Origin of the sequence: Methylobacterium frigidaeris (genome assembly GCF_022179185.1) — a bacterium.
GTDB classification, from domain to species: domain Bacteria; phylum Pseudomonadota; class Alphaproteobacteria; order Rhizobiales; family Beijerinckiaceae; genus Methylobacterium; species Methylobacterium frigidaeris.
This window is the reverse complement of record NZ_BPQJ01000047.1, coordinates 1-50,211: the sequence shown is the minus strand read 5'-3', so window position 1 is coordinate 50,211 and position 50,211 is coordinate 1. Positions and strand designations below refer to the sequence as shown.

Below are 50,211 nucleotides of genomic sequence, written 5' to 3'. Positions count from 1 at the left end.
TGACCCTGCTCCTGGTCTTCGCCGAGCGCACCTTCGGGCTGCCGATCTTCGATCCCGCCCGCGGCGGCGACCCGATCCTGTTCCAGCACCTGTTCTGGTTCTACTCGCACCCGGCGGTCTACATCATGGTGCTGCCGGCGATGGGCGTGGTCTCGGAGCTGATCACCTGCTTCGCGCGACGAAAGGTCTTCGGCTACACCTTCATGGTCTACGCCCTGGTGGCGATCGCGGTGATCGGCTTCTTCACCTGGGGCCACCACATGTTCACCTCCGGCATGTCGCCCTACGCCGCCCTGGTGTTCTCGTTCCTGTCCTTCGTCGTGGCGGTGCCGTCGGCGATCAAGGTGTTCAACTGGACCGGCACGCTCTATCGCGGCCAGGTCGGGTTCGAATCGCCGATGCTCTACGCGCTCGGCTTCGTCGGGCTGTTCACGCTCGGCGGCCTCACCGGCCTGTTCCTCGCCTCGATCCCGATCGACGTCCACGTCCAGGACACCTACTTCGTCGTCGCGCATTTCCACTACATCATGGTCGGCGCCTCGGTCTCGGCCTATTTCGGCGGCCTGCACTTCTGGTGGCCGAAGATCACCGGACGGACCTATCCCGAGACCTGGGCCCGGTTCGCCGCGATCCTGATGTTCTTCGGCTTCAACCTGACGTTCTTCCCGCAATTCATCGCCGGCTACCTCGGGATGCCGCGGCGCTACCACGTCTATCCGCCGGAGTTCCAGATCTGGAACGTGCTCTCGTCGGCCGGCGCCGCGGTGCTGGCGGTGGCCTACCTGATGCCGCTCGGCTACCTCACCTGGTCGCTGCTGTTCGGCGATCGGGCGACGAACAACCCGTGGGACGCGAGCGGGCTCGAATGGCGCACCACCTCGCCGCCGCCGCGGCAGAACTTCTTCGGCTCGCCCCGGATCCAGGGCGGGCCGTACAACTACCATCCGGAAGGGGTCGCCCCGGTCCACGACCAGCCGCGGCTTCCCTCGCGGGGGTCGCTGACATGAGCCGCGCCGACGTCGAGGCCTGCCTGCGCGAGGGACACCCCGACATCGAGGCTCGCCTGCGCGAACCCTGGAGCGACCTCGAGACCGACCATGCGACCGCCTTCGCGCGCCAGCGCGACGGCGCCACCTTCGGGATCTGGGTCTTCCTGGCGAGCGAGGTGCTGTTCTTCGGCGCCCTGTTCCTGACCTACACTGCCGCGCGCCTGGCGAACCAGGACGCCTTCGCGGCCGCCGGGCGCGAAACCAACATCGTCTTCGGCACCCTCAACACCGCGATCCTGCTCACCAGCAGTCTGACCATGGCGGTCGCCTCGCAAGCCGCCGAGAAGGGGCTATTCCGCCGCTTGACGCTCTGGTGCCTCGCGGCCACCGCAGTCTTCGGCCTCGCATTCCTGGTGGTCAAAGGCTTCGAGTATCGCGAGGATATCGAGAAGCACCTGGTGCCGGGTGCGCATTTCGCCCTGAGCCAGGCGCCGGCCCAGATCTTCTTCGGCTTCTACTGGCTCGTCACGGTGGTGCACGCGATCCACCTCAGCATCGGCATCGCCCTGGTGACGCGCCTTGCTGTCATGGGCTGGCGCGACGTCGACTTCCTCGAGGAAAATCCGCAGGTCGAGGTCACGGCGCTGTACTGGCACCTCGTGGATGTGGTGTGGGTTTTCCTCTACCCGATGCTCTACCTGCCGGGACGGTCCGGATGAGCGCAGAGGCCGAATCCAAAAGCACCGAGACCCCCGGCGCCCTGTGGCGCCGCAACCTGTGGGTCTGGGCCGGCCTGATGCTCTTTCTCGCCCTGAGCACCTGGGCCGCCTACTGGCCGTACGGACGCATTGACACCGCCGTGGCATTCGGGATCGCCGGGGTCAAGACCGCGCTCGTCGCCCTGGTGTTCATGCGGCTCAAGCACGCCAGCGGCCTCGTCCGCGTCGTTGCCGCCTGCGGCCTGTTCTGGGCCGCGATCCTGTTCACCTTGACGCTCGCCGATGTGCTGAGCCGGATGGCGAACCGGTGAGAGACACTGAGGTGCGTCGTCGCTGGGACGTAACCGCGGGTGCATCATCATGCCCTGCATCTCTGCTCACTCAGCGCTGGCTCCCGGGTCGATGGCTCTACGGGTCGCCGCCGGTCGGCCTCGGCGTGCGGCGCGCCACAGGACCGAGTCGCGAGGGCACGAACAAGCGTAGTTGATAACAGTTGTCGCGTGAGGCCGCGACGGCGCGCCTCGCCGAGAGACCTGATCGCCGAGAGACTGGATTGCGAGGGCTCATGACCGCCGAACCCGCCTCGACCCTGCTGCGTCGGCCCGGTCCGCCGGATCTCGTCTCGGATGTCGATCCGCTGAAGGCCTTCGATCCGCGCTTCGCCGAAGCAGTCCCGCCCCATGCCCGCCTAGCCTCGCTCTACGGCCAAGCGGTCTTCAGCGAGGGTCCGGTGTGGTGGTCCGCCCGAGAGATTCTCATATGGTCGGACATCGAGGGCCGCCGCGTGCTCGGCTGGCATCCGGATGGCTGCGTGCGGGTGGTGATCGACGCCACGCCGTTCATCAATGGCCACACAGTCGACCACGGCGGCGATTTGATCCACTGCGAGCACGGCAACCGCCGCTTGTCCCGCACCACGCCCGATGGACGCTATTCCGCGGTCGTCGAGACCTACGAAGGCCGTCGCTTCAACGCGCCCAATGACGTGGTCTGCGCCGCCGACGGTGCCCTGTGGTTCACCGACCCGGCCTACGGTCTGCGCCAGCCCCGACAGGGCGCACTGGCCGACTCGGATCTCGGCCATCACAGCGTCTATCGGGTCGATCCGGTGACCGGCAGCGCGCGCCGCATGGCCGATTTCGGCCAGCCGAACGGCCTCGCCTTCGCGCCGGACGGGCGGACGCTTTATGTGAGCGACACTTCGCGCACCGAAGGCGGCGGCGGACATACGATCCACGCCTTCCCGGTGCACAGCGACCATAGCCTCGGTGCGCCGCGCGTCTTCGCCGAGATCGAGCCGGGTGTGCCCGACGGCTTCCGCGTCGACCGCCGCGGCTGGATCTGGACGAGTTCGGGATCTGGGGTTCAGGTCTTCTCGGCGAAGGGCGAGCGGCTCGGGCTGATCCCGACGCCCCAGACCTGTTCGAATTGCTGCTTCGGCCCAGGCGAGCGGCGGCTGTTCATCACCGCCCAAGCGCACCTTTACTCCATCGATCTCGCGGACGTGTAAGCCGGGCCTTAAACCGCGCGCCGCGCATTCCATGTCCAACGGGAGCCTCCCTGCAACGTCCGGAAACGTTCCGGCCAGGAACCTCCCTGGGGTATGCCGGTTAGCTCAGTGAGAGAGGTAGTGCCCCAAGGGCACGTGGGAGAGCCGGTCGCCGCATCCGCCGCAAGCCTCCCGACCGCGAGGGCTCCCGGCCGGGATCGCGATGCCGCCCGACCCCAAGGAGTAGCCATGGCCGACGCCGTCGCCGATTTCTTCTGGAAGCGTCTCGCCGAATGGGGGGTGAAGACGATCTTCGGCTACCCGGGCGACGGCATCAACGGCCTGCTCGGCGCGCTCCAGCGCAACGACCTGCCGTTCGAGTTCATCCAGGTCCGCCACGAGGAGATGGCGGCCTTTATGGCGACCGCCTACGCCAAGTTCACCGGCGAGGTCGGCGTCTGCCTCGCCACCTCGGGCCCAGGGGCGACGCACCTTCTCACCGGCATGTACGACGCCTATTCCGACCACGTGCCGCTGCTCGCCATCGCCGGCCAGCAGGCGCGCAACGTCAACGGTGCCCACTACCAGCAGGAGCTCGACCTCACGAGCGTTTACAAGGACGTCGCGGCCTACGTGCAGCAGGCCGCCTCTCCGGCCTCGGTGCGCCACATTGTCGACCGGGCGATGCGCATCGCCAAGGCCGAGCGCAAGGTCGCGGCGATCATCCTGCCGAACGACCTCCAGGACGTCCCCTACGAGGCGCCGGTGCGCAAGCACGGCAATACCTTCTCCGGCGTCGGCTGGACCGCCCCGAGGGTCGTGCCGTTCGAGGCCGACCTGCGCCGCGCCGCCGACGTACTGAACGCCGGCGAGAAGGTTGCGATCCTGGTCGGCGCCGGCGCGCTCCACGCCACCGACGAGGTAATCGCGGTGGCGAACTGCCTTCAGGCCGGCGCCGCCAAGGCGCTGCTCGGCAAGGCGGCGCTCCCCGACGACCTGCCCTTCGTCACAGGCACGATCGGGCTGCTCGGCTCCAAGCCGTCCTCCGACATGATGGCGGAGTGCGACACGCTCCTGATGATCGGCTCCGGTTTCCCCTGGGCCGAGTTCCTGCCGCAGGAAGGTCAGGCCCGCGGCGTGCAGATCGACCTCGCGCCCGAGATGCTGTCCCTGCGCTACCCGATGGAGGTGCCGCTCCAGGGCGAATCCGCCGAGACCCTGCGCGCGCTGCTGCCGCTCCTGGAGCAGAAGAAGGAGGGCGGCGCCTGGCGCAAGGGCATCGAGAAGGGTGTCGCCTCCTGGTGGAAGGAGGCCGAGGACCGCGCGATGGCCAAGGCCAACCCGGTCAACCCGCAAAGGGTGACCTGGGAGCTGTCGCCGCGGATGCCCGACCGGGTGATCGTCACCTCAGATTCCGGCTCTTGCGCCAACTGGTACGCCCGCGACCTGAAGATGCGTCGCGGCCAGATGTGCTCGCTCTCGGGCGGCCTCGCCTCCATGGGCGCGGCGGTGCCCTACGCCATCGCCGCTAAGGTGGCGCATCCGGACCGGCCGGTGATCGCGTTGGTTGGGGACGGCGCCATGCAGATGAACAACATGGCCGAGCTGATCACGGTCTCGAAGTACATGCATCGATGGCCGAACAAGACTTGGATCTGCTGCGTCTACAACAACGAGGACCTGAACCAAGTGACGTGGGAGCAGCGGGTGATGGAGGGCAATCCGAAATTCGAGGCGAGCCAGACGATTCCGAACGTCCCCTACCACAAGTTCGCCGAGCTGATCGGCCTGCGCGGCATCTACGTCGCCGACCCCGCCAGGATGGGCGCGGCCTGGGACGAAGCGCTGGCGAGCCCGGTGCCGGTGGTGCTGGAGGTCAAGACCGATCCGGAGGTGCCGCCGCTGCCGCCGTTCTTCACCTTCGAGCAGGTGAAGAACTACATGTCTATGCTCGGCAAGGGCGACCCCAAGGAACGCCACCTCCTGGTCGACACCGCCCGCCAGGTGCTGAGCTCGGTTCTGCCCGGCGGCAAGAGCTGAGATCGGGCGCGACTACAACGTGGGATGATCCGGGCGGTGCAGGCAAGGCATACACCGTTCCCACCGACGCGCCCGAGTCGGACGGGACTCGCCCATGCCTGAGACAGGACGACGATCGTCGTCGCCTATATCGAGACCGAGGGCGAGACCAGCCTCGGCTATAGCGACACTGATGCCGACGTCGCTCGTCTGAACAGAGACGATGCTGGCGCCGCGCTTCTCCGGCCTTGAGACAACGACGAGGCGTTCAATCGGCTTGCGTCCAAGTTCATTCGCCAGGCTCGTTACCGATGACTGGTTGAAATCCCCCTATCGCTCCAAGCCGTTGAGGCAATGACCGCTATTAAGAGCGCCTAACAGAACCGTTGGATCTGGTTGAGTGTGATGAGGCTGGCCTGGATGAGGGTGAAGGCCTCGTAGATGTCGGCGCGTCGTTCGTAGCGGACGGGCAAGCGACGGGCGCGGTTGAACCAGGCATGGCTGCGCTCGACCACCCAGCGATGCCGTCCGAGCCTGTCGCTTCTCTCGATGCCGCGTCGGGCAATCCGCGAGGTGATCCCACGCGCCCGGCACTCCTGCCGCCGCACTCTCGCATCGTAGGCCTTGTCGGCATGTAGCTTGTCGGGGCGCCGGCGCGGACGTCCACGCCGCCCGCTGCGCAAGGGCGGGATCGCGTCCAGCGTCGGGGCCATCAGCGGGCTGTCGTGGCAGTTGGCGCCCGTCAGGACGAGGCCGAGCGGCGTGCCGCGCGCGTCGGTGACGAGGTGGCGCTTGGTCCCCGCCTTGCCGCGGTCCGTCGGGTTCGGGCCGGTGGCAGGCCCCCTTTTTTCGCCGGCACGCTCGCGCTGTCGAGGCTCGCCCGGCTCCAGTCGATCTCGCCCGCCGCATGCAGGCGTTCAAGCAGTACCTGATGCAGGCGCCCCCACACGCCGGCCGCTTGCCAGTCGCGCAACCGACGCCAGCAACTCATGCCGCAGCCGCAGTTCATCTCGGCCGGCAGCATCTCCCAGGGGATGCCCGAGCGCAGCACGAACAGGATGCCGGTCAGAGCGGCGCGGTCGTCCACCCGGGGACGCCCGCCCTTCGGGCGAGGCGGGTGCGGCGGCAGAAGCGGGGCGATCGCAGCCCAGAGATCGTCAGGGAGAAGCGGGCGAGCCATACCACCCCAACGCCCAACCGACCCGATCGTGCCGTTCTGTTAGGCGCTCTAAGTCACGGGGTTCACACCAACGCCGGAACTTCAGTTAGAAAAATAATGTGATGGTTGCGGTTCCTAAGTTCGCTACTTCCTACTCAGCGGACATTCAGACCGTCAAGCTGATATGTCTGTTAGGGGTGGAAAGCAGACGCTCCGGATCAGGTTGTGCTTCGGAAAGGGCCGATCAGCCGCTCGTATTCCCGTTCAGCGATGCCGTAGGTTTCTCCTGCTGCGGTCTCAAGCTTGGTGCGATCCCGAACGATGATCCGCCCCCGCTTCGCCCAGATCATGCCTTCCCCCTCAAGCGTGTGGGTGGCCAAGGTCACCGTGGCGCGCTGCACCCCCAGCATCGGCGACAGGAACTCGTGCGTGAGGGGAAGCTCGTCTCCGTCGAGCCGATCGTGCGCGAGCAGCAGCCAGCGCGCGAGCCGCTCCTCGACCGTGTAGCTGCCGTTGGAGAGTGCCGTCTGCGACAGGATCAGCAGGAAGACCTGGACGTAGCGCATCAGCAAACTGGTTAGGACGGGGCTCTGCCTCATGGCCTCGCGCAGGCGTTCGGCCTCGATGCGTAGCCATGTCCCAGCCACCTGGATCTCGGTTTCGTGGGGCGTGCGGTCGGCCCCGAGAACCAGGGCGGTGCTCCCCATCCCCTTCCGACCGAAAATGCCGACCTCCAAGTTCCGCTGATCCTGGGTCTTGGAGATGATCGAGGCGAGGCCGCTCTCAGGGAAGTAGGCGTGGGAGAACGGCTCGTCGACGCTGATGGCGACCGCCCCTCGCTCGAACGACACGGGCACAAGATGAGGTGTCAGCAGCGCGAGATCGGCAGGCGGCAGGGCTTGCAGGAGGCGGTTCTGCAACTGATGGGTCATGGCCATCCCGATTGCCGCATCGGGCCAGTGCCTGAGCGTGAGCATTTGGAAAGCGTACCTCGCATCACCCGATCAACGCGTCATTCGCTTAGGTGAACGGTCCGCTTGGGGTCCAGGCTGTGTGAAAACGCAAAGGCCGCAGAAGGATCTCCCCCTCGTCTAACCTGGGCAGCGGCCGCATAGGCATCCCGAGGGCACTCGGCTGTAACCCCGGGTCCCTGGACGGCGGCAGCGCAGAAGATTATTCTACAAATTCGGGGTGCGCCTGAGTTTTCACACACCCTCGGTCGGGAGCGGCGGTTCAGGGCCTCTTGGCCCAGGGTCGGCTCATGGCGCGTTGCCGAACAATCTTGGAGCCGGCGTCACATCCTTGTCAGCCGTAGCCGGCCGCTCGGGTCCCCTCCCCTGCTACTCCAGAGAACAGCCTACATGATTTCGGGCTGTGTGAAGCTTGCCGTGTACCACTGCGGGCCGACGTGCGGCCGGCTGGGCCGCATGAGGTTTGCTATTTTCGGCGTCGATTTCAGGCGTCCTGTCACCGTCGCAAACAGCTTGTCCCCGAAGGAGCCTCGCGCGCGGTCTGTCACGTTCGCGCGCACTTTGTCACCGCGCCCGGCCTCACGGCCCGGGCTGGATGACATCGGGAAGGTAGGCGAGCGGGTCGTAGTCAGGAACCGCCGGCTCCAGCACGGCCTCGACCAGCTTCAGCTTCGGCTCCGACCGGGGCGGCATCGGGGGGGCCGAGCCTAAGCCAAGTATGATGCAGGCGAACCCAGCCGTCTCCCTTCGCGAGGACCTGCTCGGTCTGCGTCCAGCCGTCGATCTGCCGGGGATGTCCTTTAAGATGCCTCATGAGGAACGGCCTGGTCTCGCCCCGCGGCATGTACTCGATCCAGTTGGAGAGCGTAGGCGCACCGGCGAGATCGTCGTCGGACGGCATCCAGCCAGCGGCCAGGCGGGCCAAGTCGGCGTTGCGCCGGTGGTTGAACCGGGCAATCTCGGCAAGCGGAAGCGGCTTGTACCTCATAGTGGGACATTCCTCGAAAACGCGATGTTGATGCACCGCCCGAGTCTCCACAACCCAATAGAATAGCACCAGGCCTACGTGCCTTCCTCGCCCTCTCGGTTGATCCCCGACGGCGGGAGGTCGGCCGAGATTTAAGGTCGTCAAGCGTGTCCCGGTTCGCGCGGCTCCAGGGTTAGAGGAGCTCTACCGGCTCGACGAAGCGCGTCCCGAGGGCGGTGAGGCGGTACTCGACCGCCTGGGCACCGCGCCCGCCACGTGCCGAGTGATGAGGCCGCTGCCCTTTATCTCGCGCAGTATCTGAGTGAGCATCTTCTCGGAGAAGTTAGGCAGGCTGCGATGGAGCACGCCCGTCCGGTAATTGCTCAGGGGGTGCGCTCGATCACGGCGTGCGACTGGAGTGACCTCGCACGGCGGCGACGAGGGCACGAGCAAGCCACGGATCCGGGCGATGTTGGCCGTCCACCTGCCGCTGGAACAGACCGTAGTGCCGGACGCGGTGGAAGCTGTCGGGTAGCACGTGCAGCAGAAAGCGGCGGATGAACTCGTCCGGAGCCAGCGTCAGGGTCTTGATTCCCTCGCGGCCCGGCGTCCCGTCTCGCGCGCGGTAGTCCTTCCAGCGGAACGTGACGCCGCGCTCGTCGAGGGCCAAGCGCCGGCTGTTGGCGTTGGCGACGCGGTGGGTGTAGCGCGACAGATAGGCGAGCACGGATTCTGGCCCGGCGAAGGGCCGCTTGGCGTAGACCACCCACTCGGTCCGCCGCATCGGTGCCAGATGGGTCGCGCAGGCATCGGCGTCGGCGAGAGCCGCCAGCTCGCCGTGGAAGGCGAGCCGCCCAGCACGATGGGCCTCGGCCAGTCGGTCGAGGAACAGCCGGCGGAACAGGCGGGAGAGCACCCGCCAGGGCGCGCAGCCGTTGACACAGATCTGCGTTCTCACCCCGGCTGCTGCGGTAACGGGCCGAGGTCCGGTCAAAACCAAGAATGGCGCACGCCCGCCACTCCGAGAGGTCGAAGCCCGCCCGCGCGTGCGCCACGGCCTCTCTCCTGGTCACGGGCGTTACCACTTTTTTGCAGTGACATCCCGCAGCACGGCCATATTCAGCATGGCCTCGGCGAGCAGCTTCTTGAGCCGAGCGTTCTCGTCTTCGAGCGCCTTCAGCTTGCGGGCCTGCGACACGTCGAGGCCATCATACTTTGCCTTCCACTCGTAGAACGTCGCGCTGCTGATCGCGTGCTTGCGGCAGACCTCCGCTGTCGCGATGCCCGCCTCCTGCTCGCGCAGGATCGCGATGATCTGCTCTTCCGTGATGGTGTAGCTGACGGTGCCGATATCAGTCATATCGGTCTCGACCGTGACCGTGCCGTCGGCTGCCAGTCGCACCCGCGCGCCGGACTTCATCACCATGTTGTTGCGGAACGGCGGACTACGCGGCCATCGAGGCGGCCAATGCCGAACTCGCCGACCCGCAGGCGTCGGAGTTCTGGACGGCGGTGAACTACAGCGTGATCAACTGCCTCGCGCCCTAACCCGCGACGGAGCGGTAGCCTGCAAGTCGGGACAGCCGCCCGTGCCCGGGGCGGTTTGGGCGGCCTCATACCTGCCCGACGTGCTGGCGCGCTCAACGAGGGTAGGCCTGATCAGAATTTCGCGGGGCCCGCTCGCGTCCGCCTCGATCATCTCGAACGCCTGTGCAGCGACTTCGGCGAGGCCAACGTCCACGGTGGTGAGGCCGTAAGGCGGCCAGGCCGACGCGGCGACGTTGTCGTAGCCGGCGACCAGCACGTCCTCCGGGCACCGCAGCCCGAACTCGTGCCGGAGCGCGTCGATGGCGCCCATCGCGGTCAGGTCGTTCAGGCAGAACAACCCGTCAGGCCTGGGACCCGAGGCGTAGAGCGTTCGCGCCGCCTCGTAGCCGCCACGGTGGTGGTGGTCGCCCTGCGCCCGTGCGTAGCCGTCGACGCCAAGCGCTCTCAGCCCGTCCCGGAAGCCGGCCTCGCGGCGCTCCTGGGCCAGCGTGCCCGGTGGTCGGCCGGCGACGTAGCCGAAGCGCCGGGCGCCGCGCGCGTGCAGCAGGCGCGCCACCTGGGCGCCCGCCCAAACATCGTCTGTCGCAACCGTGCGCACCCACGCGTTGGTCTTCGAGGAGTTCATCGTGACGACGGGCATGCCGAAGCGCGCCAAGGCCTGCGCCACGTCCGGTTCGTTGACGGACAGCGAGGTCAGGACCGCGTCGACCTGGTAGCCGGAGAGCGGCTCGACCGCAGAGGCGAGCGCCCACTCGTCCTCCACCTGCACCAGCATGACCTGGCGCCCGGACCGCTGCAGACCTCCCGCAAAACTCTCCAGCGCCATAGCGTGGAACGGATTGGACAGGCCGCCGACGGCCACCGCGACGATGCCGGAGCGGCCGGTCGTGAGCGAGCGCGACAGCAGGTTCGGCCGGTAGCCCAGGCTCTCGGCCGCGGCGAGCACCTTGGCGCGCGTCGCCGCAGAGACGATGCCACCCGGCGTGAAGGTCCGCGATACCGCCGACTGCGACACGCCAGCCAGGTGCGCGACCTCGACCGAGGTGGGTTGCCGCCTCTTGCTCACCTGCCCCGCCTCCGCGCCAGCCATTGCCGCCGGCGCACACCCCCTATGTGCGCCGGACTGCATGCGCATGCAACATTCTCAGCGTGAACAGGTTGAGGTCGCGAGGGCCGGATGTCCTCCAGCCCCCTCAGCATCGCCTTCCGAGAGCCCGCATCATGTCGGAACGTCCCGATCCGTCTCGCCGCCTTCTGATCGGCGGCCTCACCACCGGCGTCGCAGCAGCGCTTGGCGGGGCAGGCCTCGGCGTGAGGTCCGCCGCCGCCGATACCCCGACGGTGGCGCCGAACCCGGCCGCCTCGTACCCGAAGCCGCCGTTCCAGGATCAGCAGCAGCCCTGGCCGGGTCTCGCCGCCCGCATGAACCCGCGGCCCGACCACGGCGAGATCAGCTACAAGGGCTCCGGGCGTCTCGCCGGCCGCAAGGCCTTGTTGACCGGCGCCGACAGCGGCATCGGCCGGGCGGCCGCCATCGCGTTCGCCCGCGAGGGCGCGGACGTCGCCTTCAACTACCTGGCCGAGGAGGAGGAGGACGCCCGCGAGGTCGTCGACCTGATCCGCAAGGCGGGCCGCAAGGCCGTGCCGCTGCCCGGCGACATCCGCGACAAGGCCTTCTGCCGCAAGCTCGTCGACGATGCGGCCCGCGAACTCGGCGGCCTCGACATCCTGGTCAACAACGCCGCCTACCAGAAGGCGGCCAAGTCCATCACAGAGATCTCCGACGAGGAGTTCGACCGGACCTTCCAGACTAACGTCTATGCGATGTTCTGGATCACCAAGGCCGCCATGGCGCACCTGAAGGCGGGCGCGGCCATCATCAACACCGCCTCGGTCAACGCCTACGAGCCGTCCGAGACGCTGATCGACTACGCCGCCACCAAGGCAGTCATCGCGAACTTCTCCAAGGGCCTCGCCAAGCAGCTCGCGCCGAAGGGCATCCGGGTGAACGCGGTCGCGCCGGGCCCATTCTGGACGCCTCTTCAGGTCAGCGGCGGCAAGCTGCCGGGCTCCCTGCCGCAGTTCGGCGCCGAGACGCCGATGGGACGGCCAGGCCAGCCGGCGGAGCTCGCCGGCATCTACGTGCTGCTGGCCTCGAACGAGGCGAGCTACTCGACGGGGCAGGTCTTCGCCGCCGTCGGCGGACGCGGCGGTCCCTGATCACGCCGGCGCCTGCCCGCACCGACAATCCCCCAACCTCCATCCCATACGGAGACCCGCATGAGCCTCGCATCCGCCCTCGGCCTGAGCTCGGGCAAGAAGGTCCGCTACGCTTTCGTCGCGCTCGGCGACATCACCCAGGAAGCGATGCTGCCGGGCGTGAAGCACACCGGCAACTCGGAGGTGGTCGCCTTCGTCACCGGCGACCCAGAGAAGGCCCGCGGCGTCGGCGAGCAGTACGGCGTCACCGACAGCTACGGATACGAGCAGTTCGGCGAGCTCCTCGCCTCGGGCAAGATCGACGCGATCTACCTCGCCACCCCGAACTGGCGCCACGCGGAGTTCGCGATCCCCGCCTTGAAGGCCGGCATCCACGTGCTGGTCGAGAAGCCGCTTGAGGTCTCGACGAAGAAGTGCCGCGAGATCCTGGAGGTGGTCAAGACCTCGTCGGCCAAGCTGATGGTGGCCTACCGCCTGCACTTCGAGCCAGGCACGCTCGCGACCATCGACCTGATCCGCTCGGGCAAGCTCGGCGAGCTCCTGACCTTCTCCTCGACCTTCACCCAGATGGTCTCGCCCGAGAACCACCGGGCGAAGAACGGGGTCGAGGCCGGGCCGATCTTCGACATGGGGCCCTACCCGGTGAACGCCGCCCGCTATGTCTTCGGCGACGAGCCGACCGAGGTTGTCTCGGCCGTGGGCGTGCGCCATCCGGAGGCGGGCCTAGGCGACTTCGACGACACGGTCGCGGTGACGCTGCGCTTTCCCGACAACCGCCTGGCGCAGTTCGTGCTGTCCTACTGGGGCAATACGCTCGACACCTACGCGGTGGTGGGCACCAAGGGCAGCGTCGAGGTCAATCCCGGCTACATGTACGGCAAGCCGCTGGAGCACACCGTCACGCTCGGGGAAGCTAAGAGCCACGAGAGCTTCAAGAACACCGACCACTTCGGTGGGGAGCTCAAGTATTTCTCCGACTGCCTCCTGAACGGCAAGGATCCCGAGCCGGACGGCGAGGAGGGCTACGCCGACGTGCGCGTGCTGGAGGGCATCGTGCAGGCCATCAAGACCGGCGGCTCTGTGAAACTGGAGCCGTTCACCCGCACGAAGCGGATCGACACGAAGGCTCAGCGCGAGACGCTGAAGGCCCAGAAATCACCGGAGCTCGTCAACACCTCGAACCCCGGCAAGGGCAAGGAGAAGGTGCCGAAGAACTGACGGCCATCCCGGAACCAGCGCCCGAACCCCGACCCGGCAGGATCATGAGCGAGCAGACGAGCGCCGACCCCGGCGCCACGCAAAGCACCCGGCTGCCAGGCTCGGAGTTCCCGATCCAGGACTACGCCGCCCTGGGCGACGGGCGCTCGGTCGTCCTCGTGGCATCGGACGGTGCCGTGGCGTGGTGGTGCGTGCCCGAGATGGACTCGCCCCCGCTGTTCGACAGCTTGCTCGACCCGCGAGCCGGCGGCTTCTTCCAGGTCGACGCCGAGGGGGGCCGAGTGGTCGAGCGTCGCTACCGGCGGGACAGCAACGTGCTCGACACCGTGCTCGCCTCGGACACGGGCCGGGGGCGCCTGACCGAGTCCCTCAACAGCTCTACCGCCGGCCGCCTGCCCTGGTGCGAGCTGGCGCGGCGCGTCGAGGTTCTGTCGGGCACGATGACCTTCCGCATCCGGGCTGTCTTTGGCACGCGCGGCGACACCGCCTCGCCCTGGCTGCAGCCCAACCCGAACGGCTGCGTCTTCCATGTCGGGCCAGTGCTCGGGATGTTCCGATGCAGCCACAACGTCCGGGTCACCGAGGAGGAGGACCGCACCATCGCCGCCACCGTGACGCTCTCCGAAGGCGAGCGCGCGACCGTAGCGCTGCTGGCGGGCGAGGACGAGCCGCTCGGCGTGTCCACGATGGAGGAGGTCGACACCCGCATCGACGTCAGCGACGAGGCTTGGCGGCGCTGGGCGGAAGGCCTGCGCTACGACGGCCCGCACCGCGACGCGGTCCGCCGCAGCGCGCTCGCCCTCAAGCTGCTGCTCTACTCGCCTTCGGGCGCCATCGCGGCGGCCGCCACGACCTCGCTGCCGGAGGGCATCGGCGGGGAGAAGAATTACGACTACCGCGACGCCTGGATCCGGGATGCGGGTTACTCGGTGGCCGCCTTCCTGCGGGTCGGGGCGATGCCGGAGGCGAAGGCCGCCTTCTCCTGGCTGATGAAGCGGCTCGACCAGCACGGACCCCGGGTGCTCTACACCCTCTGCGGCGACGTTGGGCCCGACGAGCGCGCCCTGGAGCTGCTGGGCTACCGCGGCTCGCAGCCGGTCCTGGTCGGCAACGCCGCGGCGCTGCAGCACCAGCACGGCATCTACGGCGACATCTTCGAGACCGCCAGCCTGTTCGTCGCCGACGGCAACGTTCTGGACCAGAGGAGCGCGGCGACCCTGTCCGCGCTCGCCGACCAGGCCGCCGACCGCTGGCGCCAGAAGGATGCGGGCATCTGGGAACTGCGCGAGCCGCAGCATTACACGATGTCGAAGATCAGCGCCTGGCAGGGGCTGGCTCGGGCCGTCGAGCTCGCCGAGGCCGGGCACCTGCCCTCCACCTGCGTGCCGCGCTGGCAGCGCGAGCGCGACCGCATCGCCGCCTGGATCGAGGAGCACTGCTAGTCGGAGCGGCGCCAGGCTTTCGTGCTCCACCCCGGTACCGAGCGGCTCGACGCCTCCCTCGCGCTCGCGGTCCGGTTCGGCTTCGACGGCCGGGACAGGCTGTCTTCGACCCTCAACGCGATCCGCGAGGAACTCGGTCGCGGGCCCTTCTTCTACCGCTGTTCCGGCGCCGAGCAGCATGAAGGCGCGTTCCTCGCCTGCTCGTTCTGGCTTGCCGAGGCCCTGGCCGAGCTCGGTCGCGAACTGGAGGCGGAGGAGATCCTCACCGGCACGCTCCGCGCCCTGCCCGAGGGTGTCGGCATCTCAGCGAGATGGTCGACCCGGACACGGGCGACTTCCTCGGCAACACGCCGCAGGGCCTCAGCCACCTCGCCCTGATCCATGCCGCCTGCACGCTTCGTGGCGACCGGAACCGTCCTGTAAGATCTGCCTGATGACCCTTGTCGATCTGCCTGAAACCGCTCCGCTTATAGGCCCGCACGAGTATTGCAAAACGATGCGGCGCAACGGTCGCTTTTTGCTGAGTTCCCTCCTCACCGAACTTCGCTCTCGATTTTGGCTTGTAAAGCCAACGCCGCGGGGCTTGCGTGATTATGGCTTCCTCTAAACTGAGTCGAGTCACATCCCTCGGAAGGTGGGAAAGATCGATCTCCACTGCTGCAATATTCAGGTCGGCAATATCTGCAATTTTGACCGTGTCGCAGGGGTGGGATACGCGCAACTCTACGAGCAGGTCGCGTTCGCCCTTATGCACAATCACGTTGGGAACGATGGTAGCGAGACGATGCTCGAGCAAAGCGGCATCGAAATGAAACATCTCACCCAAGTATCTGGCTCTCGCAGAGGTCCCAACTGCACGCTCAACCGCCGGGAGGAAGAGTTCGAGGCGACGGGCGAGGCAATCCTTCGCAAATTTGTGCAGGGCAGTCTCGGCACCAGTCTGACATGCCGGTGTTTCAGCCGTTCCGTAGTGGCCGAAGTGATGGTCCTTCAGATCTCCCTTGCGTGCCACCAGGGGCGCCTTGCAGCCCGGGCAAGCGCAGTTGCAGGCAAGGCCCGAGCACACCTCGGAAATGTGGAGAATCGTACCATCGGGTCTTTCGCCGAACACAAGGCTGTCCGAGCCAGCCCATCCCGTCGCATGCATGCCAACCGGATCCGATCGCCTGCTTATTACCATCCAGAAATGCTCGGACGTATTCAATCACGAAAGTTGTATTGCGACACTGGCCTGCTCGCCTCCAGCGAGTGCTGTAGCACACACGCAGATGAGCATCGGGTTCCTACATGATGTTCATCCTCATCGCAGCCCCTGATCATTTCAGGTGATACGAACAAAACGATGGTGCTGTCATGTTGCTCCGTCTCTCGTCCATGGCCGTTGCGCTCCTCACGACCGCCATCAGCCTCGGGCTGTTAGCGATCGCTGCTCACGGCTGAACCCACCCATCTAGTTGAAGTAGGCTTGCTACGGTCGGCCACTGGCACGCGTGTTTCAAGCAAACACGACCTCTACGCCCGGCAGCGGCAGGCCCTCGAACCGCGTGCTCCAGGTCTCACCTGCCGAAATGGGCAGAGCCCGGGTGAGGGTTCCGGTCGTAATCACCTCGCCGGGCGCGAGTGGCGGGCTCTCCGGGTCGCGGGCAAGCACCTCAACGAGGTGCTGTAGGGCTGCGAGCGGGCCGCGTCCGAGCACGTTCTCGGCCCGCCCACGATCTGCCTCAATGCCGTCCCGCGATAGCGTGATCCTGAAGCTCGCGAGCCACTCATGCCAGGACTCGATCGTCGCGGGCATGACTGCGGTTGGCGGGCCGATCAGGAGTGCGCCGTGAAGACCGAAAGCTGCCACCGTGTCGGCGGCCGTGAAGCGCCAACCGGGAAAGAGGGACTGTACCACCTCAAAGCCGTGTGCCACCCACTCGATGCAGGAGAGGAGGGAACGCTCGTCCATGTCGGGCTCCGGTGACCGACAGAGGCCAAAGACGATTTCCGGCTCGATCCGCGGCTCGACAACCCCAGAGAGATCAAACGAGCCGCGACAGTCGGTAAGGCGGTGCAGGGTTATGTCGTAGACATAGCCCCAGATGGGCGCGTGGACAGCGTACTCGTCCCAGATCGTGGTGTTTGTGAAGCCGATCTTACGTCCGACCACGCGCGCGCCTCGCGCCTCGCGCATCCGGCGAACAGCCGCGGTCACCCGGTACGCTTGGTTCAGGCTGAGACCCTGGTCCTCCGCAACGATCGACCGAATCTGGCGTCGTTCATCAAAGGCTGCGAGTACCTCGCGAGCCATGTCGTCCGCCAAACTCATATAGCCCTCCTGAACTCTGCCATCTCGCCCACCGCAGATCGATCCCACGAGGTGCCATGACCCTCTACCAGAACACGCCGACCGTCGTCGTTGTCCTCGTTCCCATCGGTGGCGGCCTGCTGATGATCCGCCGAGCGCTTCCAGGCAAAGGACAAGGCAAACTTGCGTTGCCCGATGGCTACCAGATGCTCGGGCAGAAGTGGCAGGCGGCAGGCGCCGCCGAGGTATTGGAGGAGACCGGGGTCGCGCTCGATCCGACATCGCTCCGGCTGGTAACGATTGTGACCACGCCAGAACTCCGCCAAAACCTGCTGTTCTACCGCAGTCCATCAGTGGCGCGCCCCGGAACATTCGCGCATGACGATGAAGTGTCAGAAGTTCTGATGATCCACCAGCCTGTCGAAACGGCCTTCCCGCTGCACACCGAGCAGGTTCGCACGTTTTTCGGAGTGCCGTAACTACCTCCTCCGCTCACACTGCGACGAGCGCTGGGCTGGTTGGTGGGCACGAACAGCGCGATGGGCAGCCATTGCTCGTGCGACACCCACACCCACACCCTCGTCCTACCTCTCTCCTCGCTCACGTCGCGCGTTTCTACAGGGTTTGAACAGCCGCGTTGGAGCGTGCAGCCCCGGGTTGTGCATTCCTGCCAAGTTTGGCAGCTTGGAAGCCGTTTAGAACCCGGCGCGGGCATAGTGCTGCTAGGAGGCTAAATGCTGAGCCCCCTCATCCAGAAGCTCGGAATACGCTCCCCTCTGTCAGACCACGACAGGAAGGCGTTGCAGCAGGTATGCGGCAGGGTCGTCTCGGTCGGCGCTCATCAGGATTTAATTGAGGAGGGCGACGCCTCCGATCACGTCACCTTCATCCGGAGCGGCTTCGCGTGCAGGTACAGGATCCTTCCTGACGGCGAGCGGGCCATCATCGCCTATCTCGTTCCGGGCGACGCCTGCGACCTCTACGCTCCGCTTCTCGGCCACATGGATCATGCCGTGGCCACCCTCACGCGCTGCGACGTGGCGGTCGTGTCGAGGCAGGACTTCGACGTGCTCACGTCGGATTATCCGGCCATTGCAGGCGCGCTGCACGTCTCGGACCTCGTGGATGAGGCGATCTCACGCGAGTGGCTGGTGAGCATGGGCCGCCGCTCGGCGGAGAAGCAGATCGCTCACCTCCTCTGTGAGTTGCTGGCCCGACTTCAGGTGGTCGGACTGGCGACCTCCGACAGCTACGACTTCCCGATCACACAGGCGGATCTAGCCGACGCTTCTGGTCTTTCAGTCGTTCACACCAACCGCGTTCTTCAGACACTGCGTGCCGAGGGACTAATTTTGCTGAGGCATAAGAACCTCTCCGTTCCTGACCTGAGCCGCCTGCACGCATTCGCCGACTTCGACATCAGTTATCTCCACCTCCGTTCAAGTCCGAACCGTTCCGCGCCCATTCAACTCAGGTCTGGCCCAATCCGGCTTCAGTGAACATTTCCGTCGTGGGTTGCATGATCATGTTGGGAGAGAAGCTTCCCGACTTGGAACAGGGTGATCTCGATCATCTGCATCAGCACGATGTCTCGCGCAGCCTGGGCAGCACTGTGTGCCAGCATGAGATGATCGGCAACTCGGTCGAGTGGACTGAGCGGCTCGAACCCGGGTAACGGCTCTGGAGGATCGAACACATCAAGCTGTACGTCCGCTGCTGTCGGCTGGTGCTCGCCGCCACTGCTCAATGATCCGAGATACCCGAGAAACACCGATGTGTTCGGACAGAACAACGGGATCGCGCTGCTGCGGACCCATATGTACTCGAACGCCCTGGATTGTGGATCGGCGGCGAAGTCGGACCCCGGGCTGGATCAGAGCGAAGCCTTCGAAGCGATGTTGGAAATTGCCGTTGATGCGGGGTCCCGATCGGCGCCGATTGGGACCCCGCTCAGAAATCATCTTCTAATTTCAAATCAATGATTTGGGCCGATCTCCCAAAGGGGAGCCACTTCGGTGCTGATACACACTGTAGATCATCTCACACGCACAGGCTGGAGGGCGGATGTGCGCTCGGACCGGCACCGCACGGTCCCGCGCGCCCCTAGCCTGTGCGGTTCGCTCGCCAGCCACCAGCTGCGTGAGGGTGCAAGCTTAACCCGGGCACCCCCTCCCGATCCCATGCCCCTGGCGTCATGGGATCGGGGGCCATGGGAGATGGGAATTCCCCCATCAGGAACGGCCCGCCCCCATCGCCAGCGAGATTCCTGGGGTGCCCCGGGCAGGAGGGCGTGGCGGGCGTCCAGGCGCCTTGGCGGGGCATGCGAGAAACCTGTGGCGAGGCCGAAGATTCCTGCGGCGGGCCCATGGCGGCCCATGGGGAAGGCCTCGCCGGGGCGGCCTGAGCCCCGCGCGGAGCCCAGCTAGGACCGAATCGCCCGTCCTAGGCCAACGGCCGAATTGGTTCCCCTGCGTTACCGTGCGCGGTCCCGCCGCGTCGCGATCATCGAGCCTGCACTCACCCTGAGCTGGAGCCCGCCCGCAGCGTCTACTGCGTCGCCTATCGCCTGCCCGGCGGCACCGACCCGATCTACGCCGGCCGCGCCCCCACCGACGCGGACTACGAGGCGGCGCGGGCGGATCCCGTCACCGTCGCCGTCGGCCTCATTTGCGAGGACCTCGCGGCCCGGGGATAACTGTCCCGGGCCGCTTGCGTTTGGACCCCAGGGTCTCAGGCTCGCTGGCATGGATCCGCACGCCCAGCTCGCCCTCGTCATCGTCGCCGGCCTCCTCGCCTTCGCAGGACTCTTCCGTCCTGAGGTCCGGAAGAAGCTCGGCGACTTGCGGGCCCTGACCTTCCCGGGAGGGTCTGCGGACCTGACCGGCGGCGAGGCGGCCGCCCAGATCGAGGCCCAGAAACAAGCGCCCGAGGCCGAGAAGCTACCGGTTCCTGCACCGGAGCTGGGCGCCGTGCTCCCGGACCTGCCACCGCCAAGCGGGGTCTACGGCCCCATCGAGGCCGACCTCCGGCGCCGCATCGAGATGATCGCGCCGGGCAGCCTCGACGCCCAGATGGCGTGGGCCGTGCGGGTCGCAGTCGCTGCACAAGTCGAGCGCGATCACGAGGCCACATATAGGCTCATATTCGGGAGCCAGATCGCCGCCCTAAAGGAACTCAACGTCCGAGGGATCTTGACGATTGCACAGGCCAAGGAGGTCTACAATCTGACGGCAGTCCGCAACTACCCTGATGTGTTCAAGCCCGAAACCTTCGAGGCCTGGGGCGACTACCTGCTCACGAGAGGGCTGGTGGCCGTGGAAAGGCAACCGGTCGACGACGACACCAAGGCGATACTGACCCCACTCGGCAAAGACTTCCTGATGTTCGTGACCGGGCGGGGGTTGACCGAGCACAAGTGGGGCTGAGTGTAAAAACGAAACGATCGCTTAGTTCGAGGGCGTTCAGGGCCAGAACTAAGCGATCATTTCGTTCGGTGGCTTGTGAGGGCAAAACTAAGCGAGCGCTTAGTCGCCGGTCCCCAGGACGGCCGCGCCTGAGGCGCATGCCGGCGAGTTGCTGGCGAGGTCGCCGTCCGGGAACAGGACCATCCTGCCCAGTGAGCCGGCCTCGATCATCACCATGCCCGCGCTCCGGACGGCAACGCCCGACCCCGTGCGCGCAGTCCACCGCCCCGTCCGGCCGTCGCGGGTCTCGCACCACGCCCGGACGCGCCACTCGCCCGGACCCGTCCTCTCGAAATCGAGCCCGGTCGTAACGGTCACGGGGCCGCGGCGTTGGACCGTTCCGGCGGACCACCGGGGCTGCTCCATGACGCCGGCGACCGCGGGGCCGGCCGCCACCAGGGCGACCGCGAGGAGAATGACACGCATGGTCAGACCTCCAGGACCAAGGCGGGGTTGAACGAGGGGTTCTCCGGCTTCAGCCTGGCCGGCCTCCCCCGCGTGGCGGCGATCTCCTCGACGTAACCACGCGGGTTCGCCACGACGCGCGTGCCCCCGACGCGGTAGTCCCGGGGCTCATGGATGTGCCCATGCACCCACAGGTCCGGTGCGTTCGGCCCCTCAAGGATTTCCGTTAGGTCGCTCGCGTAGGCCGCGTCGAGCGGCGTCTGCCACGCGCCGCCCCGCAGGCTCGCCGGGTGCGGCGCGTGGTGCGTGACGACGACGGTCGGACCGGCGAACGGGACTGCCAGCGCGGCCTCGATCCGGTGGCGTTGCTGCCTGTGCAGCTCCCCGGAGTAGCGGGGCAGGAACTTGCTGTAGAGGCCAGGGCCGCGCCGCCACTTGATGCGCCGCACATCTTGCATGCCGCCCCGCTGCTCGCACGCGTCTGACTGCGCAGCCGCCCGCACGGTCGGTTCGAGGTCCCAGTCAGTCCACAAGGTCGCGCCGACGAACCTCACGCCCGCAAGCACGGCCGTCTCGCCCTCGGCCAGAAGGGTAACGCCAGCGGCCGCCGCCAGCTCGCGAGCCTCCGGCAGGACGTCCTGATATGTCGATCTCCAGTAGTCGTGGTTGCCCGGCACGTAGACGACGGGGCCACGTTGCGAGAGCCCCCTCAGCCACGGCAGGACGCGGTCGCACAGGCGCTCACCGACGTCGCCGGCGATGACCGCGACGTCGTATTCGGGGGGCTCAAGGTCGAGCGGGTGCACGTCGAGGTGCAGGTCCGAGAGGACCCAAAGGCGCGCGGTCATGGCAGGAATCCTCCGGCCGGCGCTACAGGAGCGCCCAGGCCGCTTCGGTGTCGGGGAATACTGTGAACATACAGGGCAATACTTACGAAAGCCCTGGCCGGAGGGCGCGATCAGCGCTCGGCCCACGCGATCCCGTCGCCGCCATACGTCTCCAAGATCAGGACACGGCAGGCGGCCATGGGCTGGCCCCAGCCGTCGACGAAGGCGTCGTCCCGGAACGGGCTGAACCGGAGCGGCTCCTCGCCGCCCCACAGCGCCCGCGCCGGGACCCGCCGGCCGGACGCCCAGGCACACACCTCGCGCTGTCCCCGGAGCCGGATCCGGGCGACGGCGCCGGGCTTCACGACGAGCGTCACGTCGACGAGGCAGACCCGGGGGGCGTGCGCGACGACGCGGCCGCCCTCGCGGATGGACCAGAGCCGCCTGCGCGTGTGCCAGTAGACCTCAGTCACGCCAGCCTCCGAAGCTGGGCAGCGGCGGGAAGCAGAGGGCCAGGGCCTCGGCCTCCAGCGCCATCCTCAGGGCGTCGTCGGGCGCCAGGCGGCCGGCGGCCTCAAGGCGGATGATGCGGCCGACGCGCAGGCCGGCCGCCACGGCGATCAGGCCGCAGACGCGACGCATCGCCCACGCCGTCCGGATGCGGTCCCTGACCGCGGAGAGGGTGTCACGCTGCATCGCGGGCCCCCCGGCGCTCGGCCTCGATCAGGGACGTGAGGAGCGCCGTGATCGAGGCGAGGTCCTCGGGCCGGATGGCGCCGTCGCGGACGAGGCCGATGGCCTGGGCCCCGAGGGCGAAGAGGGCGAGCTGCCGCTCGGTCGGGGTCGCGTTCTGAGCCATGATCCCCTCCCTCAGTGGCGCGGCGCGAGCGCGTCGCGCGCGGCCAGCACGGTCTCGACGAGGCGCTGCAGGCGCCGCAGGCTCCCCCCGGCCCAGTGCCGCTCCAGGACGGCGGCCTCATCCCGGTCCAGGATCGCCTCCGCCGGGTGCAGGCCGAGCCTAGCCGCGACCTCGGCGGCGACCCGCGGGGCGAGCGCCGCGAGGTGCTCCGGCCCCGGCAGCGGCGCCTGCAGCACGCGGGCCCGGTCGAGGAGGGACCGCGGGATCCCGGCCAGACCGTTCGCCGTGCACAGGTAGAGGACGCAGGACAGGTCCACGTCCGCCTGCGCGACCGGATCCCGCCAGCGCGCCGACGTCTCCGGCGACCACAGCCCGTGCAGGCCGTCGTACAGCTGGCCCCCGACGCCGTGCGTGGCCCCGCCCGCCTTGTCGAGCTCGTCGACGAGGATCGCGGGGTTCGCCAGCCCCGAGGCCGCCATCGCGGCGGTCGGGACCGCCGGCTCCGCGCTGCTCCAGCGCCGCGGCGTGCCGCAGAACGAGGAGTCGGTGCTGGCGTCCGCGTTGAACGCCGTCACCGGGAGGCCCAGGGCCTCGGCCACCCGGCGCATCGCACGGCTCTTGCCCGAGCCAGGCGGCCCCACCGCGACCAGGGGCGGACCGCCCACGGACCGGCGCCGCGTCAGGACCCGCAGCGCCTCCCGGATCAGGGCGGCGAGGTGGGGCGCCTCCGCGACGAGCTCGGCCTCGATGGCGAGCAGGTCCGCCGGCGAGGCGACCAGCGGGATGGCGCGGCCGGCGATCCGGCCGAGCATCGCCTTGGCTTCCTTGACGGCAGACCCCGTGCTCTGCTGCCCGATCCCGGCGAGGACCGTCCGGCGCTCGCGGCCGTCGGCGTCGTCCGCCCACGGGCCCTCGTAGTCCTCGTCGCGCGGGTCCATGCCCGTGTCGTCCCGGACGGGGCTGGCCAGCGAGCGCAGAACGAGGGCGGCCGCCGCACGAGACTCCTCCGCAGCGAGGGCTCTGACCTTGGCGCGCGGGTGCGAGATCCGGGGGCCGCGCTCTGCCCGCAGGGCGAACTCCACCTGCCCGATGTACAGGGCCCGGGCGTGGTCGGGGCTGTCCCAGGAGGCTCGGGCGAGGCGGCCGGCGCGGTGCTCGGCGTGAAGGCACGAGACGGCGTCGCCGAGCAGCGCCGCGGAGACGCGCACCCGGTCGGCCAGTCCCTGCACGCGGACGGCCTCGTGCGGGTCTCGGGCGGCCGCGGCGGCGCGCTCCAGGGCAACGGCCAGGGCGACGGCATTGCCGACGGACGGGTCGCGGTTCGCCCGCTCGGCCGCCGGGCGGGCGCGGGACGGGATGAGGCCCTCTGAGAGGAGGATCCCGAGGAGCAGGGCGAGGTCCTGGCCCGCGTCGTCGGCGAACAGGGTGGCCTCGCTGAGGATCTCCTCGGCCGTACGGGCGGGTTCTTGAAATGCGTCGCGCGTGATCGCGTCCGCGCGCCACCGGCGGGCGGCATCGTCGTCGGTCATGGACAGTCTCCATCGCCCGTGCCGGCCTATGCCAGCGGGGCAGCCACCCGGCCTACGCGAGAGGTGTTGCGATCCGGTTAACGATGCTCGGGATTGATGACGCGCAGGCCGCGGAGCTGTACGAGGGCCCGTGTGGCCCCATCGAAAATGGCGGGCGCTGCCACGTAGCGATGGACGTCGAGATACCGGGCCGTCGCCCGGACGACGGCGGCGAACTCCCGAGCATCGGGGCGCTGCGCGATCCGGACGACGGCGGCGAGCGCGAAGGGCGGCAATCCGTGTTTTCGGACGCGGTCGCGGGCGGTGCTGCGGCGGTTGATGCCGGTCAGCTCGGCGACGGCGGACGACCAGTCGTCCCCCCAGACCTCCCCGGCCAGCGCGTCGAGGGCCTCGACCAGGGCGGCGCCGTAGGCCTCACGCGGGATGGGGATGCGGCCGTCCGGACCCTCCAGGTACGGTTCGCGCCCGACGTAGACGAGGTCGCCCTCGCGCCCGTCCAGCCACGCCCGCCCAAGGCGCAGGTCGCCGTCTTCGGGCTCCCAAGTGGCGACGAGTTCCAGGCGGACAGCGGGCGTCATGGACGGTCTCCAGGCGGGGGACGGCCCGGCGCCATCACCCGCGCCCCGTCGTGCCCGGCCCGGCCCGGCGCGGTCAAGCCGCGTGGCGGCGGCCGCCACCCGTAAAGCAGGGCCGGCAGCCGGCGTGGACGAATCCGCGAGGGGTGCTTCGATCTCCCGCGAGCCCCGGCAGCTGACCCGGTGACAGCGCCCGACTGAAAATCGGGAGAGGCACGTTCGACTCGTGCCCGGGGCACCAGACATCCGGGGGGACCGGCGTGACCGAGATGGACATCGAGGACCTGGCGGCGCGCGTGGCCGCCCTGCAACCGGAGGAGGCCGAGACCTTCGCGCGGGTGGTCTCCGGCCTGCGGGCCGAGCGGGCCCGGGCCGAGGAGGCGCGCATCGAGGCGCTCCGGGCCATGACGGACGAGCAGGCGGTCGACTTCATCCTCAGGGCGGCCCACCCCGACCCGGCGGTGGCCCTACAGGTCCTGCGCGACGCCGGGTTCCTGCGGGGCGAGGCGCTGCAGGAGCTGCTGCGCGAGGCCTACCCGCTACGGCTTCCGCGCCTCGGGCCCGGACTGGCAATCCCAGCGGCAGGGGCGCGCCGTCTTCGCAGACGAGGACTTCCTCCGGCGGATGCACGAGGCCCTGGCCATCGTGCAGGAGCGCTGAGCCATGGCGACCGACGAGAACCCGCACGCCTACTGCACCTGGTGCGGCAGCGCCCCGAACCGACACCTCGGGGAGGTCGAGTGCAGGTCGCGTGCGCAGGCCCTCGACTGTGCCTGGCTCAACGGCGTCGACCGCCTGCTCGCCGAGGAGCCGCGGGCCGCGGACCCGACGCCAGGTCGCGCCGCCGATCTTCCGCCGGCGGGACCTTCCATGGCCGAGAAGAGCCCGCTCCAGATGGTCCAAGAGGCCCGGAACGCTGTCGCCCAGGCGGCCGCCCTGCTGCTCGGGCACGCGGAGGGCCTCGCCATGCTGCGAGGGGTCGTGCTCACGCCGGACCCCTCGCCGGCGCCGGCGGTCACGCCCGGCCGCCCCTACCTCATCCCCGACCGGCAGGCCGAGCACGCCTACCGGAGGGCGGTCATGGCGGCCGCCCTGTTCGCCGGCGAGCACGCGGCGTTCGACCAGGTCGTGGCCCCCCGGGCCGCGGCCCTGCGCCGGGCCGTCGAGGAGTTCGTCGGCCCGAGGCGGGGCATCCTCCCCCCGCACGCCTCCAGCCTGCGGGAGGACGTCGAGGCCCGCTACGGCGCGGAGCCGGGGAGCGTCGTGGCCCAGGCCTGGCGCGACCACCTGGCGGCGCTGGCGGCGGACTACCGCCCGCAGCTCGTGAGGATGCGATGACCGACCACGAGACCTACGTCCGCCACTGCCTCGACCACATCGCGAGCCTGGCCGACCAGGCCTACGAGGACATGACCGGGGACTGGCGAGAGACCTCGGAGGCCTACGAGCTCCTCAAGGTGGATCTCGCCCGGCACGAGCGCGAGCGGGCGGCGTGGCGCGTAGCCCTGGAGCGGGACTACCTCGACCCGCTCTGGCGCCGCCTCGTCGACGCCCACCTCGACGGCGAGGCCCGGAAGGCTGCCCGCCCCGCGCTATGGAAGCCCCTGTCCCCGCCGGGCCCGGCGCCGGAACCGCGGCCGCGTCCGGCAGGCCAGGACCGCCCTGAGGCGGCTCCACCTGGGGCCCGTGCTGTGGGAGTGGCGCCAGACCCCGAGGGGATTCACACGCTCGGGTGAAATTCCCCCGGAGGCCGGAGGATTCATCCGAGCGTGTGAATGGCCGGCCGATCAGGCCGCGCGGGCGGCCGCGCCCTCGATGAAACGGCGGTGGTCCGGGCGGATGGCGTTGCCGTACCAGCCGTTCCTCTGCCCCGTGACCAGGCACCCGACCAGGGTCTCGACGCGCCCGACGCGGGTGCGCTCGCGGTCGCGCGGGTGGAAGGGGCGCAGCAGGTCGGCGTTGTCGCGGTGCAGGGCGCGGCCCTCGCACAGGGCGACGATGGCGGCGACCTCCTCCTCGGTGGCGCGGGGCAGCGCCTCCCGGACGAGGGCCTCGATGGCGGCGATGTCGACGGTCTGCATGACGGGGCTCCAGCCCGGCGCGCGGCGCCGGGGCGATGACGGGGAGCCATCAAGGGGATGCGGGAGGCCGACCGGCCGGGGCCGATCTCCTATGACAGGGATGATGCCCCTCGCGCCCGCCGGCGGCAAGGCCGGGGTGTGTGCGGTTTTCGCACAGAGCCGGGGCGGACGAGGGGGCGGCGGGACGCGCGGCTTGTATCAGGCTTGTATCAGGCGCCCTGGCGATACAAGCGGCCGACTCTAAGTGCCTGAGAAGTATGGAGCGGGCGATCGGGATCGAACCGACGACATTCAGCTTGGGAAGCTGACCGAACAACAAATTCGCGGGAGCCGGCCCGCCGTTTCATTTACCCTGGCATAGCATATCCAGTGACTTAGACCACCCCTCCGTACATCGCCCCCTTGCCAGCGCCATCCAGGCCGGCTGGTATCCACCCTGGTATCCACGGCTGAAGGATGGGGCATGGCGAAGGCGCGAAAGTCACGGGGCACCTACCTCCGGGAGAGGGTGCGGATCACGGCCGATCACACCCGCAAGGCGACCGCCTTGATCGCCTCCGGCAAGGTCGAGGGCCGCGGCCTGGAGTTCGCGGACGTCGGCTGCCCGGGCCTGATCCTGCGCGTGACGCCCCTGAGCGCCGGCTGGTTCCTGAAGACGGAACGCTCGACCGTTCGCTTGGGCGACATGGACGCCCTGCCGGTGGCGGCCGCCCGCGAGGCGGCGCTCCGGTCGCGATTGGCGCTAAAGGACGGTCGCCGCCCGGACGAGGACCTCGCCCTGTTCGGGCAGGCGCTGCAGCAGACTGGCGACGTAGACGCTGCGGCGGACGCCGCGTTCCCCGTGGAAGTCCACGAGCCTCCGTCGGCCGAGCATCGCCGGAAGCACGGACCGTGGACGTGGGCCGACCTCGTCCACGAATTCCTCGCCGCGCAGCTCCCGCGGAAGAAGTCGAGCTGGGCTCCTCAGTTCGAGCGGCACCTGCGCTACCGGGGATACGGGAGCATCGAGAACGAGCGGCTCGAAACCCTGCGCGTCGAGGACCTGGAGCGGGTGCGGGACGCCATCGCCGACGAGGTGGCGATCTCCTCCGTGGCGAGGGCCGTGCACCAGAGCAAGGCAGCCCTAGACTGGGCGTGGAGGTACAAGCGGCGCCAGAGCCGGCTGGGCGCCGTGGCCTGGTGGGAGAGCTTTGACATCGAGTACAGCTCGGGCACGCGGGATCACGTGCCGACGCTGGCCGAGCTCGGGCGCACCCTGGCGCTGGCGGAGCGGCATCGCGTGCTTGGCACGACGGGGCAGGAGACTACGCCCGGGACGCTCGCCGCCCTGTGGGCGACGGTCCTGACGGCGCAGCGCACGGGGCCCCTCGGGGGCACGCGGCTCGACCGGATCATCCCCATGGAGGGCCGGCCAAGCTGGCAGGTCTGGACGTGGAGCGGCAGCGACATGAAGGGCGGCAGGTCGGGCGGCCGCCCCCACGCGCTCCCGATCCCCCCGGCCGCCATCGAGATCCTCGCGCGGTTCGAGGACCCGGAAACGGATAGCCCATATCTCTTCCCGTCCCGCGTCGACGGCCGGCACGTCACGAGCGAAGGCATCGCGGGGCTGCTCGACCGCCTCCAAGGCAGGAGCAAGCCCAGCCGCGCCCCGAAGCCGGGGAAGACGCCCCGGGCGCCGACGCCCCGGACGAACCTGTTCGAGAAGCATGGCATCCGATCATGGGTGCCGCACGACGCCAGGCGCTCGCTGGGAACCTTCTTGGACGACGAGGACCTCGGGGGCGCCGCCAGCGCGATCCTGGCCCACAAGACCGGCAAGCGGGACGACGAGCATGCCCGCCTGGAGGACGTGACCCGACGCGTCTACGCGAAGGCCCAGCGCCTCGAACTGAAGGCCCGCGGGATGGAGGCGTGGGTCACGGCCGTCATCGCCGCCTACGAGCGCGAGGTCGCCTCTCTCGACCGCGCCGCGTCCCGGCCAGGGAAGCGGTAACGTCTTCATGCTACCGTCCAGATTCTTGCCGGAGGCCTCGATGCTCCGAAAACCCGTCCCCGCCCCGCCCCTCTCCCCCCTTTCCCCGGAGGCGTGACGCCGCGCGCGCAGCCTCCCTCGCAGGAGTCTGCCATGCCGGTTTTTTTCACCGCGGACTTGCACCTGAACCACGGCCACCTCTTGAGAGCCGACGTCGCCCGCCCCCGCCCGTTCGCTTCCGTCGAGGAGCACGACGAGGCGATCATCTCCCGCTGGAACGCGACCGTCCGGAGCGCCAGCGACGACGTCTACGTGCTCGGGGATTTCGCCCTCGGGCTGGACAGCGAGGGCCTGGAACGGGTGTTCCGCCGCCTGCGCGGCAGGAAGCACTTGATCGTGGGCAACCACGACCCGGCACGGACCGTGCGGCTGCCGTGGTCCTCGAAGCCGGCGGACCTGCGCCGGGTGGCCGTCGACGCAGGGGGGCGCCGGTATGACGTCACGCTCTGTCACTACCCGATGCGCGCCTGGAACAGGATCCATCACGGCGCGCTGCACCTCTACGGCCACACGCACGGGAGCCTGCCCGGGACGCGCCGGTCCTGCGACGTCGGGGTGGATTGCTGGGATTTCCGGCCGGTCGCCCTGCCAGAGATCCTTGACGCGATGGCTCTCTCGGACGTGTGGCCCGAGGAGCTGGCGGGCAGCGACGAAGCCCAGGCCTAGCGCAGGTCGTCCAGCACGGCGGCGTCCTCGCCCTCGGGCTGGGCGCCGGGATCATGCTTCGCCGTTGGGTCGGGGAACTGTATGAACGCGTTCCGCAGCGCTTCCCCGCGCGTCGCGGCACCACGCATCACGGTGAGATTCACGCTCACGATGACCCAGGGCCGAGTGGCCGTATACCGCTCGGTAGCGTGCTCCCACTGCGCCGCCGCGAGGCGCCGACAGCAGCGATACGGCTGGTGATACCTGTCTGTCGGATCGGGATCGAGCCTGATCATCAAGCCCAAGTCGGTCCCGTCCAACTTGTGCACTGTCATCCCGACTCTAGGGCGTCGGTGCTCCCTAATATCCTCCGCGAGCTTACTCTTTCGATACAGAGGATGACCCCACGGATCACCCACCGGGTCGATTAGCACCCGCGACGTACCCAAGACCTCGCTGTATCCACCCATCGTGAGATGGGGATCAAACGGCACGACAAACGTGAATTCGAACACCCGCACGACAGACCTCTTTTCTAAGACCCCGTTTCAGAACGAGTGTGCAAGCTTGGGCATTGGGTGAGCGGCAGGCGTCGCGGGTGTTGGGGGAGTGTCTGACGCTCACCCGAGAGACCCGATGTGGACGCCCGCCGCCCGTGCCGAGCTTGTGCGCGAAACCCTGCCGTATGCGACCTGCCTGAGCGACGCCGAATGGGCCGTGCTCGCGCCGCTGCTGCCCGCCCCGGCCCGGACTGGCCGCCCGTGGCTCTGGTCGCAGCGCGCCGTCCTCGACGGCATCCTCTACGTCCTGCGCACCGGCTGCGCCTGGCGCCACCTGCCGCTCGACTTCCCACCCTGGGGAACGGTGTACCGCTGGTTCCTGCGCTGGGCCGAGGCCGGCGTGTTTGAGCGGCTGGCCCATGCCCTAACCCTGGCTGATCGCGAGCGGGTCGGGCGCGAGGCCGGACCGACGGGGGCGATCCTGGATGCGCAGGCCGCGCGCTCGGGTGGCGTCGGGGTCAAGGGCGTGCGCGGCTACGATGCCGCCAAGCGCGTCGTCGGCCGCAAGCGCCATGCGCTGACCGACACCGACGGCCGCCTGCTGATGGCCGCGGTCTCGCCCGCCGACTTGCATGACAGCCACGGTGGTGTCGCGCTCCTGCGGGCCTCGCGCCAACTCTGGCCGTTCCTCGCCCACTGCTTTGCCGATCGCGCCTATCGGGGAGAGCGGGTCGGCACGTCCACCACCATCACCGTCGAGATCGTCGAGCCCGAGGACGGGCAGACAGGTTTTGCGGTGCAGCCAAGACGCTGGGTAATCGAGCGCACCCTGGGCTGGATCAGCCGCTGCCGCAGGCTGGCGCGCGATCACGAGGCCACCGTCTCCTCCGCGCTCGCCTTCTTCGTGCTCGCAGCCGCCATGGTTCTCGTCAGGCGTCTCGCACGAGCCTTATGAAACGGGGTCTAAGAGCGCCTGGATACCAGGTCCGCCTGAAGTATTGGTCAGGCATTTATGTCAAATACCACGGACATTCTTCACACATCGTCAGCCGGCGGCACGGCGATGGCCGCCATGCGCCTGCCCATCTCGGACCGCTCCCAGACCGCCTGCCGCTCGCGCACGCGCTTCAGAGCGGCGTCGAGGTAAGCCTTCGAGGAGGCGTATTGGATGGGCTCCGGCCTCCACGCTGCGCCCGGGTTGCGGAGCCCCGCCCTCGGGTCGCCCTGCCCCCTCGCCGTGACGACGACCGAGTGGACCCTCTTCGCCGGCAGCCCGACCGCCCGCGCGATCTCGGGCGACTGCTGGCCCGCCGCCCAGGCGTCGAGGACAGCCTCGCGGACGCGAATTGTGATCAGCGACGTCCTAGGCATCGGGCAGCTCCTTCGCGCGCCCCTCGGCCTCCATGCGCTCGAACCAGGCCCGCTGCTCCGCGGTGGCGATCCTCACCGTCGCGCCGGCGGCCTCGAACGAGTAGCCGAGCGTGTCCCCGGCCGTGAGCCGCTCCTCCCGGATCCGGCTGATGCGGGGATCGAGGCTGAACGCCCGGTAGGTCTCCCTGTCCACCCAGTAGATCCCCGGCTCGATGGCGCCCGGGACCGGAAAATCGGTCGCGGGGTCGAGCTCGCCTTTCAGGTAGCCGTTCTTCATCCACACAGTGCCGGCGCTAGCCATGGCGCTCATCCTCAAGGTGCATGGTCTCGATTTTTTCGCGAGCTCGCGGAGTTCCGCCCCAAGGGGCGGCAGCGTCCGGGGATCGGCGAGCGGGGATTCCTGCACGGCCGCGCATGCGACCCGGCGGACGGCAGCCGCCTCGGCCGGGGCGAGATCGGGAGCGGCCGCCGGGGCGGGCTGCTGTGGCGCGGGCATCAGGCGGCGCGCCCCCGGAGCGCCTGCGCGAGGAGAGCGTCGAGCTCGTCCTCTGCGAGGGCGTCGCGCGCCTGGGCGATGGCCTTCATCAGGCCGTAGCGCGCCTGCGCCTCGGCGAGGCAGTTGACCGCCTTCCTCGTCGCCCGGCTGGCGGCGAGAGCCTTGCGCCAGCCACGGATGCTCAGCAGGGCGTCCCGGACCTCGCCCTTGGGCAGGCGGCTCAACTTGGCGACCGCGGCCTGCTGGGCGATCAGCCACCGTTCAATGTCGGCGAGATCGTAGATCGGCCCCTGCAGCCCCGACCGCTTGAGCCACTGCCGGGCGGTCCTAAAGCCGATGCCCGCGACGTGGGCGAGCCCGTCGGCCGTGACGCTGATCGAGCCCGTGTCCTCATCCTGCAGGACGTCGTCGGGCTCAATGCGATCGGCCTCGGGATCGTCGACGCCCCACCGGATGGCCGCCCCGATGGGCGTGCCCTCGGGCTCGGAGCGGTCGTCCTCCTCAGCGACGGCGAGCGGCTCCTGCAGGCGGGGGTCGCGGGTGTAGTCGTAGACCGCGTCGCGATTGGCCGTCGGCTCGTCCGAGGCGATCTTCGTGCCCCGGGGCACCGGGATCACGTCGCCCGCCTGCAGGGTCCGCTCCGCCTGTCGGGTCGCCTGCGCGACGTCGAAGAGGTGCCAGACGTTGCCTGCCGCGCCGTTCGCGCCGTCTCCCGACAGGGCCGTGGCCACGGCAGCCGCCGAGGTCTCGCCGGCTTCGATCATCTCCAGCGCGTGGTGATAGGGGCTGCTGGGCAGAACCACATCCCCCTCGTTCCAATCCGAGAGGGACTTCTTGTAGGAGCGGAACTCACTGGGGGTGAGCTGGGCCCAGGAGCCCTGGGCGATGGCCTGGATGAGGCGCTCGCCGTTGCGGGTGAGCACCTGGATGTTGCCGATCTTCATATCCGTCACGGGTCCGATTCCTGTCGTTGGATATGCGGCCGTGGCCTGGCCGCGAGCGCGAGGAGCTTGGGGGACCGAGCCCTGCGGGGCGGGGTCACCACGGGATGTTCGCGTCCTCCGGGTCGATCGGCGGCGGCGGCCGGTGGGGGCCGTGCATCCCGCGACTGCCCCGAGCCAGGGCTGTCCGCGTCGCCGCCCGGCCCTCCGGCGACAGCCCGTCAATCGGCGCCTTCCGGGACACCGGCGGCGGGGGCGGCTGCCGGCGCGGCGCCGGGGCCGCGGCGGCAGGCTCCGGCTGCTCCGGCGCCTCCGCCGTCGGCCGCTTCAGGGCACCGAGCCGGCTAGCGGGGGCCGGGGTGGTCGGAGCCGGCGGGGCCGTGGACGGCCGCGGCGGGACGCGGGGCGGGATCGCCATGCGGGGCAGCGGCGTCGGCGGCGGCACCGGGTTCGTGGGCGCGGGCGGGGTCGCTGCCCGCGCCTCGATGCCCCGCACCATCGCCGCGATGGCGTGGCGCATCGCCGTGTGCAGGGCACGCGTCGCGGCGTCGGCCTCGGCCTCGGCCCCAGCGGCATGGGCGGCATGGCGCGCCTCGGCGAACCGCGCAGCAAGCTCACTGCCAGTGAGCCCTTCGAGACCGGCAAGGAGGGGGTGCGTGGTCATCAGGCAGCACTCCGGAACATGTCGAGCTGGAGCCCCCACTGGGGCCTGCAGGGGCCGATGCGGATCCCGGCGCGGGCGGCACAGACGTGGACGGCCGCGCGGGTGACGCCCAGGCGACCGCAGACGTCCCGGACTGTCTCGCGCCCCTCGATAACGGAGAGGACGTCGTCGAGCGTGACGCGGGCACGCGAGGCCGGCGCGATCCCCAGCCCGCGCAGGTGCTTCAGGATCGTCGTCTCGGTCCAGCCTTCCAGGCGTCCGATCTGGGCGGCGGTCAGACCTTCGGCGACGTAGCGCTCGCAGCGGGCCCGCGGGACGCGGCACACCCGCGCCGTCACGACCGGACCTCCGCAGCCACGAATCGCTCGACGCGCCGGACGCCGAGCGCGGCCAGGATCACGGGGCCCGGCGCGCGGCGGCCGTGCAGGACGTCAGCGACGTACTGCGGGGAAAGGCCGACAGAGGAGGCGTACGCCTGCTGCGAGCCATTCTCAGACACCTGGCGCCTCAGCAGGCCCAGAACCTCGTCTCGCGTCAGCTCCACCACCTCATCTCCTCCGCAAATCGGCTGATGTGAAATGGTGGGGCGGGGCCCCCAAAAATTCCAGAGCCTTTTTACCGCTCCCACCAAACAATCCTTCGAACACCGTTCAAAACTAGAAGGTCTCGCCGCCCCCTTCACCATTTCCCCAACAGGGCGATACGATTTAACCAACGGATTTTCCCCACCCCTGTTGGGGAAATCGTTGGGGGAATACATGCTTGGATGGCGGGTGTCCGGACCCTATACTCGTGGCAGGTCAGCCGAGCAGCGGAGGAGCACATGCCCGAGAGTGTCGAAAGGGAGGTCGAGGTGGTGCCGGGGTATCGCGGACCGCCTGCCGTCTGGGGGCTGCAGTGGAGCAGGCCGAAAATCGTCGTCACGCGCCGCGGGGAGCGTCAGCTCGCGAAAGCGCCCGGGACGCCCGAGTTCGAGGAGGCGTGGTCGCTCGCCCACGACGACCTGAGCGAATACGGGTTCGCGTGGGAGTGCATGGGGACTGTCGGGTTCTGGGAGCGCCGCGATCTCGATCACAGCGTCCTCCGGGACGTGATCGATTCGCTGCCCGACCGCGCCGCCCGCCGCGAGGCCGAGGCCCTGCGGCGCGAGGAGGAGCGCCGAGAGGAAGCCGCCCGGCGCGAGGCGGAGCAGCGCGAGCGGGACCGGGCTTACATCGAAGGCGCGCGTGAGGCGGCCCGGGCGTCGCTCAGGGGCCGGCGGTGGTCGTGGGCCAAGACCTCACTGATCGACGAGGCGCAGGAGCTCCTCGCCCGCCCCGAACTCGACCGGGCCCACGCTGGCCGGCTCATCCTCCTCGTCGATCAGGCCGCGACGAACGTCGGCCGCTCGGAGAAGCGGACGTCTCAGGCGCACGAGCCCGAGATGCGCCGCGCCGACGACCCCGCTGTGCAGGCGGCCGCGCTGGAGGGCGTCCGCCACATCACCCTACACGACGAGGACTGGGCGTCGGTCCAGAATGGCGTGGGGTGGAGCCGGTCGACGACGTGCGACGGGCACGTCCTCGCCGGCCTCGACCGGCTCACCATCGAGCAGACGTCGCACGCGCTGCGGCTCCTGCGCGTGCACCGGAAGCAGTTGCCCGGCAGGATCTTCCTCGCCTTGTTCGCGCTCCGGCTGCCGGCCGCCCAGGCCACGTTGTCCCTTTCCGACGCGGGGTGAGGATGGAGGGCGGCCACCGAGCCAGAAAGGATCACCCTGTCATGCGCCTCCTCCTCGCCCTCTCCGCCGCCCTCCGGGCCGTCCTCCTCGTCCCCGTCATGGTGTGGGAGAGCGGCCGCTGGGTCCTCCGCGTCATGGCGGGCGTCCGCCCGGATCCCGTCCTGCCCGCGACCGCGGCTGCCGCGGACTACCTTGACGCGACCGCAACGACCGCCCCGGCCCCGCCCCGCCTCGCCACCGTCGACGGCGTGCCGGTCGCGAGCCCCACGGGCGTCACGCTCGTGCTCCATGCCCGCCACCTCGCGCAGGGCGGCCCGGCCGTCGACCTCGCGGATCTCTCGGATGAGCTCCAGGTCTGGCTAGGGAGCCTGTCGCCCGCGGAGATGAAGCGCCTTGCCGCGACGCTCCCGGCCCAGGCCGAGGCCCTCGCCGCCGGCGCGGTGATCCCCAGCCTGCCGCCCCTCCGGCAGGATGTGTCCGCAGCCCCGGCGGATGTGTCCGAGGACGAGGAGCCCGTCTACGTGTGGCCCCATGGTGACCAGCCGGCCGACGCAGCCATGCGGTCGCTGTTCGAGCACGTCGAGCGCCAGCGCCGCCGCCTCGCCTGAGCCCACCGCGCCGAACAGACAAGGGGCCCGCCGGCCATCCCGGCGGGCCCTCTTTTTTCATCCGAAACCTGTTGACCCTTTCCCCGTGCTGCCTCGCTGCTACCGCGCGAGGCCTGCGTGCGACCTCCTCAGGCCGCAGACCGGCGCCGGAGCCCGAGAAGCTGGCCCTCCGCGCGGCAGGCGCGGGAGCGCTGTGCCTGGGCCTCTGCCCGGAGGGCGGCGATCTCCTGAAGGAGCTCGCGCTCGCGGGCCTGGGCGCGGAGCAGGCGCTGCCCGAGAGCGTGCACGGCGTCCTCCGCCGCGGCGTCAGCCCGTGCCCAGGCAGCCTGTTCCCGTGCCGCCCGGGCGGCGCCGTCGGCCGCCAGCAGCGCGCCGAACAGGCCGGCACCGACTTCGCCGCACACCGCGCTTCCATGTCCCGCCATCGCCGCCTCCGTCATCTCTCCCGCCTATAGATTCAGACCGAGAATCCGGGCGCAACGACGGTCTGTGCGTAGGGTCAACGATCTCCTGGCCGGGTGTGGAAAACAGGCGCCGGACGGCGACAAATCCGGGCTCAGATTTCCGTTGCTAACCTGAAGATTGCCGACCCAATTCATAGGAGTAACGGGGGGGCAAATCGCCGACCGAAAAAGTCGCCTCCGGACGCGGGCTTCCCGGTTGCACGGCTCCGGGCGATCCTGCCGGCATGCAGGGCATCGACATCGAGGTCGAGGACCTCGACCTGGGACTGGCGGAGGAGCTCAGGCAGACCCTCGTCGGGGCGCCCGACGACCTGGCCAGGATCGCCCAGCATCAGGTCACGGAGGCCCTGCCGGTCTACCTCGACAGGCCGACCCGAACGCCACGGAGCCCGAGAGCGTCGTCGACGTCCTTCCTCGCCGGCTAGGTCAGGAATAGGGAGACGTAGCCCGACCACGCGGAGTGATACGGCCAGCCGTTCAGCGGCAGGCCCGGACCCGGCTCTCCCAGGCGTGTAGGCCTGCCAGGTCGCGCCCCCGTCGAGTGTGAATTGGTTTACGCTGACCGTCGCGCTCGGGAGCCCCAGGGCATCGGCGCACGCCAGGTGGAACCTGTAGCCCGAGCCGGTGGTGGAGGCCTCGGCCACCTGGGCGTGCACTCAGGAGTAATTCCCGAGCGTGCTCGTGCCCTGCTACCCGAGCGGGCGGGTCAGGCCCGCCGGGCAGGGCCGGCAGTCGACGTAGCGCCGGCGAGCGTGTAGCGGTCGATGTAGGTCTGTCAGACCGCGAGCAGGTACGTCTGCTCCAGGACACCGGGTATGACGCCGGCTGAGGACCAGGCGGCCGCTCCCTTGGCATTCCCCTGCAGGTCCCGAGCGTCTGTTGCCAGCCGGTCCGAGAGGACGGTCGTACCGATCAGGGCGTTAATCCGGGTCCCGTCGGTGAAGGTGCACTCGTAGGGCCCATCGTCCCGGTCCCATAGCAGCGCGTCGCTCTCGCGGCGCTCAACGTTCTCGTAGAGGTTCACGTATCGAACTTCCTTCACCCTAACGCGCATGAACCCGAGGCGTTGAGTCGTGAGGAACGTCATCACGGCCGTGCGGTACGTGGCGCCCGAACCGTTCGCGACGGTGCTGGTGACGGGGCCGGTCTCGAACTCGTAGATGGTCGCGCTGTGCGGGATCAAGGACTCAAGCCCCATCTCCCTCCCCGGCTCCCATTGGGGGGCTTGGGAACCCGCGGGCAGCTTTGAGGGCGGACCGGAAGCCCGGGACTGGCTGGCGGGAAACGGAAAGGGCGACCGCCTGGCACCCCGTCTCGCACCAGGCCTGCCCAGCTCGCCCTCCCGAAAGAGGGGCCGGGTTGCCGCGATCCCCTAGTCAAGCACCTCATCGCGGCATCAACCGCACGCCCAATTTCCGGGCCTGCCGTGCAACCGACAATCACGCCCGCCATCGGCCCAACACGCCGATGGGGTGCGGCCCTCATCATCGGTCCATCTCGCCGACGACTGCCGGATCCCGGGCCCAGACACGGCAAGACCCGCCGCTGGCGACGTGGCGGGCCTCATGGGTGGCGGGTCTCACCTGGCCGCTGGTGTCGCGCGACCATGCTATGCAGGCGTCAGGCGCCTCGGGGCGGGTCAGTCCGGCATGGGGATGAGGCGGTTGGCGATGGCGCTGTGCATATTGGCCCTGTTGAGCGGAATGCCCTTCTGCCTCCGGTCGCGGAGCGTCTCGGCCGAGCGCTTCAGGATCTCCTTGAACAGGGCCATCTCTGCTGGGGCATGGATCCCGCCCTGGTCGAGGATGGCATCCCGCAAGGCATCCACGATGGCAGCGTCCAGCATGCGCTGGTCGGGGATCCCGGCCTGACGCATCTCCTCCCGGTCGCGGCGCTTGCGATCCCGGTCGTCAGCCTTGCGCTTGGCCTTGGAGGCGGCGGGGGGGTGGGTCATGGTGATACCGGCGAACATCTTGGGCACAGCCTGCCGAGCCCCCTGGCAAGGGACTAGCGGTGCCTGAAACGACGACGCCCGCCAGGGGGTGCCTGACGGGCGTGTGTCTGGTCGACGATGTGGCGCATCTAGACCAACAGAGGATCTCTCGACCCTAGAACCTAGTGTAGGCGGCTTTCCGGGGAGTGACAAGGCAGGTAGGGGTACGGATCAATACCTGCAAGGCGGAGACGTTGACGGATCTTCGCCTCGTTGCGCGGCTTGAGACCACCCGGGTAGAGATGCCGCTCCGCCAGCAACTCGTCTTGCAGCATCATCTGGGCACAATCCATATCGTCCCACTCGGTGCACCAGTTCGAGCTCCAGTCGCGGTTCTCACGCCGGGAGGCGACGGTGCAAGCCCGGAGGTGCTCGTAGAGCGCCAGGAGGCGCCGGAGAGGGCCGTACGTCAGCCAGGTCTGGGTCTCGGTCTCGGGTGCAGCCTTGCCGGACTTGGCCTTGCAGAGGAGCTTCCCGGGCTTCGCCGCGGGCAGGTTGGCAGGGGCGGCCTCGGTCGAGGGCTGGGCAGGGGGCTGGTTCCCCTGAAGGGCGGAGCCAGCCGATAGATAGCGTGACGGACTTGTCAGGGTGCAGGCTTCCACGAACCCATGGAGTTCGGCGTCGGACACGTCCTCATCCGGCAATTCGAGTACCACCGTGACCCGGTCAGCCGACCCCGCGAACAGGGCATTGACGGCGCGCTCGACGGTCCGGGTGCAACACCCGAACAGCTCGGCGATGTCCTCGGCCTCCAAGCCCACGCCCATCAGGTCGAGAATGAGCGTCGCCCGGTCCTGCTGTTCCTGCTCCACGGCCGCCCGCTTCCTCGCTCCCAGCCTCTCCCGCCGGGCCGCCTGCCTCTCGGCCGCCGTCAGGGCCTTCCTGTCCTCAGCCTGGGGCGTCAGGATCCTGAACCCGAGTTCGGCTGCGAGATGGGCCGTCACCTTCAGCTCCCTCGCGACGCGCCCGACGCCGTATTCGAAGAGTGGCGAGACCTCGCGCGGCTCGCCGCCGGGGGGCGTGTACCACACGGTCTCCCCGGCCTCGTGGCGGCGCAGGTTCCTCTCGACTGGCTTCAGGTAGCTGGCGAGCCGGCGCTCGGACAGCTTGGGCCCGCACAGCATAGGGGCCAGTTCGGCCGCCCAGCCCCGCGCGTCACCGCCTCGGCCGGAGAGCGCCCAGGCGCAGCACAGGTGGTGAGCGAGGAGGTTGCGCAGGCCGAGTTCCGGGGACACGGCGCTGTTGCCGGCATGGTGCCTGATCAGGGCCTCGATCTCGGTCGCAATGACGGCCCAACGGCCGGGCCGGGGGGCACGCGCGAATCCCGCGACGGGGCGGCCCTCGGCCTCGACCCGGGCTTGGCGGGCGGCGCGGGCCGAGGCGCGCTCCTTCTTATATGCGCTGGTCTCCTCGCGCGTGAACGGGAGGACGGCGAGGGCGAATGCCTCGAAGTTCGACCGCCGCACGTCGGCCCACGAGGCCGGCCACACGAGACGAACCATCTCGCCCGAGCGGTCGTTGATGCTGCCCGCGAGTCGGTGAACGCGGCTCATGTCGCCGACGGACCAGTCAAGCTCGCCGCCATCCCACAGGCCCCGCATTGCCGCGGCCCTAGCCACGACGTGTTCGGTGCCGGCGCCGCGGCCGGTCTTGATCTCATCACCCCAGTAAGCGCGGGTCGCCTTCAGGACGCGGCTCCTGGCCTGAGGCGGGATGAACCCGTCGGCGAGGTAGACGCACCACAGGCCGCGGCCGCTGAATGTCACGTAGGAGGGACGCGGGACGCCGGCGGCATCGTGGCGCGCGAGGATGATGCCGGCGACCACCTCGGGGGTCACACCGTAGAAGGTATGCCCCTCGCGGATTTCGAGGTCGGCCCAAGCGTAGGCGTTGATCGCTACGAGTTCGTCGGACCGGCAGCCCATGGCGTGGCGCTGGAGCGAGACGTAGCCGGCCTCGGGCAGCATGCCGGAATGGGCGAGCTGGATAGGGTGCCGGGTGACGCGATGCCCCGGGTTGGCGCCAGTCAGCGTGGCGCGCCCCTTCACGGGGAGAGGCTTTCGGGCCGCCACGGGAAGCTCGGGCCCGGTCCGCTTCCGGCCGGCGCGCTTGCCGTAGAGGTTCGTGTGGGTCGGGTGCAGGACGGCGAGGTGGGCGGCGCGGGCGGCGACGGCCGCGGCCTTCTGGGCGCGCGCGCGGATCTCCGCGGCGAGAGGGCTATCTTCGAGGAGGCAGTCCGGCGTCTCGGGGATGACGTAGTCAGTAAGGGGGAGCATGCGTCTCTGTCGGTCGCCGCGGGCGCCACACTCGCGGACCTGATCAGTCTGGGGCGCGTCGCGCCCTGGCACAAGCGTGGCAATACGGCCCCGAGGGTCGGCGGTTAACGGCTGTAAACCCGCCCCGTGCGAGGCCGCGAAACCCGCCCCGCCAAGGCGCCTGGATCGCCGCCACGCCCGCCCGCGTGAGACACACGGTAGGGGAAGCCCTTACATCCGGACTAGACCCACCCCGGGCATTCAGAGGCATTGCAGCCCCGTCAACAATCGCTTGAATAACACTTCGGGGGGCCCGAGGTGCTGCAATACGCGGACGTGCCAGCGGGTGAACCGCCGGCCTTAAAAAGCCTTGCCCCTCAGGGCTCGTACAGAGCTGAGCCTTCGCGGCGTCGGCGACCGCCTTGAACGGGGCGTCCTCCCGGCGGAGCATGATGGCTTAGAGCTCGGGCTTCGAGCGCGCCTCACCGGAGATCTCGAACGCGTCCGGCTTCTTCGCGTCGGCGACCAAGAAGGCCAGCAGCACGTCGTCCATCACGAACGCCGCCGCCCGCCCGTTCTGGACCATAAGGAACGCCTCGGCATGGTCGACCGCGGAGCAGGATCGTCAGCCCGAGCTTGCGCGCCGTGTTGGCCTCGTTGATCTGCCGCAGGTTGATCGTGCCCGAGGTCGAGACGACGGTCTTACCCTTGAGGTCGTCGATGGTGCGCAGGCCGGCGTTCTTCTTGGCCACATAGCGCGTGGCCGTGAGGAAGTCGGTGTTCGTGAAGGCGGCTTGGTTGCGGCGCTCGAAGTTGTTCGTCGTCGAGCCACATTCCAGGTCGATGGTGCCGTTGGTGATGAGCGGGAGGCGCGTGGCCGAGGTCACGGCGTTGAGGTGGACGTCGAGCTTCGGCAGTCCGAGGCGCTCCTTCACCGCGTCCGCGATGCGGTAGCAGATGTCCAGTGCATAGCCGACGGGCTTCTGGTTGCCGTCGAGGAAGGAGAACGGCACCGAGGCGTCCCGGAGGCCCAGGGTGATCGCCCCGGTGTTCCCGCACCTTCTTCAGCGTGCCCGTAAGCTCCTCGGCCCCGGCTCGGGTCGTCGCGGGGCTTGAGGTAAGCATCATCGTCGCGGCGAGTGCCGCACTCGTGAAGGTCTGCATCGTAGAGATCCTCGTCCTTGCCGACCGGCCAGGGTGCCGGTTCGGAACATCGGTCGGTCAGGTCACGGCGAAGATCGCGTCGATCTCGACCGAGACGTCGCGCGGCAGGGCGTTCGTCCCGACCGCGGTGCGGGCGTGCCGCCCGTTCTCGCCCAGCGCGAGCACGAGAAGGTCGGAGGCGCCGTCGAGCACGCGCGCCTGTTGCGTGAGATCGTCCCGACAGCGAACGAACCCGCCGATGCGCAGGCAGCGTGCCCGGTTGAGGTCGCCATCTAGCAGCCTGTCGGGTTTAGGGGTGTTGAGTGTTTTGGGTTGGCGCTCACAATCTGTGGCGGTAGGCGCGGTGCGGCGTCATGCGGCGCAGAGCCTGGCCATCCGCTTGGCGTTGTAGGCGAGGGCCACCAGGGTCCATTCGGCTTCGACCGCCGCCAGCCCACGCCTCAGGAACTGGCGGAAGCCCATCGCCGCCTTGACGATGCCGAACACCGGCTCGACGGTCTGCTTGCGCAGCCGGTACAGGGCTTTGGCCGGTTCGGTGTTCATCGTGGCCTGCATCGCCAGCCTCCAGGGTTCCCTGACCGCACGGTCGGGCTTGGGTGCGACCGGCGGTGGCCGGAAGTCGTAGGGGCGCTCCCCCTGCATCGCTCGAACCGCCACCAGGGGCTCTATGCCCCGGGCCTTCAGGGCTTCGACCGGCGCCCGGCCGGCAAAGCCTGCGTCGGCCAGAACCGTCCGGGGCAGCCCGATCCCGGCCTCCATCGCCAGGATGGTCGCCGCGAAAGTCGGCTGGTCGCCGGGGGTGGTCGCCAGGCCGGTCGCCACGATCAACTGGCTGCCCTCGGCATCGACCACCGCCTGGGCGTTGTAGGCTTGGCGGTACTCGTGCCGGGCGGACTTGCGCATCAGGGCGCTGTCGGGGTCGGTCAGGTTGCTCTGCCGCTCGGGCGCGGGCGGCGGCCCGTTGCCGTCCGGCCCGTCGTCCGGCGGCACCGGCGGCTTGCCGCGGCGTCCCGTCCGGGCCGCGTAGGCCGCCTGCTTGGCCTCATGCTCGGCCTTGGCCTGCCCGTGCGCGGCGAGGGCCTCGGCCTCCAGCCGGGCGCAGGCGGCGTCGAGCTTGGCCTTCAGGGTCTCCCGCCGGGCCAGTTCCCGCGGCAGCGCCTGCGGGTCGGGTGCGTCCTCGGCATCGGCCGCCTCGGCTCGGGCCGTCAGCGCCGCGATGTCGGCCGCGAGCTTGGCCCGCAGCGCCTGCATCCGGTCATAGCGCACCGAGCGGATCTTCGAGGCGTTGGCGTCGATCTTGGTGCCGTCGATCGACACCGTGCCGAGCTTCAGGAGCCCGCTCTCGCGCGCCAGCAGCAGCACCTGCAGGAACGCCGCCTCGAAGGCGCGGGCGTTGTCCCAGCGGAACGCCGCGATCGTGTCGTGGTCGGGATGCTGGTCGGCGGCAACGAACCGCACGCCGATGTCGCGGTAGGTGGCCCGTTCGAGGCGCCGCGACGAAAAGATGCCGTTGGCGTAGCCGTAGATCAGCAGGCCGAGCATCAGCCGGGGATGGTACTGGGCCTTGCCGGTGCCGCGGTGGTTGATCTTGAACGCGTCGAGCGTGACGCGTTCGACGGCGGCGATGACGAAGTGAGCCAGATCGTCCTCGGCCACCCAATCCGCAAGGTCGGGGGGAAGGAGGAACCGCTGCTCGCGGCTGTAGGATCGCAGGACGGCCATGGCCGCACTCTATGCCGACCGGGCCGGAAGCGCCCTCCAAAACTGCTTGAACTCCTGTGAAGTCAACAGCTTGCCAGATCAGAACGACGACCGTGTCACGTGGCCAAATCCGACAGGCTGCTAGTGCAATGACTCATTCGGATAGTGCAGCTTTGCCATTGACGGCATTGAGGATGGCGGTGGTCGGCTTGGTCCAGACGAAGGGCTTCGGCCTGTCGTTGCGCTCGGCAATGTAGCGGTTGATCGCCGCTTGCAGGTCGACGATCCCGCTGAGGCCGCCCCGTTTCAGCCTTCGCCGGGTCAGGGCCGAGAAGAAGCCCTCGACAGCGTTCATCCACGAGGCCGAGGTCGGGGTGAAGTGGAAGATCTAGCGCGGATGCCGAGCCAGCCAGGCTCGCACCTTCGGTTGATTGTGGGTGGCGTAGTTGTCCAGGATCACGTGGATCAGCTTGCCCGCCGGCAGCGCCGCCTCGATGGTGTTGAGGAAGCGCAGGAACTCGTCGTGGCGGTGACGCTGCATGCAGCGGCCGATCACGGTGTGAAGCCGATGACAGCCTGGTTCGCCATCATCCTCCCCTCCCCCTGCTTCTCGTGCCGTGGAACCTGGCACGGGACAGTGACGCCGGCCCGCACGCATCCGCTGAGCAGCGGCGGGATCAGACCATCCCGGCCAAAGGCGGACGGCGGGGCATTCCGAAACCGGAGTGCGAGGTGTCGGTCTTCGAGACAGTCAGGATGCATTCTGTCGTTGCTAGAGACAGAATCCTCTCTCACTCCTTGGTGCGATGGGTTGGCACGGCACGTGTTACGTCTGTCCATGAGGCTGCATTCGACGAACGAGGGCAGCAGGAGTCAGGTCGGAACGATGAAGGCTGCAGTGGTCAGCGAGATCGGCACGCCGGGCGGAGCGGCGTACGCCGACTTCCCCGATCCCGTGCCGGGGCCGGGCGAGGTCCTGATCGACGTCGAGGCGATCGAGACCAACTATCCCGACATGCTGGTCGTCGAGGGACGCTACCAGGTGCGCCCGCCGGTGCCGTTCGTGCCCGGCAAGGGCGCCGCCGGCCGGGTCGCGGCCCTGGGGCCGAACGTGAGCGGCTTCGCCGTCGGCCAGCGCGTCGCGACGCAGGTCGAGTACGGCGCCTATGCCGAGAAGCTCTGCGCGCCGGCCGCGCTCTGCTATCCGATCCCCGACGCGGTCAGCGCGGTCGAGGCGACGGCGGCGGTGCTGGCCTACCAGACCGCCTGGTTCGCCCTGAAGGACCGGGCCGCGATGGCGCCCGGCGAGTCGGTGCTGGTGCTCGGCGCCGCCGGCGGGGTCGGCATCGCTGCGACGCAGCTCGCCAAGGCCCTCGGCGCCGGGCTCGTGATCGCAGCGACGCGGGGCACCGCGAAGCACGAGGCGGTCCACCGCAGCGGGGCGGACGCGGTCGTCGACATCGCCCAGCCCAACCTGCGCGACGCGTTGCGCGACGAGGTGCACGGCCTGACCGGCCGGCGCGGCGTCGACATCGTCATCGACCCGGTCGGGGGCGCCGCCTTCGAGCCGGCCCTGCGCTGCCTCGCCTGGCGCGGCCGCCACGTCATCATCGGCTTTGCCGGAGGTGACATCCCGGTCGTCAAGACGAACTATCTCCTGGTGAAGAACATCACGGTTGCCGGCCTCCAGGGCTCCGACTACCGCGACCGTCGCCCGGCCGAGACCGCCGCGGCCCAGGCCGAGATCTTCCGGCACATCGCCGAAGGTAGCTTCCGTCCGGTGATCGGCGACGTGCTGCCGCTGGCCGATTTCCGCCGGGCGCTCGACACGCTGCGCGACGGGGACGCCGTGGGAAAGATCGTGCTGACGACGGAAAGGAACCACGCGTGAGACCGCTCGAGGGAATCCTGGTTCTCGACTTCTCGACCCTGCTGCCGGGCCCGCTCGCGACCCTGCTGCTGGCTGAGGCCGGCGCCGAGGTGGTGAAGGTCGAGCGTCCCGGGCGCGGCGACGAGATGCGGACCTACGAGCCGAAATGGGGCCGCGACAGCGTCAACTTCGCGCTCCTCAACCGGGGCAAGAAGAGCCTCGCCGTCGATCTGAAGGATCCGGCCGAGCGCGAGCGGATCATGCCGCTCGTGCGGCGCGCCGATGTCATCGTCGAGCAGTTCCGGCCCGGCGTCATGGCGCGCCTCGGCCTCGACTACGACAGCGTGCGCGCGCTCAACCCGAAGGTTGTCTACTGCTCGGTCACCGGCTTCGGGCAGACCGGGCCGAAGCGCGACGTCGCCGCGCACGACCTCAACTACATCGCCGATACCGGCCTCCTCGCCCTGTCGATGGGCCCGCCCGAGGCGGCGGTGGTGCCGCCCGCGCTCATCGCCGACATTGCGGCCGGCGCCTACCCGGCGGTGATGAACGTGCTCCTGGCACTCCAGGCCCGGGAGCGGAACGGGGAAGGCTGCCACCTCGACGTGGCGATGACCGACAACCTGTTTCCCTTCATGTACTGGGCCCTCGGCGCCGGCGAGGCCGCCGGTGCCTGGTCGGGCAACGGCGAGGACCTCGTCACCGGGGCGACCGCCCGCTACCAGCTCTACGGCACCCGCGACGGGAAGGTCATCGCCGCGGCGCCGATCGAGCAGAAGTTCTGGGACGCGTTCTGCGCGATCATCGACCTCGATCCCGCCCTGCGCGACGACGCGGCCGACCCGGCGGCGACGCTCGCCCGGGTCCGCGCGATCATCGCGGGCGAGAACGCCGCGACATGGGCGGAGCGCTTCGCCGGCAAAGATTGCTGCTGCAACGTCGTGACCTCCCTGCGCGACGCCGTCCAAGATCCGCACCACCGCGCCCGCGGCCTGTTCGACCACCGGATCGCCGGGGGCGAGCGCGGCACCATGACGGCGATGCCGGTACCGATCCTGCCCCTGTTCCGCGGAGACGCGGCGGTGGCGGTGGGAACGCCGCTCCTCGGCGAGCACGACGGCGAGCTCTCCTGACACGACGCCCGCCGAGGCGAGCGCTTCGGCGGGCGAGACCGGATCACGGTTGCGGCGGACCCGGCGAGTGCCGCTCGCGCCGACGGGCGGCCGCTCGCCGGGGCGGTCGATCGTCCTGCATGACGCTTGTCTGCTCATTCTCGGCCCGGATCCGGCCTGCACGATTGGGACTTCGGCGGAAGGCGATGCGGCTGTGCATGCCGCACAGGTGCAGAGAGGCGATGGATTGCCGCTTCGTCTCGTCTTTTAAAGTCAATATTCAAATATTATCAATGTGTCTATTTATATATCTTAAAATTGTGATCAATAATTGAATTGTTAGAAGCAGCAATACACGGATGTGCAGCATGGTGATCTTCAGTCTGATTCGAGCCATGGCCGGTGCCATGACGGATGGGACATCGAACGGGATGGATGCGCGATGAACGGATTGCCAAGGTGGAGCGTCGTCGGCGTGGTCGGCGCGGGCGCGATGGGCGCGGGCATCGCGCAGGTCGCCGCCCAAGCCGGGCATCGGGTCCTGCTCTACGACGCGACGGAGGGCGCCGCGTCGCGCGGGCGTGGCGGCATCCTCGCCGCGCTCGACCGGCAGGTCGAGAAGGGCCGTCTTGCCGTGAGCGAGCGCGAGGCCCTCGCCGGGCGGCTCGCGGTCGTTCCGGACCTCGCCGGCCTCGCCGAGGCCGGGCTCGTGGTCGAGGCGATCGTCGAGAACCTCGAGATCAAGCGCCGGGTGTTCGCCGCCCTCGAGGAGGTGGTCGCCCCGGAGGCGATACTGGCCACCAACACCTCTTCCCTGTCGGTGACGGCGATCGCCGCCGGGTTGCGGCGCCCGGACCGGGTCGCCGGCCTGCACTTCTTCAACCCCGCGCCGCTGATGGCGCTGGTCGAGGTGGTCGCCGGGCTGGCCTCTGACCCTTCGGTGCTCGACACCCTGGTGGCGACGGCGCGGGACTGGGGCAAGCAGCCGGTGCGCGCCCGCTCGACGCCGGGTTTCATCGTCAATCGCGTCGCTCGTCCGTTCTACGCCGAGGGGCTGCGGCTGCTCGAGGAGGGCGCGGCGGACGCGGCCACCCTCGACGCCGTGATGCGCGAGGCCGGCGGCTTCCGCATGGGCCCGTTCGAGCTGATGGACCTCATCGGCCACGACGTGAACGCCGCCGTGACGAAGTCGGTGTTCGAGGCCTATTCCGGCGACCCGCGGTTCCGCCCCTCGCTGGTCCAGCAGGAGTTCGTCGCCGCGGGCTGGCTCGGGCGCAAGTCGGGCCGCGGATTCTACGCCTACGGCCCGGAGGCGGCGCGGCCGGCGCCGGGCACGCTCGCACCCGGTCCGGTGCCCCGCGCCGTCGTCGTCGAAGGCGATCTCGGTCCGGCCGAGCCCCTGGCGGCGGCGCTCGCGGAAGCCGGCGTCGCGTTGACGCGGCGTGGGGGCGAGGGTCTCCTGCGCCTGGAGGGCGCGAGTCTCGCGCTCAGCGACGGGCGCAGCGCCACCGCGCGGGTCGCCGCCGGTGCCCCCGCCGACCTCGTCGTGTTCGACCTGTCCCTCGACTACCGCGCGGCTCCCCGGATTGCGGTCGCGGTCGCCGATCAGGCGCCGGACGGGGCCGGCGCCGCGGCGGCGGGCCTTTTTCGCAGCCTCGGCACCGCCGTCTCGCTCCTCGACGACGCACCCGGCCTCGCAGTGCTCCGCACCGTCGCGATGCTGGCGAACGAGGCCGCCGAGGCGGTGCTCCAGGGCGTCGCCTCTGCCGACGACATCGACCGCGCCATGACCTTCGGAGTCAACTATCCGCGCGGTCCCCTCGCCTGGGCCGACGCGGTCGGGCCGGGACGGATCCTCGCCGTGCTCGACGCGCTCCAGGCTGCAACCGGCGACGACCGCTACCGGCCCTCCCTCCTCCTGCGCCGGCGCGTCGCCACCGGTCGCAGCCTCCACCCCGAGCCCGCCCGCTGACGGCCGGCACCACCTCCAGGAACCGGATAGACCATGACCGACGCTTTCGTGTGTGATGCCGTGCGCACGCCGATCGGGCGCTACGGCGGCTCCCTCGCCGGGGTGCGGGCCGACGACCTCGCGGCGGTCCCGATCACCGCCCTCGCCGCCCGCAACCGCGGCGTCGACTGGGAGGTGCTCGACGACGTGATCCTCGGCTGCGCCAACCAGGCCGGCGAGGACAACCGCAACGTCGCCCGCATGGCCGCGCTCCTCGCCGGGCTGCCGGTGGCTGTGACCGGCTCCACCATCAACCGGCTCTGCGGCTCGGGACTCGACGCGGTCGGCACCGCGGCGCGGGCGATCAAGTCCGGCGAGGCCGCACTGATGGTCGCCGGCGGCGTCGAGAGCATGTCGCGGGCGCCCTTCGTGATGGGCAAGGCGGAGACGGCGTTCTCCCGCAATGCCACGCTGACCGACACCACGATCGGCTGGCGCTTCGTCAATCCGCGCATGCGGGTGCTGCACGGCGTAGATCCGATGCCCGAGACGGCGGAGAACGTGGCGGACGATTACCGGATCTCCCGCTCCGACCAGGACGCCTTCGCGCAGCGCAGCCAGGAGCGGGCCGGACGGGCGCGGGCAGAGGGCCGGTTCGCCCGCGAGATTGTCGCGGTCGAGGTGCCGCAGCCGAAAGGCGAGGCGAAGCGGGTCGAGGTCGACGAGCACCTGCGTCCCGACACGACGCGCGAGGCGCTCGCCCGGCTCAAGCCCATCGTGCGTCCCGACGGCACCATCACGGCTGGGAACGCCTCGGGGATCAACGACGGCGCCTGCGCCCTCATCCTTGCCTCCGAGTCCGCCGCGCGTCGGAGCGACCTGATGCCCCGGGCCCGGATAGTCGCCACGGCGACGGCGGGCGTGCCCCCGCGCATCATGGGGATGGGCCCGGCCCCGGCCACGCGCAAGGCGCTCGCGCTGGCCGGCCTGTCCTTGTCCGACATGGACGTCATCGAGCTCAACGAGGCCTACGCCTCGCAGGCCCTCGCGGTCCTACGCGACCTCGGCCTCCCGGACGATGCGGAGCACGTCAACCGCTACGGCGGCGCGATCGCGCTCGGCCATCCGCTCGGCATGTCGGGGGCCCGGCTCGTCGCCACCGCCATCAACCAGCTCGAGGAGACCGGCGGGCGCTACGCGCTCTGCACGATGTGCATCGGCGTCGGCCAGGGCATCGCGACCATCCTCGAGCGGGTGTGAGGCCCCCTCCCCTCCGGCTCTCGCGCCCTGCGGCGGCAGGAGGGGGGGCACGGACCTTGCTCACGGTCCGCCTCGGACGCGAAGCGCCGCATCGAGAGTTCGCCGCAAGGAGCCCCGACCGAGGATCTCGCCCAGTCCGCAGTCCCGACGCACGCCTGGGACGGGCGCGGCCGCCCTTCAGGTCGCCGCCGCGGCCGACGCCGCCGTGGCGGGCATGATCGACGGCCTCGGGTCGCCGGACTTTCCCGCCCTCTTCTTCGATGCGCTCCTGCGGATCGTGCCGTTCCATCTCTCGATGGTGAGCGTCTACGACGGGCGGGCGCTCGTCTCCTACGACACCGCGGAGCGCAGCCCGCTCGGCCACAGCGGCTTCCTCGCGCTCTACCGGCGCTCGACGTTCCGTTATACCGCGGCGCTTAAGCATTGACGCGTGCGATGTATGGGAAGTTGGCGATGGAGCGGACGCGCTCTGGCTCAGCGGTGAGTGCGTTCCAGGCAGTACAGCAGGCCTCAACGATCGCCTCGTAGTCGGGGAACACGTGTGCCGAGAGGAAGCGCTCGCGCAGGTACAGCCAGATCCGTTCGACCGGATTAAGCTCAGGGCTATAGGCGGGCAGCCGCACCAGCGTCACGGTGTTGGGCACGCGCAGATCCTTGGCGATGTGCCAGCCTGCCCCGTCCAGCACCACGACG

The 50,211-nt window shown here is 69.3% G+C and carries 53 protein-coding genes, 2 tRNA genes and 4 pseudogenes; 26 read left to right on the top strand and 33 right to left on the bottom strand.

Annotation, left to right across the window (positions count from 1 at the left end; translation table 11 throughout):
• The 5 genes from MFF64_RS30145 to MFF64_RS30125 all read left to right on the top strand — a co-directional run.
• On the top strand, positions 1–1,007 hold a 1,007-nt coding region (locus MFF64_RS30145), incomplete at its 5' end, for a cytochrome c oxidase subunit I (protein WP_238193159.1).
• Positions 1,004–1,708 carry a cytochrome c oxidase subunit 3 gene (locus MFF64_RS30140; RefSeq protein WP_238193158.1) on the top strand — a complete coding sequence of 235 codons (705 nt, stop codon included), beginning with the start codon at positions 1,004–1,006 and terminating at the stop codon, positions 1,706–1,708. The genes MFF64_RS30145 and MFF64_RS30140, both read left to right, overlap by 4 nt.
• Complete coding sequence (locus tag MFF64_RS30135; protein WP_099900207.1) at positions 1,705–2,019, top strand: cytochrome C oxidase subunit IV family protein; 315 nt, start codon at positions 1,705–1,707, stop codon at positions 2,017–2,019. Before MFF64_RS30140 ends, MFF64_RS30135 begins: the two co-directional genes overlap by 4 nt.
• Positions 2,020–2,273: 254 nt before the next feature.
• Positions 2,274–3,218 (top strand): SMP-30/gluconolactonase/LRE family protein, encoded by a 945-nt coding sequence (locus tag MFF64_RS30130; protein ID WP_099900209.1) that lies wholly within the window; start codon positions 2,274–2,276, stop codon positions 3,216–3,218.
• Positions 3,219–3,446: 228 nt separating this feature from the next.
• Positions 3,447–5,237, top strand: a complete 1,791-nt coding sequence (locus tag MFF64_RS30125) for a thiamine pyrophosphate-requiring protein (protein WP_238193157.1) — start codon at positions 3,447–3,449, stop codon at positions 5,235–5,237.
• 353 nt (positions 5,238–5,590) lie between these two features.
• Here MFF64_RS30125 and MFF64_RS30120 read toward each other — a convergent pair.
• From MFF64_RS30120 to MFF64_RS30095, 6 genes and pseudogenes are all read right to left on the bottom strand, one after another.
• Positions 5,591–6,396 (bottom strand): IS5 family transposase gene (locus MFF64_RS30120; protein WP_099900213.1). Its coding sequence is split into 2 segments (ribosomal slippage): positions 5,591–6,060 and positions 6,060–6,396, totalling 807 coding nucleotides; the frame shifts between segments, so codons are not numbered across the junction.
• Between the two features lie 197 nt (positions 6,397–6,593).
• Positions 6,594–7,352, bottom strand: coding sequence for a Crp/Fnr family transcriptional regulator (locus tag MFF64_RS30115; protein ID WP_238193156.1), 759 nt, complete (start codon positions 7,350–7,352; stop codon positions 6,594–6,596).
• A gap of 1,165 nt (positions 7,353–8,517) precedes the next feature.
• On the bottom strand, positions 8,518–8,643 hold the full coding sequence (locus MFF64_RS30110) for a hypothetical protein (RefSeq protein ID WP_238193161.1): 126 nt from the start codon (positions 8,641–8,643) through the stop codon (positions 8,518–8,520).
• Positions 8,644–8,727: 84 nt separating this feature from the next.
• Positions 8,728–9,238 (bottom strand): annotated as a pseudogene (locus MFF64_RS30105) (IS91 family transposase); the annotation flags it as partial.
• Positions 9,231–9,616, bottom strand: a pseudogene (locus MFF64_RS30100) (transposase); the annotation flags it as partial. The pseudogenes MFF64_RS30105 and MFF64_RS30100, both read right to left, overlap by 8 nt.
• A gap of 225 nt (positions 9,617–9,841) precedes the next feature.
• Positions 9,842–10,927 carry a LacI family DNA-binding transcriptional regulator gene (locus MFF64_RS30095; protein WP_238193155.1) on the bottom strand — a complete coding sequence of 362 codons (1,086 nt, stop codon included), beginning with the start codon at positions 10,925–10,927 and terminating at the stop codon, positions 9,842–9,844.
• 155 nt (positions 10,928–11,082) lie between these two features.
• On the opposite strand from MFF64_RS30095, the gene MFF64_RS30090 reads away from it, so the two are divergent.
• Genes MFF64_RS30090 through MFF64_RS30075 form a run of 4 tightly spaced genes read left to right on the top strand, consistent with a single transcriptional unit; the run spans position 11,083 to position 15,119 of the window.
• Entirely contained in the window at positions 11,083–12,081 is a 999-nt protein-coding gene (locus MFF64_RS30090; protein ID WP_133123356.1) for an SDR family oxidoreductase, read from the top strand.
• Positions 12,082–12,141: 60 nt separating this feature from the next.
• Positions 12,142–13,299 carry a Gfo/Idh/MocA family protein gene (locus tag MFF64_RS30085; protein ID WP_238193154.1) on the top strand — a complete coding sequence of 386 codons (1,158 nt, stop codon included), beginning with the start codon at positions 12,142–12,144 and terminating at the stop codon, positions 13,297–13,299.
• Between the two features lie 44 nt (positions 13,300–13,343).
• Positions 13,344–14,741, top strand: coding sequence for a glycoside hydrolase family 15 protein (locus MFF64_RS30080; protein ID WP_238193153.1), 1,398 nt, complete (start codon positions 13,344–13,346; stop codon positions 14,739–14,741).
• A 21-nt stretch (positions 14,742–14,762) separates the two neighbouring features.
• The gene (locus MFF64_RS30075) at positions 14,763–15,119 is read left to right on the top strand and encodes a hypothetical protein (protein ID WP_238193152.1); all 357 of its coding nucleotides are present in this window, start codon (positions 14,763–14,765) and stop codon (positions 15,117–15,119) included.
• A 1,117-nt stretch (positions 15,120–16,236) separates the two neighbouring features.
• Here MFF64_RS30075 and MFF64_RS30070 read toward each other — a convergent pair.
• A complete protein-coding gene (locus MFF64_RS30070; RefSeq protein ID WP_238193151.1) occupies positions 16,237–17,052 on the bottom strand; it encodes a 2-keto-4-pentenoate hydratase in 816 nt (271 codons plus the stop codon).
• Positions 17,053–17,108: 56 nt separating this feature from the next.
• Between MFF64_RS30070 and MFF64_RS30065 the strand changes: the two genes are divergently transcribed.
• The gene (locus MFF64_RS30065; protein WP_238193150.1) at positions 17,109–17,510 is read left to right on the top strand and encodes an NUDIX hydrolase; all 402 of its coding nucleotides are present in this window, start codon (positions 17,109–17,111) and stop codon (positions 17,508–17,510) included.
• A 255-nt stretch (positions 17,511–17,765) separates the two neighbouring features.
• Positions 17,766–18,530 (top strand): Crp/Fnr family transcriptional regulator, encoded by a 765-nt coding sequence (locus tag MFF64_RS30060; RefSeq protein ID WP_238193149.1) that lies wholly within the window; start codon positions 17,766–17,768, stop codon positions 18,528–18,530.
• Here the strand turns inward: MFF64_RS30060 and MFF64_RS30055 are convergent.
• Positions 18,524–18,802 carry a hypothetical protein gene (locus tag MFF64_RS30055; RefSeq protein WP_238193148.1) on the bottom strand — a complete coding sequence of 93 codons (279 nt, stop codon included), beginning with the start codon at positions 18,800–18,802 and terminating at the stop codon, positions 18,524–18,526. The two genes, MFF64_RS30060 and MFF64_RS30055, sit on opposite strands and share 7 nt — an antisense overlap.
• A gap of 973 nt (positions 18,803–19,775) precedes the next feature.
• Between MFF64_RS30055 and MFF64_RS30050 the strand changes: the two genes are divergently transcribed.
• Positions 19,776–20,456 (top strand): hypothetical protein, encoded by a 681-nt coding sequence (locus MFF64_RS30050; protein ID WP_238193147.1) that lies wholly within the window; start codon positions 19,776–19,778, stop codon positions 20,454–20,456.
• A gap of 99 nt (positions 20,457–20,555) precedes the next feature.
• On the opposite strand, the gene MFF64_RS30045 is transcribed toward MFF64_RS30050, so the two are convergent.
• From MFF64_RS30045 to MFF64_RS30015, 7 genes are all read right to left on the bottom strand, one after another.
• Positions 20,556–20,921 (bottom strand): hypothetical protein, encoded by a 366-nt coding sequence (locus MFF64_RS30045; protein ID WP_238193146.1) that lies wholly within the window; start codon positions 20,919–20,921, stop codon positions 20,556–20,558.
• A gap of 2 nt (positions 20,922–20,923) precedes the next feature.
• Complete coding sequence (locus MFF64_RS30040; RefSeq protein WP_238193145.1) at positions 20,924–21,748, bottom strand: metallophosphoesterase family protein; 825 nt, start codon at positions 21,746–21,748, stop codon at positions 20,924–20,926.
• Positions 21,749–21,858: 110 nt separating this feature from the next.
• Positions 21,859–22,200 (bottom strand): L5-gp82 domain-containing phage-derived protein, encoded by a 342-nt coding sequence (locus tag MFF64_RS30035; RefSeq protein ID WP_238193144.1) that lies wholly within the window; start codon positions 22,198–22,200, stop codon positions 21,859–21,861.
• Positions 22,193–22,423 (bottom strand): hypothetical protein, encoded by a 231-nt coding sequence (locus MFF64_RS30030; protein ID WP_238193143.1) that lies wholly within the window; start codon positions 22,421–22,423, stop codon positions 22,193–22,195. Before MFF64_RS30030 ends, MFF64_RS30035 begins: the two co-directional genes overlap by 8 nt.
• Positions 22,413–22,586: a hypothetical protein gene (locus tag MFF64_RS30025; protein ID WP_238193142.1), complete on the bottom strand. Its 174-nt coding sequence runs from the start codon at positions 22,584–22,586 to the stop codon at positions 22,413–22,415. Before MFF64_RS30025 ends, MFF64_RS30030 begins: the two co-directional genes overlap by 11 nt.
• An 11-nt stretch (positions 22,587–22,597) precedes the next feature.
• On the bottom strand, positions 22,598–24,115 hold the full coding sequence (locus MFF64_RS30020) for an AAA family ATPase (RefSeq protein WP_238193141.1): 1,518 nt from the start codon (positions 24,113–24,115) through the stop codon (positions 22,598–22,600).
• 77 nt (positions 24,116–24,192) lie between these two features.
• A complete protein-coding gene (locus MFF64_RS30015) occupies positions 24,193–24,693 on the bottom strand; it encodes a hypothetical protein (protein ID WP_238193140.1) in 501 nt (166 codons plus the stop codon).
• A 162-nt stretch (positions 24,694–24,855) separates the two neighbouring features.
• On the opposite strand from MFF64_RS30015, the gene MFF64_RS30010 reads away from it, so the two are divergent.
• The 3 genes from MFF64_RS30010 (at position 24,856) to MFF64_RS30000 (ending at position 26,426) form a co-directional block, all read left to right on the top strand.
• A tRNA-Phe gene (locus MFF64_RS30010) sits at positions 24,856–24,931 on the top strand.
• Between the two features lie 422 nt (positions 24,932–25,353).
• The gene (locus MFF64_RS30005) at positions 25,354–26,028 is read left to right on the top strand and encodes a hypothetical protein (RefSeq protein ID WP_238193139.1); all 675 of its coding nucleotides are present in this window, start codon (positions 25,354–25,356) and stop codon (positions 26,026–26,028) included.
• Complete coding sequence (locus MFF64_RS30000) at positions 26,025–26,426, top strand: hypothetical protein (RefSeq protein WP_099902250.1); 402 nt, start codon at positions 26,025–26,027, stop codon at positions 26,424–26,426. The genes MFF64_RS30005 and MFF64_RS30000 overlap by 4 nt, the downstream gene beginning before the upstream one ends.
• A 51-nt stretch (positions 26,427–26,477) precedes the next feature.
• On the opposite strand, the gene MFF64_RS29995 is transcribed toward MFF64_RS30000, so the two are convergent.
• Together MFF64_RS29995 and MFF64_RS29990 are read right to left on the bottom strand one after the other, a co-directional pair.
• On the bottom strand, positions 26,478–26,771 hold the full coding sequence (locus MFF64_RS29995; RefSeq protein WP_099902252.1) for a hypothetical protein: 294 nt from the start codon (positions 26,769–26,771) through the stop codon (positions 26,478–26,480).
• A gap of 258 nt (positions 26,772–27,029) precedes the next feature.
• Positions 27,030–27,110: transfer RNA gene (locus MFF64_RS29990), tRNA-Gly, on the bottom strand.
• A gap of 124 nt (positions 27,111–27,234) precedes the next feature.
• On the opposite strand from MFF64_RS29990, the gene MFF64_RS29985 reads away from it, so the two are divergent.
• Both MFF64_RS29985 and MFF64_RS29980 read left to right on the top strand, forming a co-directional pair.
• On the top strand, positions 27,235–28,764 hold the full coding sequence (locus MFF64_RS29985) for a site-specific integrase (protein ID WP_238193138.1): 1,530 nt from the start codon (positions 27,235–27,237) through the stop codon (positions 28,762–28,764).
• Between the two features lie 132 nt (positions 28,765–28,896).
• Positions 28,897–29,469: a metallophosphoesterase gene (locus MFF64_RS29980; protein ID WP_238193137.1), complete on the top strand. Its 573-nt coding sequence runs from the start codon at positions 28,897–28,899 to the stop codon at positions 29,467–29,469.
• Here the strand turns inward: MFF64_RS29980 and MFF64_RS29975 are convergent.
• Complete coding sequence (locus MFF64_RS29975) at positions 29,466–29,744, bottom strand: hypothetical protein (RefSeq protein ID WP_238193136.1); 279 nt, start codon at positions 29,742–29,744, stop codon at positions 29,466–29,468. The genes MFF64_RS29980 and MFF64_RS29975 overlap by 4 nt on opposite strands.
• Before the next feature lie 340 nt (positions 29,745–30,084).
• Here MFF64_RS29975 and MFF64_RS29970 point away from each other — a divergent pair, with 340 nt between their 5' ends.
• Complete coding sequence (locus MFF64_RS29970; protein WP_099901036.1) at positions 30,085–30,903, top strand: IS5 family transposase; 819 nt, start codon at positions 30,085–30,087, stop codon at positions 30,901–30,903.
• 80 nt (positions 30,904–30,983) lie between these two features.
• Here MFF64_RS29970 and MFF64_RS29965 read toward each other — a convergent pair whose 3' ends face one another.
• From MFF64_RS29965 to MFF64_RS29940, 6 genes are all read right to left on the bottom strand, one after another.
• Entirely contained in the window at positions 30,984–31,319 is a 336-nt protein-coding gene (locus tag MFF64_RS29965; RefSeq protein WP_099901038.1) for a hypothetical protein, read from the bottom strand.
• Complete coding sequence (locus tag MFF64_RS29960) at positions 31,312–31,620, bottom strand: hypothetical protein (protein ID WP_238193135.1); 309 nt, start codon at positions 31,618–31,620, stop codon at positions 31,312–31,314. Before MFF64_RS29960 ends, MFF64_RS29965 begins: the two co-directional genes overlap by 8 nt.
• Before the next feature lie 194 nt (positions 31,621–31,814).
• Entirely contained in the window at positions 31,815–32,768 is a 954-nt protein-coding gene (locus tag MFF64_RS29955; RefSeq protein ID WP_238193134.1) for a hypothetical protein, read from the bottom strand.
• A gap of 85 nt (positions 32,769–32,853) precedes the next feature.
• Positions 32,854–33,420: a hypothetical protein gene (locus MFF64_RS29950; RefSeq protein WP_238193133.1), complete on the bottom strand. Its 567-nt coding sequence runs from the start codon at positions 33,418–33,420 to the stop codon at positions 32,854–32,856.
• The gene (locus MFF64_RS29945; RefSeq protein WP_238193132.1) at positions 33,420–33,758 is read right to left on the bottom strand and encodes a hypothetical protein; all 339 of its coding nucleotides are present in this window, start codon (positions 33,756–33,758) and stop codon (positions 33,420–33,422) included. Before MFF64_RS29945 ends, MFF64_RS29950 begins: the two co-directional genes overlap by 1 nt.
• On the bottom strand, positions 33,755–33,967 hold the full coding sequence (locus MFF64_RS29940) for a transcriptional regulator (protein WP_238193131.1): 213 nt from the start codon (positions 33,965–33,967) through the stop codon (positions 33,755–33,757). Before MFF64_RS29940 ends, MFF64_RS29945 begins: the two co-directional genes overlap by 4 nt.
• A gap of 276 nt (positions 33,968–34,243) precedes the next feature.
• Here MFF64_RS29940 and MFF64_RS29935 point away from each other — a divergent pair, with 276 nt between their 5' ends.
• Entirely contained in the window at positions 34,244–35,140 is an 897-nt protein-coding gene (locus tag MFF64_RS29935; protein WP_238193130.1) for a hypothetical protein, read from the top strand.
• A 41-nt stretch (positions 35,141–35,181) separates the two neighbouring features.
• Positions 35,182–35,748: a hypothetical protein gene (locus MFF64_RS29930; RefSeq protein WP_238193129.1), complete on the top strand. Its 567-nt coding sequence runs from the start codon at positions 35,182–35,184 to the stop codon at positions 35,746–35,748.
• A 128-nt stretch (positions 35,749–35,876) separates the two neighbouring features.
• Here MFF64_RS29930 and MFF64_RS29925 read toward each other — a convergent pair whose 3' ends face one another.
• Entirely contained in the window at positions 35,877–36,173 is a 297-nt protein-coding gene (locus MFF64_RS29925) for a hypothetical protein (RefSeq protein ID WP_238193128.1), read from the bottom strand.
• 263 nt (positions 36,174–36,436) lie between these two features.
• Between MFF64_RS29925 and MFF64_RS29920 the strand changes: the two genes are divergently transcribed.
• Positions 36,437–36,637 (top strand): hypothetical protein, encoded by a 201-nt coding sequence (locus MFF64_RS29920; protein ID WP_238193127.1) that lies wholly within the window; start codon positions 36,437–36,439, stop codon positions 36,635–36,637.
• 350 nt (positions 36,638–36,987) lie between these two features.
• On the opposite strand, the gene MFF64_RS29915 is transcribed toward MFF64_RS29920, so the two are convergent.
• From MFF64_RS29915 to MFF64_RS29885, 7 genes and pseudogenes are all read right to left on the bottom strand, one after another.
• A complete protein-coding gene (locus MFF64_RS29915) occupies positions 36,988–37,410 on the bottom strand; it encodes a hypothetical protein (protein WP_238193126.1) in 423 nt (140 codons plus the stop codon).
• Positions 37,411–37,851: 441 nt separating this feature from the next.
• Complete coding sequence (locus tag MFF64_RS29910) at positions 37,852–38,166, bottom strand: hypothetical protein (protein ID WP_238193125.1); 315 nt, start codon at positions 38,164–38,166, stop codon at positions 37,852–37,854.
• Positions 38,167–38,327: 161 nt separating this feature from the next.
• Positions 38,328–40,481: a hypothetical protein gene (locus tag MFF64_RS29905; RefSeq protein ID WP_238193124.1), complete on the bottom strand. Its 2,154-nt coding sequence runs from the start codon at positions 40,479–40,481 to the stop codon at positions 38,328–38,330.
• Between the two features lie 349 nt (positions 40,482–40,830).
• Positions 40,831–41,588, bottom strand: a pseudogene (locus MFF64_RS29900) (amino acid ABC transporter substrate-binding protein); the annotation flags it as partial.
• Between the two features lie 93 nt (positions 41,589–41,681).
• Complete coding sequence (locus MFF64_RS38665; RefSeq protein ID WP_425324349.1) at positions 41,682–41,816, bottom strand: RidA family protein; 135 nt, start codon at positions 41,814–41,816, stop codon at positions 41,682–41,684.
• A 159-nt stretch (positions 41,817–41,975) separates the two neighbouring features.
• On the bottom strand, positions 41,976–43,346 hold the full coding sequence (locus MFF64_RS29890; protein ID WP_238193123.1) for an IS1182 family transposase: 1,371 nt from the start codon (positions 43,344–43,346) through the stop codon (positions 41,976–41,978).
• A gap of 133 nt (positions 43,347–43,479) precedes the next feature.
• Positions 43,480–43,884, bottom strand: a pseudogene (locus tag MFF64_RS29885) (transposase); the annotation flags it as partial.
• Positions 43,885–44,211: 327 nt separating this feature from the next.
• On the opposite strand from MFF64_RS29885, the gene MFF64_RS29880 reads away from it, so the two are divergent.
• The 5 genes from MFF64_RS29880 to MFF64_RS29860 all read left to right on the top strand — a co-directional run bounded on the left by MFF64_RS29880 (position 44,212) and on the right by MFF64_RS29860 (position 49,945).
• Positions 44,212–45,216 carry an NADPH:quinone oxidoreductase family protein gene (locus MFF64_RS29880; protein ID WP_238193122.1) on the top strand — a complete coding sequence of 335 codons (1,005 nt, stop codon included), beginning with the start codon at positions 44,212–44,214 and terminating at the stop codon, positions 45,214–45,216.
• Complete coding sequence (locus MFF64_RS29875; protein WP_238193121.1) at positions 45,213–46,328, top strand: CaiB/BaiF CoA transferase family protein; 1,116 nt, start codon at positions 45,213–45,215, stop codon at positions 46,326–46,328. Before MFF64_RS29880 ends, MFF64_RS29875 begins: the two co-directional genes overlap by 4 nt.
• A 421-nt stretch (positions 46,329–46,749) precedes the next feature.
• Complete coding sequence (gene paaH, locus MFF64_RS29870; RefSeq protein WP_238193120.1) at positions 46,750–48,279, top strand: 3-hydroxyacyl-CoA dehydrogenase PaaH; 1,530 nt, start codon at positions 46,750–46,752, stop codon at positions 48,277–48,279.
• 33 nt (positions 48,280–48,312) lie between these two features.
• On the top strand, positions 48,313–49,518 hold the full coding sequence (gene pcaF / locus MFF64_RS29865) for a 3-oxoadipyl-CoA thiolase (protein WP_099903229.1): 1,206 nt from the start codon (positions 48,313–48,315) through the stop codon (positions 49,516–49,518).
• 205 nt (positions 49,519–49,723) lie between these two features.
• The gene (locus tag MFF64_RS29860; RefSeq protein ID WP_099903231.1) at positions 49,724–49,945 is read left to right on the top strand and encodes a hypothetical protein; all 222 of its coding nucleotides are present in this window, start codon (positions 49,724–49,726) and stop codon (positions 49,943–49,945) included.
• Here MFF64_RS29860 and MFF64_RS29855 read toward each other — a convergent pair.
• Positions 49,935–50,211: transposase (locus MFF64_RS29855; protein ID WP_238193119.1), on the bottom strand; the 277-nt coding region annotated here is incomplete at its 5' end. The two genes, MFF64_RS29860 and MFF64_RS29855, sit on opposite strands and share 11 nt — an antisense overlap.

Excerpts from the sequence above, each read along its gene's own strand:
- MFF64_RS30140 (WP_238193158.1), top strand. The coding sequence starts at position 1,004 with ATGAGCCGCGCCGACGTCGAGGCCTGCCTGCGCGAGGGACACCCCGAC.
- MFF64_RS30135 (WP_099900207.1), top strand. The coding sequence starts at position 1,705 with ATGAGCGCAGAGGCCGAATCCAAAAGCACCGAGACCCCCGGCGCCCTG.
- MFF64_RS30130 (WP_099900209.1), top strand. The coding sequence starts at position 2,274 with ATGACCGCCGAACCCGCCTCGACCCTGCTGCGTCGGCCCGGTCCGCCG.
- MFF64_RS30125 (WP_238193157.1), top strand. The coding sequence starts at position 3,447 with ATGGCCGACGCCGTCGCCGATTTCTTCTGGAAGCGTCTCGCCGAATGG.
- MFF64_RS30115 (WP_238193156.1), bottom strand. The coding sequence starts at position 7,352 with ATGCTCACGCTCAGGCACTGGCCCGATGCGGCAATCGGGATGGCCATG.
- MFF64_RS30110 (WP_238193161.1), bottom strand. The coding sequence starts at position 8,643 with ATGCTCACTCAGATACTGCGCGAGATAAAGGGCAGCGGCCTCATCACT.
- MFF64_RS30090 (WP_133123356.1), top strand. The coding sequence starts at position 11,083 with ATGTCGGAACGTCCCGATCCGTCTCGCCGCCTTCTGATCGGCGGCCTC.
- MFF64_RS30085 (WP_238193154.1), top strand. The coding sequence starts at position 12,142 with ATGAGCCTCGCATCCGCCCTCGGCCTGAGCTCGGGCAAGAAGGTCCGC.
- MFF64_RS30080 (WP_238193153.1), top strand. The coding sequence starts at position 13,344 with ATGAGCGAGCAGACGAGCGCCGACCCCGGCGCCACGCAAAGCACCCGG.
- MFF64_RS30070 (WP_238193151.1), bottom strand. The coding sequence starts at position 17,052 with ATGAGTTTGGCGGACGACATGGCTCGCGAGGTACTCGCAGCCTTTGAT.
- MFF64_RS30065 (WP_238193150.1), top strand. The coding sequence starts at position 17,109 with ATGACCCTCTACCAGAACACGCCGACCGTCGTCGTTGTCCTCGTTCCC.
- MFF64_RS30060 (WP_238193149.1), top strand. The coding sequence starts at position 17,766 with ATGCTGAGCCCCCTCATCCAGAAGCTCGGAATACGCTCCCCTCTGTCA.
- MFF64_RS30050 (WP_238193147.1), top strand. The coding sequence starts at position 19,776 with ATGGATCCGCACGCCCAGCTCGCCCTCGTCATCGTCGCCGGCCTCCTC.
- MFF64_RS30045 (WP_238193146.1), bottom strand. The coding sequence starts at position 20,921 with ATGCGTGTCATTCTCCTCGCGGTCGCCCTGGTGGCGGCCGGCCCCGCG.
- MFF64_RS30040 (WP_238193145.1), bottom strand. The coding sequence starts at position 21,748 with ATGACCGCGCGCCTTTGGGTCCTCTCGGACCTGCACCTCGACGTGCAC.
- MFF64_RS30030 (WP_238193143.1), bottom strand. The coding sequence starts at position 22,423 with ATGCAGCGTGACACCCTCTCCGCGGTCAGGGACCGCATCCGGACGGCG.
- MFF64_RS30025 (WP_238193142.1), bottom strand. The coding sequence starts at position 22,586 with ATGGCTCAGAACGCGACCCCGACCGAGCGGCAGCTCGCCCTCTTCGCC.
- MFF64_RS30020 (WP_238193141.1), bottom strand. The coding sequence starts at position 24,115 with ATGACCGACGACGATGCCGCCCGCCGGTGGCGCGCGGACGCGATCACG.
- MFF64_RS30015 (WP_238193140.1), bottom strand. The coding sequence starts at position 24,693 with ATGACGCCCGCTGTCCGCCTGGAACTCGTCGCCACTTGGGAGCCCGAA.
- MFF64_RS30005 (WP_238193139.1), top strand. The coding sequence starts at position 25,354 with ATGGCGACCGACGAGAACCCGCACGCCTACTGCACCTGGTGCGGCAGC.
- MFF64_RS30000 (WP_099902250.1), top strand. The coding sequence starts at position 26,025 with ATGACCGACCACGAGACCTACGTCCGCCACTGCCTCGACCACATCGCG.
- MFF64_RS29995 (WP_099902252.1), bottom strand. The coding sequence starts at position 26,771 with ATGCAGACCGTCGACATCGCCGCCATCGAGGCCCTCGTCCGGGAGGCG.
- MFF64_RS29985 (WP_238193138.1), top strand. The coding sequence starts at position 27,235 with ATGGCGAAGGCGCGAAAGTCACGGGGCACCTACCTCCGGGAGAGGGTG.
- MFF64_RS29980 (WP_238193137.1), top strand. The coding sequence starts at position 28,897 with ATGCCGGTTTTTTTCACCGCGGACTTGCACCTGAACCACGGCCACCTC.
- MFF64_RS29975 (WP_238193136.1), bottom strand. The coding sequence starts at position 29,744 with ATGATCAGGCTCGATCCCGATCCGACAGACAGGTATCACCAGCCGTAT.
- MFF64_RS29970 (WP_099901036.1), top strand. The coding sequence starts at position 30,085 with ATGTGGACGCCCGCCGCCCGTGCCGAGCTTGTGCGCGAAACCCTGCCG.
- MFF64_RS29965 (WP_099901038.1), bottom strand. The coding sequence starts at position 31,319 with ATGCCTAGGACGTCGCTGATCACAATTCGCGTCCGCGAGGCTGTCCTC.
- MFF64_RS29960 (WP_238193135.1), bottom strand. The coding sequence starts at position 31,620 with ATGGCTAGCGCCGGCACTGTGTGGATGAAGAACGGCTACCTGAAAGGC.
- MFF64_RS29950 (WP_238193133.1), bottom strand. The coding sequence starts at position 33,420 with ATGACCACGCACCCCCTCCTTGCCGGTCTCGAAGGGCTCACTGGCAGT.
- MFF64_RS29935 (WP_238193130.1), top strand. The coding sequence starts at position 34,244 with ATGCCCGAGAGTGTCGAAAGGGAGGTCGAGGTGGTGCCGGGGTATCGC.
- MFF64_RS29930 (WP_238193129.1), top strand. The coding sequence starts at position 35,182 with ATGCGCCTCCTCCTCGCCCTCTCCGCCGCCCTCCGGGCCGTCCTCCTC.
- MFF64_RS29925 (WP_238193128.1), bottom strand. The coding sequence starts at position 36,173 with ATGGCGGGACATGGAAGCGCGGTGTGCGGCGAAGTCGGTGCCGGCCTG.
- MFF64_RS29920 (WP_238193127.1), top strand. The coding sequence starts at position 36,437 with ATGCAGGGCATCGACATCGAGGTCGAGGACCTCGACCTGGGACTGGCG.
- MFF64_RS29915 (WP_238193126.1), bottom strand. The coding sequence starts at position 37,410 with ATGGGGCTTGAGTCCTTGATCCCGCACAGCGCGACCATCTACGAGTTC.
- MFF64_RS29910 (WP_238193125.1), bottom strand. The coding sequence starts at position 38,166 with ATGACCCACCCCCCCGCCGCCTCCAAGGCCAAGCGCAAGGCTGACGAC.
- MFF64_RS29905 (WP_238193124.1), bottom strand. The coding sequence starts at position 40,481 with ATGCTCCCCCTTACTGACTACGTCATCCCCGAGACGCCGGACTGCCTC.
- MFF64_RS29890 (WP_238193123.1), bottom strand. The coding sequence starts at position 43,346 with ATGGCCGTCCTGCGATCCTACAGCCGCGAGCAGCGGTTCCTCCTTCCC.
- MFF64_RS29880 (WP_238193122.1), top strand. The coding sequence starts at position 44,212 with ATGAAGGCTGCAGTGGTCAGCGAGATCGGCACGCCGGGCGGAGCGGCG.
- paaH (WP_238193120.1), top strand. The coding sequence starts at position 46,750 with ATGAACGGATTGCCAAGGTGGAGCGTCGTCGGCGTGGTCGGCGCGGGC.
- pcaF (WP_099903229.1), top strand. The coding sequence starts at position 48,313 with ATGACCGACGCTTTCGTGTGTGATGCCGTGCGCACGCCGATCGGGCGC.